Source organism: Burkholderia sp. MSMB1459WGS, from assembly GCF_001534535.1.
Taxonomy (GTDB): Bacteria; Pseudomonadota; Gammaproteobacteria; order Burkholderiales; family Burkholderiaceae; genus Burkholderia.
Genome location: NZ_LPMU01000005.1, coordinates 56,097 through 111,192, shown reverse-complemented (window position 1 = coordinate 111,192; position 55,096 = coordinate 56,097). Strand labels below are relative to the sequence as shown.

At 68.4% G+C, this 55,096-nt stretch carries 56 protein-coding genes and 1 pseudogene (2 of these 57 only partly in view); 22 read left to right on the top strand and 35 right to left on the bottom strand.

What is annotated here, in order from left to right; genetic code table 11:
* Nucleotides 1–325 carry the 3' end of an AraC family transcriptional regulator gene (locus tag WT97_RS02175; protein WP_034208785.1) on the top strand. Its footprint begins 620 nt before the window's first position, so the window shows 325 of its 945 coding nt (coding positions 621–945); its start codon lies beyond the left edge, outside the window; its stop codon occupies nt 323–325.
* A 23-nt stretch (nt 326–348) separates the two neighbouring features.
* Here WT97_RS02175 and WT97_RS02170 read toward each other — a convergent pair whose 3' ends face one another.
* The 7 genes from WT97_RS02170 to argB form a co-directional block, all read right to left on the bottom strand.
* Nucleotides 349–1,392 (bottom strand): M48 family metallopeptidase, encoded by a 1,044-nt coding sequence (locus tag WT97_RS02170; RefSeq protein WP_059791074.1) that lies wholly within the window; start codon nt 1,390–1,392, stop codon nt 349–351.
* Complete coding sequence (locus WT97_RS02165; protein ID WP_059501409.1) at nt 1,382–2,803, bottom strand: AmpG family muropeptide MFS transporter; 1,422 nt, start codon at nt 2,801–2,803, stop codon at nt 1,382–1,384. The genes WT97_RS02170 and WT97_RS02165 overlap by 11 nt, the downstream gene beginning before the upstream one ends.
* 116 nt (nt 2,804–2,919) lie before the next feature.
* Nucleotides 2,920–3,528, bottom strand: a complete 609-nt coding sequence (gene metW, locus WT97_RS02160; protein WP_034208677.1) for a methionine biosynthesis protein MetW — start codon at nt 3,526–3,528, stop codon at nt 2,920–2,922.
* On the bottom strand, nt 3,525–4,670 hold the full coding sequence (locus WT97_RS02155) for a homoserine O-acetyltransferase (RefSeq protein ID WP_059501407.1): 1,146 nt from the start codon (nt 4,668–4,670) through the stop codon (nt 3,525–3,527). The genes metW and WT97_RS02155 overlap by 4 nt, the downstream gene beginning before the upstream one ends.
* Before the next feature lie 272 nt (nt 4,671–4,942).
* Nucleotides 4,943–5,608 carry a nucleoid occlusion factor SlmA gene (gene slmA / locus WT97_RS02150; RefSeq protein ID WP_059791071.1) on the bottom strand — a complete coding sequence of 222 codons (666 nt, stop codon included), beginning with the start codon at nt 5,606–5,608 and terminating at the stop codon, nt 4,943–4,945.
* Nucleotides 5,575–6,366, bottom strand: coding sequence for a pyrimidine 5'-nucleotidase (locus WT97_RS02145; RefSeq protein WP_059791069.1), 792 nt, complete (start codon nt 6,364–6,366; stop codon nt 5,575–5,577). Before WT97_RS02145 ends, slmA begins: the two co-directional genes overlap by 34 nt.
* Nucleotides 6,363–7,262: an acetylglutamate kinase gene (gene argB / locus WT97_RS02140; RefSeq protein ID WP_027785735.1), complete on the bottom strand. Its 900-nt coding sequence runs from the start codon at nt 7,260–7,262 to the stop codon at nt 6,363–6,365. Before argB ends, WT97_RS02145 begins: the two co-directional genes overlap by 4 nt.
* A 294-nt stretch (nt 7,263–7,556) precedes the next feature.
* On the opposite strand from argB, the gene WT97_RS02135 reads away from it, so the two are divergent.
* The 3 genes from WT97_RS02135 (at nt 7,557) to WT97_RS02125 (ending at nt 9,846) form a co-directional block, all read left to right on the top strand.
* Nucleotides 7,557–7,781, top strand: coding sequence for a cysteine-rich CWC family protein (locus WT97_RS02135; protein ID WP_059791067.1), 225 nt, complete (start codon nt 7,557–7,559; stop codon nt 7,779–7,781).
* A gap of 90 nt (nt 7,782–7,871) precedes the next feature.
* Nucleotides 7,872–9,290, top strand: a complete 1,419-nt coding sequence (locus tag WT97_RS02130) for an ATP-binding protein (RefSeq protein WP_059791065.1) — start codon at nt 7,872–7,874, stop codon at nt 9,288–9,290.
* Nucleotides 9,291–9,303: 13 nt separating this feature from the next.
* The gene (locus WT97_RS02125; protein WP_021156278.1) at nt 9,304–9,846 is read left to right on the top strand and encodes a response regulator transcription factor; all 543 of its coding nucleotides are present in this window, start codon (nt 9,304–9,306) and stop codon (nt 9,844–9,846) included.
* A 145-nt stretch (nt 9,847–9,991) separates the two neighbouring features.
* Here the strand turns inward: WT97_RS02125 and hslU are convergent, their stop codons facing one another.
* The 8 genes from hslU to dapF form a co-directional block, all read right to left on the bottom strand.
* Nucleotides 9,992–11,335: an ATP-dependent protease ATPase subunit HslU gene (gene hslU / locus WT97_RS02120; RefSeq protein WP_059500585.1), complete on the bottom strand. Its 1,344-nt coding sequence runs from the start codon at nt 11,333–11,335 to the stop codon at nt 9,992–9,994.
* A 10-nt stretch (nt 11,336–11,345) separates the two neighbouring features.
* A complete protein-coding gene (gene hslV / locus WT97_RS02115) occupies nt 11,346–11,882 on the bottom strand; it encodes an ATP-dependent protease subunit HslV (RefSeq protein ID WP_059791064.1) in 537 nt (178 codons plus the stop codon).
* 237 nt (nt 11,883–12,119) lie between these two features.
* The gene (dksA, locus tag WT97_RS02110) at nt 12,120–12,536 is read right to left on the bottom strand and encodes an RNA polymerase-binding protein DksA (RefSeq protein ID WP_006477498.1); all 417 of its coding nucleotides are present in this window, start codon (nt 12,534–12,536) and stop codon (nt 12,120–12,122) included.
* Between the two features lie 494 nt (nt 12,537–13,030).
* Nucleotides 13,031–14,122 (bottom strand): GTP-binding protein, encoded by a 1,092-nt coding sequence (locus tag WT97_RS02105; RefSeq protein WP_059791062.1) that lies wholly within the window; start codon nt 14,120–14,122, stop codon nt 13,031–13,033.
* Nucleotides 14,123–14,313: 191 nt separating this feature from the next.
* On the bottom strand, nt 14,314–15,528 hold the full coding sequence (locus WT97_RS02100; RefSeq protein ID WP_059500587.1) for a class I SAM-dependent rRNA methyltransferase: 1,215 nt from the start codon (nt 15,526–15,528) through the stop codon (nt 14,314–14,316).
* 76 nt (nt 15,529–15,604) lie between these two features.
* On the bottom strand, nt 15,605–16,525 hold the full coding sequence (gene xerC / locus WT97_RS02095) for a tyrosine recombinase XerC (protein ID WP_059500588.1): 921 nt from the start codon (nt 16,523–16,525) through the stop codon (nt 15,605–15,607).
* Nucleotides 16,526–16,538: 13 nt separating this feature from the next.
* Nucleotides 16,539–17,264, bottom strand: coding sequence for a DUF484 family protein (locus tag WT97_RS02090; RefSeq protein WP_059500589.1), 726 nt, complete (start codon nt 17,262–17,264; stop codon nt 16,539–16,541).
* A 37-nt stretch (nt 17,265–17,301) separates the two neighbouring features.
* Complete coding sequence (dapF, locus tag WT97_RS02085) at nt 17,302–18,171, bottom strand: diaminopimelate epimerase (protein ID WP_060032314.1); 870 nt, start codon at nt 18,169–18,171, stop codon at nt 17,302–17,304.
* A 391-nt stretch (nt 18,172–18,562) separates the two neighbouring features.
* On the opposite strand from dapF, the pseudogene WT97_RS32000 reads away from it, so the two are divergent.
* Together WT97_RS32000 and WT97_RS02080 are read left to right on the top strand one after the other, a co-directional pair.
* Nucleotides 18,563–18,838, top strand: a pseudogene (locus WT97_RS32000) (type II toxin-antitoxin system RelE/ParE family toxin); the annotation flags it as partial.
* Nucleotides 18,839–18,854: 16 nt separating this feature from the next.
* Entirely contained in the window at nt 18,855–19,157 is a 303-nt protein-coding gene (locus tag WT97_RS02080; RefSeq protein ID WP_059791058.1) for a HigA family addiction module antitoxin, read from the top strand.
* Nucleotides 19,158–19,182: 25 nt separating this feature from the next.
* On the opposite strand, the gene lpxL is transcribed toward WT97_RS02080, so the two are convergent.
* Nucleotides 19,183–20,067, bottom strand: a complete 885-nt coding sequence (lpxL, locus tag WT97_RS02075; protein WP_059791056.1) for a lauroyl acyltransferase LpxL — start codon at nt 20,065–20,067, stop codon at nt 19,183–19,185.
* Nucleotides 20,068–20,332: 265 nt separating this feature from the next.
* On the opposite strand from lpxL, the gene metK reads away from it, so the two are divergent.
* On the top strand, nt 20,333–21,520 hold the full coding sequence (gene metK / locus WT97_RS02070; RefSeq protein ID WP_006482984.1) for a methionine adenosyltransferase: 1,188 nt from the start codon (nt 20,333–20,335) through the stop codon (nt 21,518–21,520).
* A 111-nt stretch (nt 21,521–21,631) separates the two neighbouring features.
* Here metK and WT97_RS02065 read toward each other — a convergent pair whose 3' ends face one another.
* Nucleotides 21,632–21,973, bottom strand: coding sequence for a hypothetical protein (locus WT97_RS02065; RefSeq protein ID WP_034208660.1), 342 nt, complete (start codon nt 21,971–21,973; stop codon nt 21,632–21,634).
* A gap of 352 nt (nt 21,974–22,325) precedes the next feature.
* Here WT97_RS02065 and WT97_RS02060 point away from each other — a divergent pair, with 352 nt between their 5' ends.
* Nucleotides 22,326–23,099 (top strand): phytanoyl-CoA dioxygenase family protein, encoded by a 774-nt coding sequence (locus WT97_RS02060; RefSeq protein WP_060352723.1) that lies wholly within the window; start codon nt 22,326–22,328, stop codon nt 23,097–23,099.
* Between the two features lie 150 nt (nt 23,100–23,249).
* On the opposite strand, the gene WT97_RS02055 is transcribed toward WT97_RS02060, so the two are convergent.
* A complete protein-coding gene (locus tag WT97_RS02055) occupies nt 23,250–23,456 on the bottom strand; it encodes a DUF3185 family protein (protein ID WP_034208658.1) in 207 nt (68 codons plus the stop codon).
* A 193-nt stretch (nt 23,457–23,649) separates the two neighbouring features.
* Between WT97_RS02055 and mgrA the strand changes: the two genes are divergently transcribed.
* Nucleotides 23,650–24,693 carry an L-glyceraldehyde 3-phosphate reductase gene (gene mgrA, locus WT97_RS02050; RefSeq protein WP_060352722.1) on the top strand — a complete coding sequence of 348 codons (1,044 nt, stop codon included), beginning with the start codon at nt 23,650–23,652 and terminating at the stop codon, nt 24,691–24,693.
* A 107-nt stretch (nt 24,694–24,800) separates the two neighbouring features.
* Here the strand turns inward: mgrA and WT97_RS02045 are convergent, their stop codons facing one another.
* Nucleotides 24,801–24,986 carry a hypothetical protein gene (locus tag WT97_RS02045; RefSeq protein WP_006482800.1) on the bottom strand — a complete coding sequence of 62 codons (186 nt, stop codon included), beginning with the start codon at nt 24,984–24,986 and terminating at the stop codon, nt 24,801–24,803.
* Between the two features lie 352 nt (nt 24,987–25,338).
* The gene (locus WT97_RS02040; protein WP_060352747.1) at nt 25,339–26,235 is read right to left on the bottom strand and encodes a DMT family transporter; all 897 of its coding nucleotides are present in this window, start codon (nt 26,233–26,235) and stop codon (nt 25,339–25,341) included.
* 821 nt (nt 26,236–27,056) lie between these two features.
* Here WT97_RS02040 and WT97_RS02035 point away from each other — a divergent pair.
* Together WT97_RS02035 and WT97_RS02030 are read left to right on the top strand one after the other, a co-directional pair.
* Entirely contained in the window at nt 27,057–27,269 is a 213-nt protein-coding gene (locus tag WT97_RS02035) for a hypothetical protein (protein ID WP_006477514.1), read from the top strand.
* Between the two features lie 273 nt (nt 27,270–27,542).
* Complete coding sequence (locus tag WT97_RS02030; protein ID WP_082751305.1) at nt 27,543–28,565, top strand: serine/threonine protein kinase; 1,023 nt, start codon at nt 27,543–27,545, stop codon at nt 28,563–28,565.
* Nucleotides 28,566–28,644: 79 nt separating this feature from the next.
* Here WT97_RS02030 and WT97_RS02025 read toward each other — a convergent pair whose 3' ends face one another.
* The gene (locus WT97_RS02025) at nt 28,645–30,087 is read right to left on the bottom strand and encodes a coniferyl aldehyde dehydrogenase (RefSeq protein ID WP_060352720.1); all 1,443 of its coding nucleotides are present in this window, start codon (nt 30,085–30,087) and stop codon (nt 28,645–28,647) included.
* A 725-nt stretch (nt 30,088–30,812) separates the two neighbouring features.
* Here WT97_RS02025 and WT97_RS02015 point away from each other — a divergent pair.
* Nucleotides 30,813–32,453: a GMC family oxidoreductase gene (locus WT97_RS02015; RefSeq protein ID WP_059500598.1), complete on the top strand. Its 1,641-nt coding sequence runs from the start codon at nt 30,813–30,815 to the stop codon at nt 32,451–32,453.
* Between the two features lie 27 nt (nt 32,454–32,480).
* Here the strand turns inward: WT97_RS02015 and WT97_RS02010 are convergent, their stop codons facing one another.
* Genes WT97_RS02010 through fliF form a run of 6 tightly spaced genes read right to left on the bottom strand, consistent with a single transcriptional unit; the run spans nt 32,481 to nt 39,294 of the window.
* Nucleotides 32,481–33,842: a flagellar hook-length control protein FliK gene (locus tag WT97_RS02010; protein ID WP_060352718.1), complete on the bottom strand. Its 1,362-nt coding sequence runs from the start codon at nt 33,840–33,842 to the stop codon at nt 32,481–32,483.
* Nucleotides 33,843–33,873: 31 nt separating this feature from the next.
* Complete coding sequence (gene fliJ, locus WT97_RS02005; protein WP_059500600.1) at nt 33,874–34,332, bottom strand: flagellar export protein FliJ; 459 nt, start codon at nt 34,330–34,332, stop codon at nt 33,874–33,876.
* 5 nt (nt 34,333–34,337) lie between these two features.
* A complete protein-coding gene (gene fliI, locus WT97_RS02000; protein WP_373557118.1) occupies nt 34,338–35,837 on the bottom strand; it encodes a flagellar protein export ATPase FliI in 1,500 nt (499 codons plus the stop codon).
* 32 nt (nt 35,838–35,869) lie between these two features.
* A complete protein-coding gene (gene fliH, locus WT97_RS01995; RefSeq protein ID WP_059500602.1) occupies nt 35,870–36,553 on the bottom strand; it encodes a flagellar assembly protein FliH in 684 nt (227 codons plus the stop codon).
* A complete protein-coding gene (gene fliG / locus WT97_RS01990; RefSeq protein WP_034208648.1) occupies nt 36,546–37,541 on the bottom strand; it encodes a flagellar motor switch protein FliG in 996 nt (331 codons plus the stop codon). The genes fliH and fliG overlap by 8 nt, the downstream gene beginning before the upstream one ends.
* Nucleotides 37,531–39,294 carry a flagellar basal-body MS-ring/collar protein FliF gene (fliF, locus tag WT97_RS01985; protein ID WP_060352717.1) on the bottom strand — a complete coding sequence of 588 codons (1,764 nt, stop codon included), beginning with the start codon at nt 39,292–39,294 and terminating at the stop codon, nt 37,531–37,533. Before fliF ends, fliG begins: the two co-directional genes overlap by 11 nt.
* A 248-nt stretch (nt 39,295–39,542) precedes the next feature.
* On the opposite strand from fliF, the gene fliE reads away from it, so the two are divergent.
* The 6 genes from fliE to WT97_RS01955 all read left to right on the top strand — a co-directional run bounded on the left by fliE (nt 39,543) and on the right by WT97_RS01955 (nt 43,677).
* Nucleotides 39,543–39,887, top strand: a complete 345-nt coding sequence (gene fliE, locus WT97_RS01980; protein WP_060352716.1) for a flagellar hook-basal body complex protein FliE — start codon at nt 39,543–39,545, stop codon at nt 39,885–39,887.
* Between the two features lie 215 nt (nt 39,888–40,102).
* Nucleotides 40,103–40,537 carry a flagellar export chaperone FliS gene (gene fliS, locus WT97_RS01975; RefSeq protein ID WP_059500604.1) on the top strand — a complete coding sequence of 145 codons (435 nt, stop codon included), beginning with the start codon at nt 40,103–40,105 and terminating at the stop codon, nt 40,535–40,537.
* Nucleotides 40,534–40,866: a flagellar protein FliT gene (locus WT97_RS01970; protein WP_059791037.1), complete on the top strand. Its 333-nt coding sequence runs from the start codon at nt 40,534–40,536 to the stop codon at nt 40,864–40,866. Before fliS ends, WT97_RS01970 begins: the two co-directional genes overlap by 4 nt.
* 153 nt (nt 40,867–41,019) lie before the next feature.
* Complete coding sequence (locus tag WT97_RS01965) at nt 41,020–42,360, top strand: flagellar hook-length control protein FliK (RefSeq protein WP_060352715.1); 1,341 nt, start codon at nt 41,020–41,022, stop codon at nt 42,358–42,360.
* Nucleotides 42,357–42,674 carry an EscU/YscU/HrcU family type III secretion system export apparatus switch protein gene (locus WT97_RS01960; RefSeq protein WP_060352714.1) on the top strand — a complete coding sequence of 106 codons (318 nt, stop codon included), beginning with the start codon at nt 42,357–42,359 and terminating at the stop codon, nt 42,672–42,674. The genes WT97_RS01965 and WT97_RS01960 overlap by 4 nt, the downstream gene beginning before the upstream one ends.
* Nucleotides 42,675–42,942: 268 nt before the next feature.
* Nucleotides 42,943–43,677, top strand: coding sequence for a PepSY-associated TM helix domain-containing protein (locus tag WT97_RS01955; RefSeq protein ID WP_059500608.1), 735 nt, complete (start codon nt 42,943–42,945; stop codon nt 43,675–43,677).
* A 61-nt stretch (nt 43,678–43,738) separates the two neighbouring features.
* Here the strand turns inward: WT97_RS01955 and WT97_RS01950 are convergent, their stop codons facing one another.
* From WT97_RS01950 to WT97_RS01915, 8 genes are all read right to left on the bottom strand, one after another.
* Entirely contained in the window at nt 43,739–44,764 is a 1,026-nt protein-coding gene (locus WT97_RS01950) for an XdhC family protein (RefSeq protein WP_034208640.1), read from the bottom strand.
* Nucleotides 44,765–45,021: 257 nt separating this feature from the next.
* Nucleotides 45,022–46,428 (bottom strand): amino acid permease, encoded by a 1,407-nt coding sequence (locus WT97_RS01945; RefSeq protein WP_059500609.1) that lies wholly within the window; start codon nt 46,426–46,428, stop codon nt 45,022–45,024.
* Nucleotides 46,429–46,646: 218 nt separating this feature from the next.
* The gene (gene rqpR, locus WT97_RS01940) at nt 46,647–47,303 is read right to left on the bottom strand and encodes a response regulator transcription factor RqpR (RefSeq protein ID WP_059500610.1); all 657 of its coding nucleotides are present in this window, start codon (nt 47,301–47,303) and stop codon (nt 46,647–46,649) included.
* A gap of 7 nt (nt 47,304–47,310) precedes the next feature.
* On the bottom strand, nt 47,311–48,126 hold the full coding sequence (rqpS, locus tag WT97_RS01935; RefSeq protein WP_060352713.1) for a quorum system sensor histidine kinase RqpS: 816 nt from the start codon (nt 48,124–48,126) through the stop codon (nt 47,311–47,313).
* A gap of 415 nt (nt 48,127–48,541) precedes the next feature.
* Nucleotides 48,542–49,312, bottom strand: coding sequence for a ferredoxin--NADP reductase (locus WT97_RS01930; protein WP_059500612.1), 771 nt, complete (start codon nt 49,310–49,312; stop codon nt 48,542–48,544).
* Nucleotides 49,313–49,619: 307 nt separating this feature from the next.
* Complete coding sequence (locus WT97_RS01925; RefSeq protein ID WP_034208635.1) at nt 49,620–50,435, bottom strand: endonuclease/exonuclease/phosphatase family protein; 816 nt, start codon at nt 50,433–50,435, stop codon at nt 49,620–49,622.
* 5 nt (nt 50,436–50,440) lie between these two features.
* A complete protein-coding gene (locus WT97_RS01920; protein WP_060352712.1) occupies nt 50,441–50,926 on the bottom strand; it encodes a hypothetical protein in 486 nt (161 codons plus the stop codon).
* A 146-nt stretch (nt 50,927–51,072) separates the two neighbouring features.
* Complete coding sequence (locus tag WT97_RS01915) at nt 51,073–51,792, bottom strand: nitroreductase (RefSeq protein WP_059500614.1); 720 nt, start codon at nt 51,790–51,792, stop codon at nt 51,073–51,075.
* Between the two features lie 249 nt (nt 51,793–52,041).
* On the opposite strand from WT97_RS01915, the gene WT97_RS01910 reads away from it, so the two are divergent.
* The 4 genes from WT97_RS01910 to WT97_RS01895 form a co-directional block, all read left to right on the top strand.
* Entirely contained in the window at nt 52,042–53,022 is a 981-nt protein-coding gene (locus WT97_RS01910; protein WP_034208632.1) for an AAA family ATPase, read from the top strand.
* Nucleotides 53,023–53,178: 156 nt separating this feature from the next.
* Nucleotides 53,179–54,288: an NAD(P)/FAD-dependent oxidoreductase gene (locus WT97_RS01905; RefSeq protein ID WP_060352711.1), complete on the top strand. Its 1,110-nt coding sequence runs from the start codon at nt 53,179–53,181 to the stop codon at nt 54,286–54,288.
* Nucleotides 54,289–54,444: 156 nt separating this feature from the next.
* Nucleotides 54,445–54,756 carry a high-potential iron-sulfur protein gene (locus tag WT97_RS01900; protein WP_059500616.1) on the top strand — a complete coding sequence of 104 codons (312 nt, stop codon included), beginning with the start codon at nt 54,445–54,447 and terminating at the stop codon, nt 54,754–54,756.
* A 190-nt stretch (nt 54,757–54,946) separates the two neighbouring features.
* On the top strand, nt 54,947–55,096 hold the 5' end (the start) of the coding sequence (locus WT97_RS01895; RefSeq protein ID WP_034208629.1) for an MFS transporter. 1,158 nt of this gene lie beyond the right edge of the window; only the first 150 of its 1,308 coding nucleotides appear in the window; its start codon is at nt 54,947–54,949; its stop codon lies off the right edge, out of view.

Here is a 55,096-nt window from a genome sequence, read left to right as displayed (position 1 = left end):
CCATGCGGACCTGAAGGCCGATCTCGATGTCGAGACGCTCGCGCGCGAAGCCGGGATGAGCGTCGCGGTGTTTCACGCGCAGTTCAAGCACGTGACGGCGACGTCGCCGATGCAGTACGTGAAGGCCGCGCGGCTGCACCAGGCGCGGCTGATGATGGTGCAGGACGGTGTCGGTGCGGGCGCGGCCGCCGCGCGGGTCGGCTATGCGAGCGCGTCACAGTTCAGCCGCGAGTTCAAGCGGCTGTTCGGCCGCAGCCCCGGCGACGAAGTGCGCTGGATGCGCGACAGCGGGGTGCGCCCGGCGATGGCCGACGTGGACGCGTAGCGTCCGCCGTTTCGCTCGGCGGCTCAGCGCCGCACGATCTTGCGCCGCTGTGCGCTGATGCCCGCGTAGTCGGGCAGCGATTCGACGCGTTTGCCGGTCGCTTTCGCGTACAGCGGCATCAGGTCCGGCAGCCGGTTCAGCAGATCCTGGCGGCGCGCGCTGCTGTACGGGTGCGTGTAGATGAAGCCCGACGCCTTGTTCGCGCGCGTCGCGACCGCGAGCTTGTCCCACAGCGTGATCGCCGCGCGCGGATCGAAGCCAGCGCGTGCGGCGATGTCGCCGCCGATCACGTCGGCCTCGGTCTCGTCGGTCGGATCGTAGTGGAGCGACTGCAGGCGCTCGCCGAAGTTCAGCGCCTGCGGCAGCGGATCGCCGACGCCGAACAGCGGCGGCAGCGCGGCCGCGCGCAGCGACGTCTGCGAGGTCATGCTGAAATTGCTGCGCGCGTGTTCGCGCAGCGCATGCGCGATGCCGTGCGCGAGCAGCACGCCGAGCTCGTCGTCGTTCAGGCGCACGCGCTCGAGCATGCCGCCGTACACGAGCACCTTGCCGCCCGGCAGGCAGGTCAGGCGGATGTCGCGCGAGCGGATCGCGTTGACGTCCCACGCCCAGCTTTTCACGCGGTCGTTCCACTTCACCGAATACGGCGCGAGCTTCGCGACGATCGCGCGCAGCCGCTTCACGCGCGGCTGGTTCGCGGGCAGCAGGCGATTGCTGTCGGCGGCCGTCTGCACGATCTGCGCGTATTCGTTCGCGGTGAGCTGCTCGAGCAGCGGCGACGGGATCAGCGTGCGGAACGCGATCGCGTTGCCGTAGCGGACCTGCTGCGGCGTCGGCGTATAGGCCTTCGCCGGCGCCGTGGCGCCAGTCGGCTGCGCGCCTTCCGCGGCGGACGGCGGGACGGGCGCGGCGGACGTGGCAGGGCCGGGAGGCGCCGCCTGCGCCGCGGCCGGTGCGGAGCCCGCTGCCGTCGCGCCGGTGTCGGTCGCGTGCGCGGCGAGTGCCGCGGCGCCGACGCTCAGCGAAGCCGCCACGTGGGCGAGACGATGCAGGCGGTTACCGCGCACGGCTGGCCTCGCCGTTGCGTGCGGTACCGTTCCACGGCGCGATCCTGAACAGCAGCAACATGCCGGGAATCGCAAGCGCGGTACACACGATGAAGTAGTCGTACCAGCCGATCTTCGCGACGACGAAGCCGCTCGCGGCCGACGCGAGCGTGCGCGGCACCGACGCGAGGCTGGTGAACAGCGCGAACTGCGTGGCCGTATAGCGCGGGTCGGTCGTGCTCGCGATGTACGCGACGAACGCGGCCATCGTCAGGCCGGTCGTGAAGGTTTCGAAGCCGTAGACGAGCGCGAGCGCGACCGTCATCGGGCTGAATTGCGGCGCGACGGCGATGCCGAACACCGACAGCGCGGCCGCGATCGCATGGCTCGTCGATACGGTGAAGTCGTACAGCACCGCGAGCACCGGCGAGCCGGGGCCCAACTGCGCGAGCCACGCGAAGCCGAGTGTCGACACCATCTGCAGTGCGCCGAAGATCCACAGCCCGCGGCCGATGCCGATCTTCACGAGCCAGATGCCGCCGATGATGCCGCCGGCGACGCTCGCGACCAGCGCGGTGGTTTTCGCGACGATGCCGATCTCGGTGCGCGTGAAGCCGATGTCGAGGAAGAACGACGTCGACAGCGTGGTGGCCATCGTGTCGCCGATCTTGAACAGGAAGATGAACGCGATGACGAGCAGCGCGCCGGCCCAGCCGTCGCGCTGGATGAATTCGCGGAACGGCAGCACGATCGCGTCGCGCAGGTTGCGCGGCGGGGCGCCGGCCACTTCCGGCTCGCGCACGACGAGCGTCATCAGGATGCCCGGCAGCATGAACGCGCCGGTGATCGCGAAGACGGCGTCCCACGGCAGGTGGTCCGACAGGATCAGCGCCAGCGAGCCGGGGATCAGCGCGGCGAGCTTGTACGCGTTCACGTGCACCGCGTTGCCGAGCCCCTGCTCGGTGTCGCGCAGCAGCTCGCGGCGATACGCGTCGATCACGATGTCGGCACTCGCGCCGAAGAACGCGACGAGCGTCGTGAGCGCGGCGACCGTCCAGATCGAGTCGCGCGGCGACACGAAGCCGAGCGCGGCGATCGCGCCCGCGACCAGCAGCTGCGTGAGCAGCAGCCAGCCGCGCCGGCGGCCCGGCCGCCAGCCCGGCAGGTGCGGGACGTAGCGGTCCATCAGCGGCGCCCACAGGAACTTCCACGTATACGGGAACTGGATCAGCGCGAACAGGCCGATTTCCTTCAGGTTCACGCCCTCGGAGCGCAGCCATGCCTGCACGAGGTAGACGAGCGTGAAAAGGGGCAGCCCCGACGTGAAGCCCAGGAACACGCAGATCAGCATGTGCGTGTTCAGATAGGCGCGCCAGCCGGGGTGATCCTCGTGAGCGGTGAGTGCGGGCGCCTCGTGTGGCGTTTTCGACATGGAATGGAACTGGGTAGCGTTGACTGATGGCGGCGGCAGCGCAGGCGGCGCGGACGGCACAGGAGGGGCGGCCGCGCACGCGGGCCGGCCGGATCTTCCGTCAACGGCTCCTCGGCTCAGCTGCGCTTGACGCGATAGACAGCAAGACTACCACGCCAGTTCGCTCCCCATCGAATCGGCTGGCCTTCGTGCAGCACGACGCGGTCGAGGATCGTGACGCCGACCTCGGGCGCGAGCGCCTCGAAATCCTTGATCGTCAGCACGCGCACGTTCGGCGTGTTGTGCCACTGGTACGGCAGCGATTTCGACACCGGCATGCGGCCCTGCAGCACCGACAGCCGGTGCGACCAGTAGCCGAAGTTCGGGAACGACACGATGCACTCGCGGCCGACGCGCGCCGTTTCGCGCAGGATCGCGGCCGTCTGGTGGATCGTCTGCAGCGTCTGCGACAGGATCGCGATGTCGAAGCTGTGATCCTCGAACAGGCGCAGGCCGTCCTCGAGGTTCTGCTGGATCACGTTGATGCCGTTCTTCGCGCTCGCGAGCACGCCCGCGTCGTTCAGCTCGATCCCGTAGCCGGTGACGTCCAGCTCTTCCATCAGCAACGCGAGCAGCGAGCCGTCGCCGCAGCCGAGGTCGAGCACGGTCGAGCGCGGCTCGACCCAGCGGGCGATCGTGCGGAAGTCCGCGCGCGCGGACAGGGAATTCAGCGCTTGCTGGTTCATGCTCCCACCTCGATGGCGATTCGTTCGTAATACGCACGGATCAGGTTGTGATAGCGCGCGTCGTCGAGCAGGAACGCGTCGTGGCCGTGCGGCGCGTCGATTTCCGCATAGCTGACCGTGCGCTTGTTGTCGAGCAGCGCCTTCACGATCTCGCGCGAGCGCGCCGGCGCGAAGCGCCAGTCGGTCGAGAAGCTCGCGATCAGGTATTTCGCCTGCGTGTGCGCGAGCGCGGCCGTCAGGTTGCCGTCGAACGCCTTCGCCGGGTCGAAGTAATCGAGCGCGCGCGTGATCAGCAGATAGGTGTTCGCGTCGAAGTAGTCGGCGAACTTGTCGCCCTGGTAGCGCAGGTACGACTCGACCTCGAATTCGACGTCGAAGCTGAAGTTGTACGCGTCGAGCGCGCCGTCCGCACGGCGCAGCGCGCGGCCGAATTTCTCGGCCATGTCGTCGTCCGACAGGTAGGTGATGTGACCGATCATCCGCGCGACGCGCAGGCCGCGCTTCGGCTTCACGTCGTGCGCGTAGTAGTCGCCGCCGTGGAAATCGGGATCGGACAGGATCGCCGAGCGCGCGACTTCGTTGAACGCGATGTTCTGCGCGGACAGCTTCGGCGTCGACGCGATGTCGATGCAGTGCGCGACGCGCTCCGGATACATCAGGCTCCATGCGAGCGCCTGCATCCCGCCGAGGCTGCCGCCCATCACCGCGGCGAAGCGCTCGATGCCGAACGCATCGGCGACACGCGCCTGCGCGTGCACCCAGTCCTCGACGGTGACGACCGGGAAGCGCGCGCCGTACGGCTTGCCGGTCGACGGATCGATGCTCATCGGGCCGGTCGAGCCAAAGCACGAGCCGAGGTTGTTCACGCCGATCACGAAGAAGCGGTTGGTGTCGAGCGGTTTGCCGGGGCCGACCATGTTGTCCCACCAGCCGGTGCTGCGCGGATCGTCCGCGTAGACGCCGGCGACGTGATGCGACGCGTTCAGCGCGTGACAGACGAGCACCGCGTTCGAGCGCGCGGCGTTGAGCTCGCCGTACGTTTCGACGACGAGTTGATAGTTGCCGAGCGCGCTGCCGCTTTGCAAGCGCAGCGGTTCGGCGAAATGCATGGTCTGTGGAGCGACGATGCCGATCGATTCCATTCGTTCCGCCTTATGACTGGGCGGCTAAACGGTGTCGGCGAGGCGCGGAGTCGGAGATGCGCGGCTGACGACCTCTTTAGCCGCATTTGTAGTGAACCGCCGGGGAACGACGCACGACGCATCAAGGCCCCGGCCGGTTCGCGCGCCCGCAATCGAGTCAGCAAATCGGCGCGCTTCCGACCTGCCGCCACGGGGCGGCAAGTCGGCAAAGTATAGCGGAAATTGTGAAGCGCGGATTTTGGCGCGTGGCAGAGCGCGCCGTCATGCGCCGCTCATTGCAGGATCAGCCGGAGATGCGCATCGGCCTGTTCGCTCGGCGGTTTCTGGAATCCGCCCTTCGCGAAACGGTGCCACCGGCCGATCACGTAACTGACGAGCAGATTCGCGCGGGCAGCGGGATCGTAGTCGGCCGGCAGCACGAACGGTGTCGCGCCGTCCTGCGGTGCATTCGCTTCCGTGCGTGCGACCCGCAGGCATTGCTTGACGGTCGCCTCGATGCGGTCGAGCAACTGGTTCACGCGTTCGGTCAGGCGCTCGTCCTCGCCGATCAGCGCCTCGCCGGTCAGCACGCGCGTCATCCCGGGGTTCTTTGTGGCGAAATTGAGCATCGTCAGCGCGATCGTGCGCGCCTGCAACACGCCGTTCGGCTCCTTCGCGACGATCTGGTTGACGAGCCCGAACAGTGCCTGCTCGATGAACTCGATCAGCCCTTCGTACATCTTCGCCTTGCTCGCGAAATGCCGGTACAGCGCGGCTTCCGACACGTCGAGCCGGGCCGCGAGCGCGGCCGTGGTGATTTTCTCGGGTTTCGGGGCCTCGAGCATGGTCGCGAGCGTCTGCAGGATCATGACGCGGCGCTCGCCCGGCTTCGGGCGCGGGCGGGACGGTGTGGCGTGGCTTTCCGTTACGGCTTGGTCCTGCGGGTAAGTCGGCTGCATTTTTGTCGCCCCGATCGTGTGCCCAGTCGCAGCGATTTTAACGAACGAATGCGCTGGTCGACATAATGAGGGCGTCCGGTTGCCGGCAGATGGCCGGGCAGGTGCCCCGTGATCCATACCGTGCCGATGCCGAGACGCTTGTAGTGCTTCAGATGGCTGCGGGTATCTTCGACCAGGATCGCGTCGGCCGCGCGCGCATGCGCGGCGCGCAGTATCCGGCGCAGCATCGCATGGTCGGGTTTCGCGCGCCACGCACGTCGGTCGCGCATGTGCTCGATCGCGATCACGCGCTCGAACAGCCGCTCGATGCGCAGCTCGCGCAGCACCGCGCGCGCGTAGTTCTCCGGCGCGTTGGTTAGCACCAGCTTACGACCCGGCAGCGCGGCGACGATGCGCGCGAGGCCGCGCTCGGCGCGCACCATCGCGGGCAGGTCGGAAAACGTGTGGACCACGCGCAGGAAGTCGTGTGGGTCGATCGGGTGATGGCGGGTCAGGCCGAGCAGCGCGGCGCCGTAGCGCTCGGTGTAGCCGTTGCGCAGGCGGTCGGCTTCAGCGCGCCCGACCTGCAGCGCGTCGACGATGTATTGCGTCATCGCACGGTTGATCTCGGGAAAGATCGCGTGCGACGCATGGTGCAGCGTGTTGTCGAGATCGAACAGCCAGACGGGTGCGCCGGCGCGCGGCCGGCTGCGAGAGATGCGCCGGCGCCGCAGCGGGGCCGGCAGAGCGGGGCCGGCAGGCGGGCGGCGCGCGCTCAATGCGAGCGGATCATCGTGCCGAACGGCTGCTCGGTCAGGATCTCCAGCAGCACCGAATGCTCGATCCGGCCGTCGACGATGTGCACCGACTTCACGCCGCTCTTCGCGGCGTCGAGCGCCGACGAGATCTTCGGCAGCATGCCGCCCGAAATCGTGCCGTCCTCGAACAGGGCGTCGATCTCGCGTGCGGACAGATCGGTCAGCAGGTTGCCGTCCTTGTCCATCACGCCCGGGATGTTGGTCATCATCAGCAGCTTCTCGGCGTTCAGCACGGTCGCGAGCTTGCCGGCGACGAGGTCTGCGTTGATGTTGTACGAGAGGCCGTCCTGACCGAGGCCGATCGGCGAGATCACCGGGATGAACGCATCGTCCTGCAGCGCCTTCACGACGGCCGGGTTGATCGCCTCGACTTCGCCGACCTGGCCGATGTCGATGTACTGGCCCGGGTTGTCGCGGTCCGGCATCAGCAGCTTGCGCGCGTGGATCAGGCCGCCGTCCTTGCCCGTCAGCCCCACCGCGTGGCCGCCGAAGTGGTTGATCAGCATCACGATGTCCTGCTGCACTTCGCCGCCGAGCACCCATTCGACGACTTCCATCGTCTCTTCGTCGGTCACGCGCATGCCCTGGATGAAGGTGCCGGCCTTGCCGATCTTCTTCAGCGCGTGATCGATCTGCGGACCGCCGCCGTGGACGATCACCGGGTTGATGCCGACCAGCTTCAGCAGGATCACGTCGCGCGCGAAGCCCTGCTTGAGCCGCTCTTCCGTCATCGCGTTGCCGCCGTATTTGATGACCACGGTCTTGCCGTGGTAGCGACGGATGTACGGCAGCGCCTCCGCGAGGATTTCTGCTTTCAGCGTGGGGGCGATCTGCGAGAGGTCGATGGGCTCGGACATGGCGGCGGCTCTGGCTGGGAACGGTTGAAACAGGGCGAATTGTACAGGAGTGGCGCAGCGCAGCATCGGGTTTTTGGGCCGGCCGGAACGCCGGCGGCGCGGCGCGGCATCGCACGCGGCGGCCCGCCGGCTATGGCGCGGCACGATTCGGGGCGCCGTCGCGCGGGTGGCGCCGGCGGGCGGGCGCGCGTGCGTTGGCGGCCGACCGCGGCCGGGCGGCCGGCGTGCAAAATTCAGCCGCCGCGCTATGCTTGTCGCGTGGGGCGATGTCCCGCCCGCTTTCGCGATTGCGCCATGACCGATTCCGCCGCCGACGCCCGTTCCGTCCCGCGCCGTGCGCGCTGCCCGCACTGCGGGCGCGGCTTCGACTGCGGCGCGCACACGCAGCCGTTCGACTGCTGGTGCGCGTCGATGCCGCTGCTGCCCGACGGCACGCCGCCCGCGGCCGGTGCGCGGTGCCGATGCCCCGAGTGCCTGGCCGACGAAATCGCGCAGCGCATGGCCGGCGCGGCCGGTTGACGCGGCTCGCGGCGCACTCGCCTCGCCCGTTCGCACGCGCGGATCCGGCCCCGCTGGAGGCGCCGGGCGCTAAACGGGTAAACTGCCCGGATGCAACGAATCACCACCACCGGGCGCGTCAACCTCAGTCACCTGTTCTGGCTGCGCAATCTCGCGATCATCGGCCAGCTCGTGACGATCGGCGTCGTGCAGACCTATTTCGGCGTGCATTTGCCGTTGCCGGCGATGCTGATGGTCATCGCGCTCGAAATCGTTTTCAACGCGCTGACCTGGGTGCGCGTGCTGCGCGCGCGGCCCGAGACCAATTTCGAGCTGCTCGGCCAGCTGTGGGTCGACCTCGGCGCGCTGTCCGCGCTGCTGTTCCTGTCGGGCGGCACGACCAACCCGTTCGTGTCGCTGTACCTGCCGTCGCTCGCGATCGCGGCAGCCGTGCTGCCGTGGCACCTGATGATCTGGCTCGCGGCGTTCGCGGTCGCGTGCTACGCGGCGCTCGGCTTCGATTCGGTGCCGCTCAACATGGACAACCCGGCGAACCTGTTCGATTACTACCGGACCGGCATGTGGGCGAACTTCATGGTCAGCGTCGGGCTGATCGCGTGGTTCGTCGCGCGCATGTCGAATGCGCTGCGCCAGCGCGACGCGGCGCTCGGCGAGGCGCAGCAGCACCTGCTGCGCGACGAGCGGGCCGTCGCGCTCGGCGTGCAGGCCGCCACCGTCGCGCACGAAATGGGCACGCCGCTGTCGACGATCGCGATGCTCGCCGAGGAGTTGCGCGACGCGGCGCGCGCCGATCCGGGGCTGGCGCGCTACGAGGCCGACCTGAAGGTGCTCGAGGAACAGATGACGCTCTGCACGTCGGCGCTCGCGCGCCTGCGCAGCCGCGCGAGCGCGCCGGCGAGCCGCCAACCGGTGGACGACTGGCTCGACACGTTCGTCGAGCACTGGCGCCTGCGGCATCCGCACGTGCAGTTCGAGCTGCTCGGCGCGCGCCCGTCGGGCGTCGCGCTCGACGATACGGTCGCGGCTGGCCAGATCCTGACGATCCTGCTCGACAACGCCGCGCGCGCGAGCCCACAGCGCGTGACGCTCGCCGCAAAGGTCGCGCACGACCGTGCGACCGACGAAATCGAATTCGAGGTATGCGACGACGGGCCCGGCATTCCGGCCGCGCTGCGCGAATCGCTCGGCGCGATGCCGGTCGACAGCACGCAGGGCGGGCACGGCGTCGGCCTGTATCTCGCGTTCAGTGCGGCCGCGCGGTTGGGCGGCGAGATCGAACTGTCCGATGTCGCGCCGCGTGCGACCGGCGGCAACGGGCGGGCCGCAGGTGCGGCGAACGGCCACGCGGCGGCCGCATCGGGACAACGCACGGGTGCCCGTGCGGCCGAACGGCCAGCCGGCACGCCGGACGGCCGACCGGCCGGCGCCGCGGCCGGGCGCGGCACGCGGGCCGTGCTGCGCCTGCCGGTCGCGCGTGTCGCGATGCCGGCTGCCTCAACCAACACGTAGACGGAGAAACCCCATGAGCGAGAACAATTTCCTGGTGATCGACGACAACGAGGTGTTCGCGGGCACGCTCGCGCGCGGCCTCGAGCGCCGCGGTTACGCGGTCCAGCAGGCGCACGACAAGGAGGCGGCGCTTCGGCTCGCCGCGGGCGGCAAGTTCCAGTTCATCACCGTCGACCTGCATCTCGGCGAGGATTCGGGGCTGAGCCTGATCGCGCCGTTGTGCGACCTGCAGCCCGATGCGCGGATCCTGGTGCTGACCGGCTACGCGAGCATCGCGACCGCCGTGCAGGCCGTGAAGGAGGGTGCCGACAACTACCTCGCGAAGCCGGCGAACGTCGAGTCGATCCTGGCCGCGCTGCAGACCAACGCGACCGAAGTGCAGGCCGACGAGGCGCTCGAGAATCCGGTCGTGCTGTCGGTCGACCGGCTCGAATGGGAGCACATCCAGCGCGTGCTGGCCGAGAACAACAACAACATTTCGGCGACCGCGCGGGCGCTGAACATGCACCGCCGCACGCTGCAGCGCAAGCTCGCGAAGAAGCCGGTTCGGCAGTAAGCGGCGCGGCGGGCGCGCTGCCGGAGGCGGGCAGGCCGTGCGCGGCTGCCGCCGCACGGTTGCCCGTCGCCCCCAAATCGAACCGGCGCGCCAACGAAAACGGGCGGCCCGCGGGCCGCCCGTTTCGCTTTCACCGCCGCGCGCGTTACAGCACGTAGCGCGACAGGTCTTCGTCCTGCGACACTTCGCCGAGCGCGCGGTCGACATACTGCGCGTCGATCGTCACGCGCTCGCCGGCGTGGTTGCCGGCCGAGAACGACACTTCCTCGAGCAGCTTCTCGATCACCGTGTACAGCCGGCGCGCGCCGATGTTCTCGGTTTTCTCGTTGACCGCGAACGCGATCTCGGCGAGGCGCCGGATACCGTCGTCGGCGAATTCGAGCTGCACGTCCTCGGTGGCGAGCAGCGCCTGGTACTGCTTGACGAGGCTCGCGTCGGTCGCATCGAGGATCGCCTCGAAGTCTTCGACCGACAGCGAATCGAGCTCGACGCGGATCGGGAAGCGCCCCTGCAGTTCGGGAATCAGGTCGCTCGGCTTCGCGAGGTGGAAGGCGCCGCTCGCGATGAACAGGATGTGATCGGTCTTCACCATCCCGTACTTCGTGTTGACCGTCGTGCCCTCGACGAGCGGCAGCAGGTCGCGCTGCACGCCCTGGCGCGACACTTCGCCGCCGCTGCCTTCGTTGTTGCGCGACGTGATCTTGTCGATCTCGTCGAGGAACACGATGCCGTTCTGCTCGACGTTCTGCACGGCCTTCGTCTTCACTTCCTCTTCGTTCAGCATCTTCGCCGCTTCCTCGTCGGTCAGCAGCTTCAGCGCTTCCTTGATCTTCACCTTGCGGCGCTGCTTCTTGCCGCTGCCGAGGTTCGAGAACATCGAGCGGATCTGCTCGGTCATCTCTTCCATCCCCGGCGGCGCCATGATGTCCATGCCGACGGTCGGCTGCTCGAGGTCGAGCTCGACTTCCTTGTCGTCGAGCTGGCCTTCGCGCAGGCGCTTGCGGAAGGTCTGGCGCGTCGCGTTGTTGTCGTCGTTCGCGTGCTCGGCATTGCCGCCGAAGCCCACCGCGCGCGGTTGCGGCAGCAGGATGTCGAGGATGCGGTCTTCGGCCTGGTCGGTCGCCTTGCTGCGCACCTTGCGCATTTCGGATTCGCGCGTCTGCTTGACCGAGATCTCGATCAGGTCGCGCACGATGCTGTCGACGTCGCGGCCGACGTAGCCGACTTCGGTGAACTTGGTCGCTTCGATCTTGATGAACGGCGCATCGGCGAGCTTTGCGAGGCGGCGCGCGATTTCGGTCTTGCCGACGCCCGTCGGCCCGATCATCAGGATGTTCTTCGGGGTGATTTCCTGGCGCAGCGGGTCGGCGACCTGCTGGCGGCGCCAGCGGTTGCGCAGCGCGACGGCGACGGCCTTCTTCGCCTTCGCCTGGCCGATGATGTGCTTGTCGAGTTCCGAGACGATCTCGGCAGGGGTCATGGTGCTCATGGTGCGGTCCTTACTCGATCGTTTCGATGATGCGGTTGTGGTTCGTGTAGATGCACATGTCGCCGGCGATCTCGAGCGATTTCTCGACGATCTCGCGCGGCGACAGCTGGGTGTTCTCGGCGAGCGCGCGGGCCGCCGCCTGCGCGTACGCGCCGCCCGAGCCGATCGCGCAAATCCCGCCTTCCGGGTCGAGCACGTCGCCGTTGCCGGTGATCACGAGCGTGGTGGTCGCATCGGCCGTGATCAGCATCGCCTCGAGGCGGCGCAGCATCCGGTCGGTGCGCCAGTCCTTCGCGAGCTCGACGGCCGCGCGGGTGAGATTGCCCTGGTGCTTCTCGAGCTTCGCCTCGAAGCGGTCGAGCAGCGAGAACGCATCGGCGGTGCCGCCCGCGAATCCGACCAGAACCTGGTTGTTGTAGATCCGCCGCACTTTCCGCGCGCCACCCTTCATGACGATGTTGCCGAGGGTTACCTGGCCGTCGCCGCCGAGCGCGACCTTGTCGCCGCGCCGGACCGAAACGATGGTCGTGCCGTGAAATTGCTCCATCTGCGTTCCTTGAGAAAAACGGGGAAGAGTCGGGCGGCGCGAGGGGCCGCCGCGTGAATCCGCGGTGCGCCGGGAAGCGGCCCGGCGCACATTCGTTTCATTTTAGGGCGGGCGCCGGGATATCAAGAGGGGGAGGCAAATCGGCCGGCGGCCGGGAGCCGGCACCGGAAAAACAAAAAGCGCGCGGCAGGCCGCGCGCTTCCGGGAAGCAGCGTGTCTGAGCGGAATGCCGCTCGATCAGTCGCCGAACAGCTTCTGGCGCAACTCGCGGCGCTCCTGCGCCTCGAGCGACAGCGTGGCGGTCGGACGCGCGAGCAGGCGCGGAATGCCGATCGGCTCGCCGGTTTCCTCACACCAGCCGTAATCGCCGGAATCGATGCGGGCGAGCGACTGCTGAACCTTCTTGAGGAGCTTGCGTTCGCGATCGCGCGTACGCAGCTCGAGCGCGTGCTCCTCCTCGATCGTCGCGCGGTCGGCGGGATCGGGGACGATCACCGTCTCGCGCAGGTTTTCGGTCGTCTGGCCTGCATTCTTGAGGATGTCCGCCTGCAACTGTTCGAGCCGATTTTTGAAGAAGGCGAGCTGATCCTCATTCATGTAATCCTTGTCGCTCATCTTCAGGATTTCGGCTTCGGTCAAGAGTTTCTTCGTCATCTGCTTGCTTCTTCAATGTGCGGCAAATCAAGAGATAGTGCCTGCACTTTGGGATTACCCGCAACCGCGCTTGCAATCATTTGCGATTTGCCGCCGCGGGGCCGAAAGCCTCTGGAAACCGGTTCTCAAATACCCAGGATAGGCCTGGCGCTGATTTGCGCGCGCTGCGAACCGGTGTGCTGCGCGGCAGATCGCATCGGCCGCGGCCGGGAGGCGGATGGGCGATCCGGCGCGGTTGCGATGCCCGGATAACTGGTTCAGCAAGAACCGGGCCTGTTTGTTGCCGTACTCCAGCGGGCACGTATTGTAACTGAATCGCAAGCGGGCGCCGTATCGGGTCGATCCCCGTCGGCCACGCCAATATCTAGAAAATATAACGCGCAAATCGCGAAAAAGCGATGACGACGAAACCCTGCCCGGAAAAGGCGCCGCGCGACTGCCGCGGCCGCCTGCGAAGGCGGCCGGGCAGCGGGGGCGGCAGGCGCCCACGCGGGTCAGGCGAGGCAGGCGTCGAGGCCGTCGGTGATCAGGTCCTGCGGCAGGTCGACGCCGATGAACACCATCTTGTTGGTCTTCTTCTCGGCCGGCAGCCACTTGGCCGCGAGATCGCTGCCCATCATCTGGTGCACGCCCTGGAACACGACCTTGCGGTCGACGCCCTTCATGTACAGCACGCCCTTGTAGCGCAGCATCCGCTCGCCGTAGATCTGCAGGATGCCGCCGAGGAAGTCTTCCAGCTTGTTCGGGTCGAACGGGCGGTCGTTGCGGTACACGAACGACTTGATCTTGTCGTCATGGTGCGCGTGGTGGTGATCGTGGTGGCCATGGCCATGGCCGTGGCCGTGATCGTGCGCGCATTGGCCGTGATCGTGGTCGCAACCGGCGTGATCGTGATCATGGTCGTGATCGTGGTGGGCGTGCGCGTGATCGTCCTCGGCGAGGAAATCGGGATCGATCTCGAGCTTCGCGTTCAGGTTGAAGCCGCGCAGGTCGAAGATTTCCTTGATGTCCGCTTCGCCGAAATTGACGATCTTGATCGCGGCCTTCGGGTTCATGTGCATCAGGCGGTGCTTGAGGCCGGCGACGGTCTGGTCGTCGACCAGGTCCGACTTCGTGATGAACAGGCGGTCGGCGAAACCGACCTGGCGCTGCACCACTTCGTGTTCGTCGAGCTGCGCGTTCGCGTGTTTCGCGTCGACCAGCGTGATGACGGCATCGAGCAGGAAATCGTCGGCGATTTCGCTGTCGATGAAGAACGTCTGCGCGACGGGGCCCGGGTTCGCGAGGCCGGTCGTCTCGATCACGATGCGGTCGAAGTCGAGCTTGCCTTCGCGCTTTTTCGCGGCCAGATCGCCGAGCGCGCGGGCAAGGTCGCCGCGGATCGTGCAGCAGATGCAGCCGTTGCTCATCTGGATGATCTGCTCGTTCGAATCCTGCACGAGGATTTCGTTGTCGATGTTCTCTTCGCCGAACTCGTTCTCGATCACGGCGATCTTCATGCCGTGCTGTTCGTTCAGGATGCGCTTGAGCAGCGTCGTCTTGCCGCTGCCGAGGAAGCCGGTAAGGATGGTGACGGGAGTGGCCATGTCGGTCGCCTGTGGTTCGTGAATCGGGGTCAAAACCAGGATGTGCGTCGCGCCCTCGCGCTGCGAGCCGGGGCGCACAACCATCCATTGAAACATACCTGTCAAGCCCCCCCCCGTCGTCCGGACGACAGGCGAAAGCACTGTGCCGCCAACGGCGGGTGGGCGCGGTTGTCCGCGCTAGATCGGGGCGATCAGACGATTTGCAACAGCAGGCCCTTCAGATATTCGCCCTCTGGGAACGCGGCGAGCAACGGATGGTCGACGCCCGCGCCGAGCCGCTTCAGGATGCGCGCGTCGACCTTCGCGTCGGCGGCCGCGCCCGCGACGATCTTCTGGAACAGGTCCATGTCGATCGCGCCCGAGCACGAGTACGTGAACAGCAGGCCGCCCGGGCGCAGCAGCCTGAAGCCGCTCAGGTTGATGTCCTTGTACGCGCGCGCCGCGCGATCGACGCTGTCGCGGGTCGGCGCGAACTTCGGCGGATCGAGCACGATCAGGTCGAAACGCTCGCCTTCGTCGACGAGGCGGCGCAGCGTCTTGAACGCATCGGCGTCGAGCCAGGTCGCGCGTTCGGCGTCGAAGCCGTTGGCCACGACGTTCTGCTGCGCGAGCGCGAGCGCGTCGCCCGACGAGTCGATCGACACGACGCGTTTCGCGCCGCCCTTGAGCGCCGCGAGCGAGAAGCCGCCGGTGTAGCAGAAGCAGTTCAGCACGTCGCGGCCGGCCGCGTACTGCGCGACGAGCGCGCGGTTGTCGCGCTGGTCGACGTAGAAGCCCGTCTTGTGGCCGTTCGGCACGTCGACGTGATAGCGCACGCCGTTTTCGTTCGCGATCAGCGTCGCGGGCGGCGCGTCGCCGGCCAGCACGCCGGTCGTCTGCTCGAGCCCTTCCTTGTCGCGGATCGACACGTCCGAGCGCTCGTACACGTTCGGGCAGCCGGTCGCGCCGACGAGCGCCGCGACGATCGCGTCCTTCCACGCTTCGACGCCGGCCGCCATGAACTGACACACGAGCTGGCCGCGCGGCGCGGCGCCCGGCTCGGCCGTGTCCGCGATGTAGTAGTCGACGATCAGCCCCGGCAGCCCGTCGGCCTCGCCGAACACGAGCCGTACCGCGCCCGTGCCCGACACCATCGTCGTGCGGTGCGCAACCGCGCGCTGCACGCGGCGCTTGAAGAACGCGTGATCGATCGGCTCGCTCTCGTCGAAGCTCCACACCCGCACGCGGATCTGCGACTGCGGGCTGTACGCACCGCGCGCGAGAAAGCGGCCGTCGTGCGCGCGCACGAGCACGGTCGCGCCGGGCGCGGGCTTGCCGTCGACGCGGTCGATCGCATTGGCGTAGATCCACGGATGGCGGCGCAGCAGCGATTTTTCCTTGGACGGCTTGAGGGTGACGGTTTGCATGATGAGATCGAAATGGGCCGGGCGCGACGCCGGCCGATGCCGGCCGCCGCGCGCGGCGGGTAACACGGGGCGCGCGTCAGTCGCGCTTCTTCGCGCGCGGATGCGCGCTGTCGTAAATCTTCGCGAGATGCTGGAAGTCGAGCGACGTATAGACCTGCGTCGCGGCGACGCTCGCGTGGCCCAGCAGTTCCTGCACCGCGCGCAGGTCGCCGCTCGACTGCAGCACGTGCGTCGCGAACGAGTGGCGCAGCACGTGCGGGTGGACGTTGGCGGGGATGCCGGCGGCGAGCGCCGCGCGCTTCACACGTTCGCGCACGACGCCCGGCGACATCCGGTTGCCGCGCACCGACAGGAACAGCGGATGCGGATCGTGCTTCACGAATTCGCCGCGCACCGCGAGCCACGCGTTCAGCGCGTCGATCGCCTTGCGGCCGACCGGCACCTTGCGCTCCTTGTTGCCCTTGCCGCGCACGGTGACTTCGGCTTCGGCGAGATCGAGCCAGCCGGCCGAGCGGTAGCCGTCGGCCTGCGCGTACCCGACGTCGAGCCCGACCAGTTCGGCGAGGCGCAGCCCCGACGAATAGAACAGCTCGAGGATCGCGTGGTCGCGGATGCCTTCGGTCGTTTCGGGCAGCGGCGTATCCATGAGTGCGACCGCATCGTCGACCGACAGCGCTTTGGGCAGCGATTTCTCGCGTTTGGGCGCGCGTACCCCGGCCACGGGATTCGCGGGCATCTCGATGCGCTGCGCGAACCAGCGATAGAACGCACGCCATGCGGAAAGCCGGTGCGAGATCGAGCGCGCGGACAGCCCGGCCGCGTGCGCGCGCACGACCGCGCCGCGCATGTCGGCGGCTGTCAATGCTTCGAGCGGCCGGCCGGCCGCGAGCTTCTTCAGTTCGTCGAGTTCGTGCGCGTACCCGCGCAGCGTGTGTTCCGACAGCTGCCTGACGTGCTGCAGGTTCGACAGGTAGGCGGCGATCGGATCGTCGGTCATCGCGTGCGGCGAATCAGTGCGGCAGCAGGCGCGTGAGCGCGGCGCTCGCGAGCGTCGCGATCTGCGCGAGGAAGTCGGTGGCCATCCCGTCGTGGAAGCGGCGCGGATCGGGCGAACCGAGCACCAGCAGGCCGAACGCGGGCGCGTCGTTGCCGGCGAGCGGCGCACGCAGCGCGAGCAGCGCGACCGACGCGGCCGAGCCGTCGCCGGCCGGCGCGGCCTCGGCGCCTTCCGCCGCGCTCGCGGCCGGGGCGGCGAGCGCGGGCGCGAGCCACTGGGCGGCCTCGAAGCCCGTGTTCGCGCCGCAGTACGGCGTCGACAGGCCGTTCGTGAACAGGCGCACTTCCTCGCCGACCTGGCGTGCGAAGTCGGCTTGCGCGTAGGTGTCGGCCACATCCCACACGCGCAGCGCCGTTTGCGGCACGTCGAACACGTCGGCGATGCCGTCGGCGATCGTGCGCGGCAGCGCGTACGGATCGCGCTCCGCGATCACGCGCGCGGTCCAGCGGCTGAACTTCGCGGACAGGCTGTCGTTCTCGTGCCCGTAGCGCACGAGCTCGGCGAGCCGGCGTTCGAGGTGCTTGTTCTTGTCGCGCAGCATCTCCATCTGCCGCTCCTGCAGCGAGATCGCGGCCTTGCCGTGCGGGTTCGCGAGACGGATCGTCGCGAGCAGCTCGGCGTGCTGCGCGAAGAATTCGGGATTGGCGAGCAGGTAGTCGGCGACTTCGCGATCGTTCATGTGGCTGGAGCGTTCAGTTATCAAGGACGTTGCAGGGTCAGGCGATCAGGTCGATCTCGCCTTCGAACACGGTCGCGGCGGGGCCGGCCATCGTCAGCGCGGCGGCTTCGTCGCGCGCGCCGTCCCAGCCGATCGTGAGCGTGCCGCCGTGCGTGTGCACGGTCACGGGCGAATCGAGCAGGCCGCGCCGGATGCCGGCCGCGACCGCCGCGCACGCGCCGGTGCCGCACGCGAGCGTCTCGCCCGCGCCGCGTTCGTACACGCGCAGCTTCACTTCGCGGCGCGACACGATCTGCATGAAACCGGCGTTCACGCGCTGCGGGAAGCGCGCATGGCGCTCGATCAGCGGGCCTTCTTCCAGCACGGGATACGCTTCGGCGTCGTCGACGACCTGCACCGCGTGCGGGTTGCCCATCGACACCGTCGAGATCCAGCGCGTCGCGCCGCCGACGTCGAGCGGCCACAGCGTGTCGTTGCCGTCGGTCCGGCCGTCGAGGCCCGATGCATCGAACGGCACCTGCGCCGGCGCGAACACGGGCGCACCCATGTCGACGACGACTTCGCCGTTGTCCTGCATCGTCAGCGTGATCAGGCCCTTCATGACCTGCACGCGCACGCTGCGCTTGTCGGTCAGGCCGCGGTCGCTGACGAACTTCACGAAACAGCGCGCGCCGTTGCCGCAGTGCTCGACCTCGCCGCCGTCGCAATTGAAGATCCGGTACTTGAAATCCGCGCCGTCGACGGTCGGTTTCTCGACCAGCAGCAACTGATCGGCGCCGATGCCGAAGTGGCGGTTGGCGAGCGCGCGCACCTGCGCATCGGTGAGCGGCGGCAGCGCGCGCGAATAGCCGTCGAGCACGACGAAGTCGTTGCCCGCGCCGTGCATCTTGGTGAACGAGAGTTTCACTGGGTCCGGAATTCCATGGCGAACAAGGCGGTCGGCACGGCCGGCCGGTGGCCGCGCCGGGGCGGCCTCGTTCGTCGTGCTGATCTCAACCGCAAATGATACATGCAGCCGACAGGGGCGTCCTGCGTGGGCGACCGGTTTGTACCGCGGGCGAAGGCGGGCAGGGAGCGGTATCTGCCGATCGGTCGACTGGTCGCATGTGAGGCGGGTGAGCAAATTGATGCGGTGTGGCGAACCTGTCGCGGCGGGCGCAAGGCTCGGCGAAAACAGCGGACGGGCGGGACGCGCACTTTCGTACAGGTCAAATTGAGAGCGCAATCGAGCGATTCGTATAGTGTGGCTATACGCATGGGCCATGCTGTCGGCATCGCGACTCGAATGTGGGAGATCCATGATCAAGTCGTGGCAGCACAAGGGGCTGGAAGTGTTTTTCACGAGCGGGAACAAGGCGGGCATCCGGCCCGGCCATGCCCCGAGGTTACGGCGCCAGCTCGCACGTCTCGACGCTGCGAGCCGGCCGCTCGACATGAACGTGCCGGGCTGGCGCTTTCACGGCCTGGCCCGAGGGCTGGACGGCCATTACGCGGCGAGCGTGAGCAGCAACTGGCGTTTGACGTTCAGCTTCGACGGAGCCGATGCCGTCCTGGTCGATTACCAGCACTACCATCGAGGTGATTCAAGCCATGACTCGCATCTTCAATCCACCGCATCCGGGCGAAGCGCTGCGCGAGGACGTGCTACCGGCGCTGGGCCTGACTGTCACCGAGGCTGCCGCGCAACTTGGCGTCACGCGCGCGGCGCTGTCGCGCATCCTGCACGGCCATGCAGGAATCTCGCCGGAAATGGCGCTGCGCCTCGAGGCATGGCTCGGCGAGGAGAATGGCGGCCGTGCGGATCTGTGGCTCGCGCAGCAATCCGCCTACAATCTGTGGCAGGCACGCGCGAAAGGCGTGCCGAAGGTAACCAGAGTGCGGACGCGCGCGTGACCGTGCGCCCGCAGGCCGATGCTGCTCAGTAGAGGCTCGGCTCGCCGGGCGGGCGCGTCTTGAAGCGCTTGTGCACCCAGTAATACTGCTCGGGCATCAGCGGAATCTGTTCCTCGAGGAATTCGTTCATCCGCCGCGCGTCGAGATCGTCGTCGCCGGTCGGGTAGTGATCCCACGGCTTGAATACCTTCAGACGATAGCCCTTGTAGTTCGGCAGCACCTCGCCGATGAACGGCACGACTTGCGCGCGGCCCGTCTTCGCGAGCCGGCCGACGGCCGTCAGCGTGCACGCCGGCACGCCGAAGAACGGCACGAACGTCGAATTGCGCAGCCCGTAGTCCATGTCGGCGCCGAGCATCACCGGCTTGCGGTCGCGCAGCCAGCGCAGCACGACGCGCGCGCTGTCCGCGCGGCCGACCATCTCGGCGTCGAAGCGCCCGCGCGCCTTCTTCGCCTCTTCCTCGAGCACCGCGTTCGAGAACGGCTGGTACAGCGATCCGCAGCGGCGCTGCAGCGACCGGTTGAGCCAGATCGAACCGGCTTCGATGCCGACGAAGTGCAGGCCGAGGAACAGCGTCGGCGGCAGGTCGGGATCGGTGAGATCGACCGCGCTGTCGACCTGGATCAGTTTCGCGAGCTTTTTCTCCGAGCCGAACCACTGCACGCTGCGCTCGACGTAGCTGCGGATCGCATGGCGGAAATGCCGGCCCGCCACGTCCTCGCGCCGCTCGTCGCTCCAGTCGGGGAAGCAGAGTTTCAGATTCGTATGTACGATGCGCTTTCGCCGGCTGGGGATCTGATACAGCAGCCAGCCGAGGCCGTCGCCGAACCGTGCGGTCAGGCCGTACGGCAGCAGGGCGAGCAGCTTCAGCAAGCCGATGGCGAGGTGCGTGCCGAGGCGGCCTAGCATGCGGAAGCTCCGTAGGGCCGGCTGGCCGGCACGTTGCGAACAGGGTGGTAAGACAGCGGAAGATGCAGCACGGGCGGCGCTCTGTGACAATTCAGGAAAGCCGCTATAATACGGGCTTCGCCGAGTTAACTGACAACTTGCGGGGCGAAGCCGGCTGGCGCGACACGCGCTGCCCGGTCCTGGTAATCCGCTAAAGCGTCGCCGCTTCAGGCCCAACGAAGCTGGCTACGTGAAACCAACCGTAACCACACAGGAGCCTGAAAAAGTGGCAAACGATTATCTCTTCACGTCCGAATCCGTCTCCGAAGGCCATCCGGACAAGGTCGCGGACCAAATCTCGGACGCGATTCTCGACGCCATCCTCGAGCAGGACAAATACTCCCGCGTTGCGGCCGAAACGCTGTGCAACACGGGTCTCGTCGTGCTGGCCGGTGAAATCACCACGACGGCCAACATCGATTACATCCAGATCGCGCGCGACACGATCAAGCGCATCGGCTACGACAACACCGACTACGGCATCGACTACAAGGGTTGCGCGGTGCTCGTCGCGTACGACAAGCAGTCGCCGGACATCGCGCAGGGCGTCGATCGCGCACACGACGACAACCTCGATCAAGGCGCGGGCGACCAGGGCCTGATGTTCGGCTATGCGTGCGACGAAACGCCGGAACTGATGCCGCTGCCGATCTACCTGTCGCACCGCCTCGTCGAGCGCCAGGCCAGCCTGCGCCGCGACGGTCGCCTGCAATGGCTGCGTCCGGACGCGAAGTCGCAGGTGACGGTCCGCTATGTCGACGGCAAGCCCGATTCGATCGACACCGTCGTGCTGTCGACGCAGCACGCGCCGGACATCGAACTGCCCGCGCTGCGCGAAGCCGTGATCGAGGAAATCATCAAGCCGACGCTGCCGGCCGACCTGATCAAGGGCGACATCAAGTTCCTCGTGAACCCGACCGGCCGGTTCGTGATCGGCGGCCCGCAGGGCGATTGCGGCCTGACCGGCCGCAAGATCATCGTCGACACGTACGGCGGTGCCGCACCGCACGGCGGCGGCGCGTTCTCGGGCAAGGATCCGTCGAAGGTCGACCGCTCGGCTGCCTATGCCGGCCGCTACGTCGCGAAGAACATCGTTGCCGCCGGCCTCGCGTCGCGCGCGCTGATCCAGGTGTCGTACGCGATCGGCGTGGCCGAGCCGACCTCGGTGATGGTCAACACGTTCGGCACGGGCCGCGTGTCGGATGCGGTGATCACGAAGCTCGTGCGCGAGCATTTCGACCTGCGTCCGAAGGGCATCATCAAGATGCTCGACCTGCTGCGCCCGATCTATGAGAAGACCGCGGCTTACGGCCACTTCGGCCGCGAAGAGCCGGAATTCTCGTGGGAAGCGACCGACAAGGCGCTCGCGCTGGCCGAAGCAGCCGGTGTGGAGCCGACGGCACGCGTCGCGTAAGCGTCGTTCGCCTGAAATGAAAAACCCCGGCCTGGCCGGGGTTTTTTTATGGATTTCGGTCGCCGATGCAATGGCGGCGATCGGTGCGGGCCATGCCCGCCAGGCATTCGCTCAGCGTGCGCCGAACCCGAACCAGCCGTTGCTCGCCGCGAGACGGCGCGGGCGGTTGACGCGGCGCTGCGGGCCGAGCGTGCGGCGCAGCGCGAGCGCGCGCAGCGACGACGGCTTCTGCAGCAGCGAGCGCAGGCCGGCGCGGCGCGCGAACGTCTGCGCGCTCATCATCGAGAAAAACGCGTGGAACCACGCACGGATGCCGTCCAGCCGGCTGTGCGTGTGCGTACGCTCGGCCAGCGCCTGCGTGCGTGCGCGGTGATGGCGCAGCGAGCGGGCAGGAGCGGACGGCACGACGCGCTTCGCAGCGCGGTTGAAACGGGAAGTCAGACGGAATGGCATGTGAACGATGCTTCGCTTGTATGGGTGGCGCCCTGAAGAGCGCACTGGTATGAACGGCCTCGGATGGCACAACGGATCTTATCGGATCCCGCTGCGCGCCGCCCCCGCCAGAATTGACAGGCCGCGTCAGGCTACAGGGGTTTCGTGACGGGCAAAAGTCGCGATAAACCCTTGTGCTGCAACGCGTGTGCCGCATACCGCCTGTCGCTGAGGCAGGTGCCGCGTCGCACAGTTCCCTTGACCCGGATCAAAGCCGTGATTGGCATGCCCCTGCGCACGACAATGGTGCTGTTCGCGGTATCCGGCGCCGATTTACAATCGTCACATTCACACAATAAACGTCTGGCATCCCATGTCGTCTCCATTGCAGTCGGAATCGATCCGCGCGCAGGTCGCGGAATTGCGCGAGCGCGGCTTCGTCGTCGCGCGCGGCCTCGTCGGCGAGGAGCAGTGCGCGGCGCTCAGGCAGATCGCGGAGCGTCAGTTGCGGGAGGCCGCCGAGCCGATCGAGTTCGAGGCCGACCTGCGCTACCCGGGCGCGCCCGAATCGAAGCATGCGCCGGGCGGGCATACGGTGCGGCGGCTGCTCGATGCGTATTCGCGCGATCCGGCGTTTGCCGAGCGCGCGGTGGCCCCTGAAATCGGCGCGTGGATGCGCGAGTATTTCGGTGAAGAGCCCGTGTTGTCGCGCGCGCATCACAACTGCATGATGACGAAGCACCCGGCGTACGGCAGCCTGACCGGCTGGCATCGCGATTTCCGCTACTGGGCGTTCGAGCGCGCGGACATGGTGTCGGTGTGGCTCGCCCTTGGGCCTGAAACCAACGAGAACGGCGCGTTGTGGCTCGTGCCGGGTTCGCATACGGCCGAATTCGGGCCGGAAGCGTTCGACGACGCGAAGTTCTTCCGCGGCGATCTGCCGGAAAACCGCAGGATGATCGACGCGGCCACGTGTCCGTCGCTGGAGACGGGCGATGTCGTGTTCTTTCACTGCAACACGCTGCATTCGGCCGGGCAGAACCGTTCCGACCAGGTGAAGTTCTCGCTCGTGTACACGTATCACGGCGCAAGCAACCGGCCGGTGCCCGGCACACGCTCGGCGTCGAAGCCGGAAGTGCAGTTCTAGGTCAGGATCGGGGCAGCAGGGTGTTGCCGCTCCGATCACGCGATGCGGCGCATCGCGCGCGAATGAAGCAACGGGCGGCGTGGCCGCCCGTTTCGCTTGGTGCGGCCCGCGCGCGTGAGGCAGACGGGCGGGCGTCGCGATGCGCAGCGATCAGCGCTTGCTGCCCGGCATCGCGAGGCCGATCAGGCCGGCGAACGACGCGACGGCGCCGCCGACGATCAGCAGGATCGTCTTCGTCGCGGGCGAGCCGGTGAAGAAGCGCGACACGTTGTCGTTGATCGAATGGAACGACTGGCCGCCGAAATACAGCAGCACGATGCCGCCGACGAGCAGTGCAACCGAGATGACCCGGGACATACCAACCTCGCTGAAACGGTGATTCGAGACGCCGCAGTGTAGGCGACGGCCGCGGTCGCGTCCATCGCCGTGCCGCCGTGCGCGATCCGGCCGCTTTCGCTACCATAGTCGTCGTATGACTCCTTCGCCGCCGTCACGCCATGTGCGCGGCCGGCGCGCGTCCCTTCCCCCGATGTCCTGACGGAACAGACTCATGGCCTACGAAGCAGCTTCCGAACGTTATGCCGGCATGCAATACCGCACCTGCGGCAAATCCGGGCTCAAACTGCCCGCCCTGTCGCTGGGTCTGTGGCACAACTTCGGCGACTCGACGCCGATCTCGACGCAGCGCGAGATTCTGCGCACCGCGTTCGACCTCGGCATCAACCACTTCGACCTCGCGAACAACTACGGGCCGCCGTACGGCAGCGCCGAAATCAATTTCGGCCGGCTGCTGAAGGAGGATTTCCGGCCGTATCGCGACGAGCTGCTGATCTCGACGAAGGCCGGCTGGGACATGTGGCCGGGGCCGTACGGCAGCGGCGGCGGATCGCGCAAGTACGTGCTCGCGAGTCTCGACCAGAGCCTGCAGCGAATGGGGCTCGACTACGTCGACATCTTCTATTCGCACCGTTTCGACGCGCACACGCCGCTCGAGGAAACGGCGGGCGCACTGGCGTCGGCCGTGCAGCAGGGCAAGGCGCTCTACATCGGCATCTCGTCGTATTCGGCCGCGAAGACGCGCGAGATGGCCGCGCTGCTCGCGCAATACAAGGTGCCGCTGCTGATTCACCAGCCTTCGTACAACATGCTGAACCGCTGGATCGAGCGCGAGCTGCTCGGCACGCTCGACGAAGTCGGCGCGGGCAGCATCGCGTTCACGCCGCTCGCGCAGGGCTTGCTGACGTCGAAGTATCTGAATGGCGTGCCGGCCGACGCACGCGTGAACAAGCCGGGCGGCGGCTCGCTGAAGCAGGAACACCTGAGCGCGGACAACCTCGAGCATGTGCGCAAGCTCAACACGATCGCCGAACGGCGCGGGCAGAGCCTTGCGCAGATGGCCTTGGCGTGGGTGTTGCGTAACGGCCGCGTGACGTCCGCGCTGATTGGCGCGAGCCGCGCGGAGCAGGTGCGCGAGAACGTCGGCGCGTTGAAGAACCTCGAATTCTCGGCGGAGGAGCTCGCCGAGATCGATCGTTACGCGACGGAAGGCGGCATCAATCTGTGGGAAAAGCCGTCCACCGATCAGGCGATCTGATCGGGAGTCGATACGGCATGCGAAACGTCGCGTGCCGTGTCGCCGACCCGCGGACCGTACGTCGCGTCGCTGCGATGCAGCGACGCACGTCGCGCGCTGGCGGCGCGCTAGATCAGCGCAGGCAGGCCTTCAACGAGCAGCACCGCGACGCCGACGCCGAGAATGACGCCGAGTACGCGCAGCAGGTTGTGACGGAATTGGGTCGCGCACGGCACCGCGCCGAGAAATAGCGCTCCGGCCAGCGCCATCGGAATCAACAGGATGAAGTCGCCGATCGTGAAATAGGTCGTCATGCGTGTCTCCAGTGTCGACCGAAGTGGGCGCTTCAGTGTTGCCTTGGCGGCTCCATCCCTGCGGGATATCGACCCGAAACGGCACGCGTGCGCTCACCCCGGCCCCATGCCGGGTGTTTCTAGTTGGTCCGGCCCGTTGCGTGCGGGCCGTCCATTCGAGTATAGGCAACCGGCGGCGCTTTTCGCTATCCGAACCATTAAAAATCAGCGGAAAGCCGCGGGAAGCACGCGTTTTTCGTGCAAGCAAGACGAACGCCTTGCACGTATCTTTCCCGTTCCTTTCGATTCTCGCGGAATCGTCGTACGTGTCCGATGCGGGCCGCCGCACCCGCAGGCGCGGCGGCCCGCCCGCTCAGGCGCGCTCGGGTTGCGATCGTGCGGCCGGCGCGCGGAACACGAGCGCGAGCCCGGCGACGATCGCGCTCATGCCGGCGAGCGCGAGCGGCTCGGGCCGATTGCCGAGCCATACGGCATCCATCAGCGTGGTGACGACGGGCACGAGATAGAACAGGCTCGTCACGTTCACGAGATCGCCGCGCTGCATCAATCGGTAGAACAGCAGTTGCGCGATCACCGAAATCACGATGCCGAGCCACAGTAGCGGCACGACGAACGCCCAGCTCGTGTCGAACGACACCGGCCGGAACGGCGCGATCGCGACGCACAGCGCGAGGCCGATCGCATTCTGCAGCGGCAGCACGTCGGCGGGTGCCGCGCGTGCGCGTTTTTGCAGCAGCGAGCCGACGGTCAGCGCGACGAGTGCCGTGAGTGCGCACGCGATGCCGGCAGCCGACAGGCCGCCCTTCCCGCCGTTCATGCCGCTCACGCCACGGCCGACGACGAGCGCGAGGCCGGCGAGCGACAGCGCGAGCCCCGCGATGCGCACCGGCTGCCAGCGACGCTCGACGATCGCGAGCGTGAGGATCGGCTGCACGCCGAGGATCGTCGCGAGCACGCCGGGCGCGATGCCGCGCTCGAGCGCGAGCAGGTAGAAGATCGAATAGCCGCCCATCATCAGCAAGCCGGTCAGCGCGGCCATGCGCCGCTCGCCGTGCGGCGGCAGCCAGCGCTTGCGCACGAAGGCCAGCGCGAGCAGCACGAGCGATGCGAGCGCGAAACGGGCAGTGAGAAAGGCGAACGCGGATGCGTGACGCAGACCGAGTTCAGCGAAGATCGCCCCGCTGCTCCACAGCAGCACGAAGAGCGACGTCGCGCCATGCGCGGCAAGCGCGCGTTTGAACGAAACCATGTGAATCCACCTGTCGAACGGATCGAAACGTTCCATCCGCGCGCGAGGCAACATGCCGTGCGTCACGACGCACGCACCTGCAGCCAACGAGGCGAATGGAAGATGAAAACGGAAGCCGGCCGGTCAGCCGGCGCGTGCCGCCGGCGGGGGCGGCGCAGCGCTGACGAGCGGCGGTGCGACAGGAGGGGGAAGGACCGACGGATGCGCGCACGCCTGCGGCCGCGAGTCGAACTGCGGCCGGGATTTGGCAAGGGCGGACGTGAGCGGATGCATCGTGTCGGAATGCGAGTGAACGCGAACGAAAGCCTAAGGTACCGCAAGGCAAGCGCCGAACGCAACTCCTGTCGGCGGCTGCATGTTGCCGGCGATATGTTGCGCCGATGCAGGCCGGCGCCGGTGCGCCGGCCGCTGCGCACGCAAGCATTCGACAAACGGTGAAAGGCGATCGACATGCGACGCGCGCGAGGCGATGTCGGCGCCGATCGCAGGGTGTGTGCCGATGGTCCTGCACGGAAGAAGCGAAGCGGTATGCGAGTTGCGTCAATTCCGTGCGCGCGGCGCCGCCGGGCGGTTTCGGTGGGCGGTCACATTCGACAGGGTATGATGGGGGTAACCGGGCAGGCAAGTACGAGCCCGGCGCAGTGGTTGATTGGAGACATTCGACGAATTCGCGGCATTTCGCCTGCTTCTTCTTCTTTTCGCGCTTCGATAAACCGTGAACAATGGGATCACGCGCAACGCTCCGTCGAGAGCGGCGCGGATCGTGCATTTGCCGGCTCGCCAGCGGGCCGGGTTTCAAGATTCAAGAGTGGGGAACCATCATGCATATCGGGTCGATCGTCTGCACTACCCATATCGCGGTGCCGAAAGGCGCGCGCGGCATCGTCCAGCGCATCCTGGGCGACATGGCCATGGTGACCTGGTACGCGGGCGTGCCGGGTGAGTCGAAAGAACTCAACACCGAGCCGTTCTTTCTCGAGGATCTGATCGACACAGGCGAATCCGTCCTGCCGGCCGGCGCGGCGCTTCACTAGGGCCTGTTCGCGCTAGCAACGGGCTCGCGAACGCACCTTTCAGCCCGTCCCCCAAGGGGACTTCCTTCGGGCGCGTGCAAGAAGAGAGGAGGTGCAATAGCCGTAGCTATTGCAACGACGAACGACGCCGCCCTGCGGGCGGAAAGGCGCGTTCCCCCGTTTGGAGAAATTCATCCATGGGGGCCAGCGCAAGTCCGTTGTTAGCGTGAACAGGCCCTGGCGCATCGCACCGAACGCTCGTCTTTCGGCCCGGGTGGCGGCACAATGCGGGGCATGACAGACGCCACTTCCGCTCCCGCTTCTCCCGCCAGCCCGCCGTTCGCCGGTCTCACGCCCGAATGCGTGCTCGACGCGCTCGACAGCGTGCTGATGCCGGCCGGCCTGCGCACCGACGGGCGTCTGCTCGCCCTCAACAGCTACGAAAACCGCGTCTACCAGGTCGGTATCGAAGACGGCCCGCCGGTCGTCGCGAAGTTCTATCGCCCGGCGCGCTGGTCGGACGACGCGATTCTCGAAGAACATGCGTTCGTCGCCGAACTCGCCGCGCGCGAGATTCCGGCGGTGCCCGCGCGATCGTTCGACGGCCATACGCTGCACGCGTTCGACGGTTTCCGCTTCTCGATCTTCGAGCGGCGCGGCGGCCGCGCACCCGATCTCGACCGCAGCGACACGCTCGAATGGCTCGGCCGCTTCATCGGCCGCATTCATGCGGTCGGCGCGACGCAGCCGTATGTCGCGCGTCCCGTGCTGGACATCGATACGTTCGGCTACGAGCCGCGCGACTATCTGCTCGCGCACGATTTCATTCCGGATGACGTAAGACCGGCGTACGCGAGCGCGGTCGCGCTCGCGCTCGAAGGCGTCGAGGCCGCGTTCGAGCGCGCCGGAGAGATCCGCCTGCTGCGCACGCACGGCGACTGTCATCCGAGCAACGTGCTGTGGACCGATGCCGGCCCGCATTTCGTCGACTTCGACGACAGCCGGATGGCGCCGGCCGTGCAGGATCTGTGGCTGCTGCTGCCGGGCGATCGCGAAGGCGCGTCGCGCGCGCTGGCGGACCTGCTCGCCGGCTACGAGGATTTCTGCGAATTCGAGCCGCGCGAGCTGCATCTGGTCGAAGCGCTGCGCACGCTGCGGCTGATCCACTATGCGGCGTGGCTCGCGCGGCGCTGGGACGACCCCGCGTTTCCGGCTGCCTTCCCGTGGTTCAACACGCATCGTTACTGGGAAGCACGCGTGCTCGAATTGCGCGAGCAAATCGGCGCGATGCAGGAGGGGCCGCTCTGGCCGGTGTGACGGCTGCGTGCGCGGCATGGATGCCGCGCGTCGGGCCCGCAACGGCCGCGACGCGATGCGTGCGTGCGGCCCGGCCGGCTCAGAATTTCAGCATCAGCTTGATCAGTGCGGCGAAGCGTTTGCCGTACGGCGGCGCGAGCAGGTTGCGTGCGTTCAGCCGCGCCTGCGTGAGCACCGGCTTCATCTTCGAGAACGTCACGAAGCCGTCGTAGCCGTGATACGCGCCCATGCCGCTCGCACCGACGCCGCCGAACGGCAGGCTGCCGCACGCGATGTGCATCAGCGTTTCGTTGATCGATACGCCGCCCGAGACCGTTTCGCGCATCACGCGGTCGATCGTGCCGCGATCCTCGTCGAACAGGTACAGCGCGAGCGGACGAGGGCGCGCATTGACGTACGCGATCGCCTCGTCGAGCCGCTCGTACGGCACGAGCGGCAGCAGCGGCCCGAAGATCTCTTCCTGCATCAGCGACGACGCGGCCGGCACCTGCGTGACCGCGCACGGTACGAAGCGGCGCGACGCGGGATCGGACTGCGCGTCGGACAGCGGATGCAATTGCGCGCCGGCTGCCTGCGCGTCGCTCGCGAGTTGCTGCAGGCGTGCGTAGTGACGCGGCGACACGATCGTCGTGTAGTCGCCGTTGGCCGCCAGGTCCGGATACAGCTTCGCGAAGCGGGTCCGCGCGCGTTCGATGAACGCGCCTTCCATCCCGCGCGGCAGCAGCACGTAGTCGGGCGCGATGCAGGTCTGGCCGGCGTTCAGCGTCTTGCCGGCGACGATCGCGTCGACGGCCGCGTCGAAGCGCGCATTCGGGCCGACGATCGCCGGCGACTTGCCGCCGAGCTCGAGCGTGACGGGCGTCAGGTTGTCGGCGGCCGCGCGCATCACGTGGCGGCCGACGTGCGTCGAGCCGGTGAACAGCAGATGGTCGAACGGCAGCGCGCTGAATGCGGCGCCGACCTCCGCGTCGCCGTTCACGACCGCGACGTGGTCGCGCGCGAAGGTCTTGCCGATGAGCTGCTCGAACAGCGCCGACGTGCGCGGCGTCAGTTCGGACATCTTGACGATCGCGCGGTTGCCGGCGGCGAGCGCGCAGATCAGCGGGCCCGCCGCGAGCAGCACCGGGTAGTTCCACGGCACGACGATGCCGACCACGCCGAGCGGTTGCGGTATCACCTTCGCGCCCGCCGGGCGCAGCCACTTGTTCATCGGCTTGCGGATCGGCTTCATCCAGCGCTTGCCGTGCTTCAACGCGTCGTCGATCTCTTCCTTCGCCATCCAGATTTCCGACAGCAGCACTTCCTGTTTCGCGCGATGGCCGAAATCGGCGCTGATCGCGTCGGCGAGCGCATCCGCGTGGTCGATCAGCATCGTGCGCAGCGCGCGCAGGTGCTGCGCACGCGTGTCCCATGCCGGGTACGGTGCGCGCAGGTACGCCGCGCGCTGGTCGTGCAGCAGCGACGTCAGCGCATCGACCGACGGCAGTGCTTGCGGGGCCAGTTCGGGCAGGTCGTTCTTCATGTCGTCTCCTCCAGTTGGGCCTGGCCGATCGGCCGGCCGTCACGCCGCACGCGCACGCTCGGCGAGCGCGGCGACGCGGATCGGGTGATGCGTATCGCGCGGCACGGGGCCGGATGCGACGGGTGCTCGAAAACCGGTTGCGGTACGCGGCGGGCGTCGTATCCGCGCGACGGTGCGCGCGCCCGAAAATCGTGCCGCACGGCCCGCGCGCGCGACCCGATACGGTGACGAGCGGGCACGCGATGCCGTCTTGCGATCGTCTGCCGGTGCACCGCAGCAGGGCAATGCGACGCGTATGCGATTGCGGGCCGCCGTGCATCGTGCGGCGGCGCCGACACACCGTCCAAACGGTCGACGACGACACGCGCCGTTCGATTTCGACCGACCGCACGCATGACGCCGTGCATCGTCGCGCGGGCCGTCGTTTGAAATGAAATGCGGGCCGCGCGCGCGACCTCGGGATCACCCGGTCGACACGCGGCCTGCAGAATCGGGCGCTGCATCGTCGTTCCTCCCGTTTCGCGACGAATCGGCTTCTCGTGGCCGGTGCATCGCGCGAAGCGTATCGGTACATCTTAAATTTAGTTCACGCGGGCGTTTAGAGGAATCGCTCTTGAATCCGCGCGCCGCGCACGCGACGGCCATTCCTACAATGCCCGAACACAAGAGGAGACGCGGTCGCGCGGCGGTGCCGGGCGCCTTCCATGACACGACGGAGACGTGACATGCAATACGACTACATCATCGTCGGCGGCGGTTCGGGCGGCTCGAGCCTCGCCGGCCGTCTCGCCGATGCCTGCCCCGATGCGACGATCGCGCTGATCGAGGCCGGCTCGCATACGGAGCGCAACCTGCTCGTCAACATGCCGGTCGGCATCGCGGCGCTGGTGCCGTTCAAGCTGGGCACCAACTACGGCTACGAGACGGTGCCGCAGCCGGGCCTCGGCGGGCGGCGCGGCTATCAGCCGCGCGGGCGCGGGATGGGCGGCTCAAGCGCGATCAACGCGATGATCTACACGCGCGGCCACCCGGGCGACTACGACGAGTGGGCGCAGCTCGGCGCGACGGGCTGGGGCTGGCAGGACGTGCTGCCGTATTTCCGCCGCGCGGAAGGCAACGAGCGCGGCGCCGACGCGTGGCACGGCGCGGACGGCCCGCTGTCGGTGTCGGATCTGCGCTTTCGCAATCCGTTCTCCGAACGATTCATCCAGGCCGCGCACGCAGCCGGCTATCCGCTGAACGACGACTTCAACGGCGCGAAGCAGGAAGGCGTCGGCTTCTATCAGGTCACGCATCGCGACGGCTCGCGCTGCAGCGTGGCGCGCGCGTACATCTACGGCCGCAACCGGCCGAACCTGCACGTGATCACCGATGCGACGGCGCTGCGCGTCGGGTTCGACGGCAAGCGCGCGGTCGGCGTCGTCGTGTCGCGCAACGGGCGGATCGAGACGCTCGGCGCGCGCGCGGAAGTGATCCTGTCGGCCGGTGCGTTCAATTCGCCGCAACTGCTGATGTGTTCGGGGATCGGCCCGGCGGAGCAATTGCGCCGGCACGGGATCGCGGTCGTGCAGGATGCGCCGGACGTCGGCACGAACCTGATCGATCACATCGACTTCATCATCAACACGCGCGTGAATTCGTCGGAGCTGGTCGGCGTGTGCCTGCGCGGCATCGCGAAGATGACGCCGGCGCTCGCTCGCTATTTCTCGAGCCGCACGGGGATGATGACGAGCAACGTCGCGGAGGCCGGCGGCTTCATCAAGAGCGATCCGTCGCTCGAGCGTCCCGACCTGCAACTGCATTTCTGCACGGCGCTCGTCGACGATCACAACCGCAAGATGCACTGGGGTTTCGGCTATTCGCTGCACGTGTGCGCATTGCGGCCGTTCAGCCGCGGCACGGTCGCGCTCGCGAGCGGCGACGCGCGCGACGCGCCGCTGATCGATCCGCGCTTCTTCAGCGATTCGCGCGATCTCGACCTGCTGGTGCGCGGCGCGCAGGCGATGCGGCGCATCCTGTCGCAGGCGCCGCTCGCGTCGCAGGGCGGGCGCGAGTTGTACACGCGGCCGGACCAGAGCGAAGCGGAGCTGCGCGCGACGATCGTCGCGCATGCGGACACGATCTATCACCCGGTCGGCACCTGCCGGATGGGCGCCGATGCGCGCGCGGTCGTCGATCCGCAACTGCGCGTGCGCGGCGTCGACGCGCTGCGCGTGGTGGATGCGTCGGTGATGCCGACGCTGATCGGCGGGAACACGAATGCGCCGTCGGTGATGATCGGCGAGCGCGCGGCCGACTTCATCGTCGCGGCGCGTCGGGGCGGCGTGCCGCGCGGCGAGGCGGCGGCCGCGGTGCACGGCCGCTAGATGCGGCGCGCACGGCGGCGGTCATGCTCAGGCAAACGTATCCACGAGGCCGGCGCGGCTCGCGCGTGCGGCGACCGGTGCGGATGGCGCGGCGTCGGCGGGTGCATCGACGGCTGACGGTCCGCCGTTCCCGCGTCGCGACGACTGGCCGCCGGCGAAGGCCTGCTGCGGGTTGGGCTGCTGTTGCGAGGCGAGGCCGCCGTCGCTGACGGTCGCGCTGCCGAGCCCGAGCCCGCCCGCTTCCATCGCCTCGCGCAGCTTCGGCAGCGCGGCTTCGACCGCATCGCGCACCTGGGCGTGCTGCGACACGAACAGCGCGTGCGCGTGATTGTCCGCGACGCGCAGCACGACCTGCAGCGGCCCGAGATCGGGCGGGTTGAGCGTCAGCTCGGCGCTCTGCTGGTGCGCATTCGACAGGAACACCACTTTCTGGCTCAGCGCATCCGTCCAGTCGGCCGTGCCGACGTGCGGTGCGAGCACGTGCGCGTTGGCGGCGGCGATCGCGCCGGCGGCCGGCGACAGTTGCAGGTTCGCCTGCGCGGCGGCGGCGGCCGTTGCGCCGGCCGCGAGCGTCGCGCTGGCGGCCGGGTCCGTCGCGTTGCCGGCCGCCGCGAGCGCGTGCTGGGTGCCGGATTGCGCATTCGCGTCGGCCTGCAGCGTTTGCGGCGTGACCTGAGCCGGCGTCGGCTGGGAGGCGAGCGCGCCTTTCGCGTCGGCGAGCGTGCGGTCGAAGGTCGGCACTTTCGGCGTCAGCGGCGCGGCTGCGTTCGACGCGGTCGCTGCCGGCGCCGTCGGCGCGGTGGAGGCGGCCGAGCCGGTCGCCGGCATCGCGATCGCGCCCGCGCCACCCGTCAGCCTGGCGAGCGTCGCTTGCAGCGCGTCGCGGCTCGATGCCGGGTCGCTCGGCTCGGTGGCCGCGTCCTGGGTTGCGTGGCTGGCGAGCATCGCCGTGGCGTCCGGCTGGCCGGACATGGCCGTCTTTTGCGTCGTGGCAGCGGCGGCAGCGGCGCTCGCCGCGTCGGCCGGCGTCGCAGGGTCCGGGCGTGCCTGCAGTTGCGCCTGTACGGCGGCGGCGGCCGCGAGTGCTGCGGCATCGGGGTTGGCGGCGGCGTTCGCGGTCGTATCGTCGGTCGCGTCGTCGTCGTTCGTGCCGGACGGCTTCGCGCCGGCGGCCGGCTTAGACGAAACCTGTTGGGTCGACACGTCCGGTGTACCGGCGTTGGCCGTATCGCCGCGCGTGGCGACGCTTTGCTTCAGCGTCTGCGCGAACGGCACGGCGCTCGCGGTGGCCGACGCATCGCTGGCGGCGGATGCACCCGAGCCGCGGGCGGCCTTGAGTGCGGCGCCGGCTGTGTCGAGCAGCGCACCGAGCAGGGGCAGGGGAGGCATGGCGGTTCTCTCGTTCGAATGCGGTGGTCGGTTACGACGAACGGGCCGCGTCGGCCCGCATGCGCAGGATCTTCGCGGCGTGTTCGTCGGCGTCGCGCTGTTCGCGCCGGGCGTCGCGCTGCGCTGCCTGCGCGATGCCGCGCGCCTGCAGGATTTCATACGAGCCGACGGTACGTTTCTTCTGCTGCCAGTTCGGGCGCGCCTCGTCGATGCGGACTTCGGCCGCGGCGAGCACGGTGCGTTGCTGCGCGATCGCAGCATCGAGCGTGTCGATGAACGCCTGGAAATTGCGCCAGTTGCCGGCCGGCATCCCGCTCTGCGCCGATTGCGCGAAGCGCGCGTGATATTCGTCGCGATAGCGCAGCAGCGCGTCGAGCTGTTCGGCCGCTGCGGTGCGATCGCGCTGCGCGGTGCCGAGCTGCTTCGCGGCCGAATCGAGGTCTTCCTGCGCGCGCTCGAGCAGCAACTGAAGGGGAAAGCCGTGGGCCATCGGGATCAGCCTCCGTAAGCGTCGAACAGCGCATCGAGCGCGCTGAGGCTCGATGCGAACGGCGCACATTCGCGAAAGCCCTGCTGCAGGAATGCCTCGATGCGCGGGTAGAGCGCGATCGCGCGGTCTAGTTGCGCGTCGCGGCCGGGTGCGTAGGCGCCGACGGCGATCAGGTCGCGATTGCGCTGGTAGCGCGACAGCATCTGCTTGAACTGCCGCACGTGGTCGAGATGCGTTTCGTCGATCAGTGCGGTCATCGCGCGGCTGATCGATGCCTCGATATCGATCGCGGGATAGTGGCCGGCCTCGGCGAGCGCACGCGACAGCACGATGTGGCCGTCGAGGATCGCGCGCGCCGAATCCGCGATCGGGTCCTGCTGGTCGTCGCCTTCGGTCAGCACCGTGTAGAACGCGGTGATCGAGCCGCCGCCTTCGGGCCCGTTGCCGGTGCGCTCGACGAGCGCGGGCAGCTTCGCGAACACCGACGGCGGATAGCCTTTCGTCGCGGGCGGCTCGCCGATCGCCAGCGCGATCTCGCGCTGCGCCATCGCGTAGCGCGTGAGCGAATCCATCAGCAGCAGCACGTGCTTGCCCTGATCGCGGAAATACTCGGCGAGCGACGTCGCGTACGCGGCGCCCTGCATTCGCAGAAGCGGCGACACGTCGGCCGGGGCCGCGACGACGACCGAGCGCGCGAGCCCGTCCTCGCCGAGGATCTGTTCGATGAATTCCTTTACTTCGCGGCCGCGTTCGCCGATCAGGCCGATCACGATCACTTCCGCGCTCGTGTAGCGCGCCATCGTGCCGAGCAGCACCGACTTGCCGACGCCGGAGCCCGCGAACAGACCCATCCGCTGGCCGCGGCCGACGGTGAGCAGCGCGTTGATCGCGCGCACGCCGACGTCGAGCACGTGATGGATCGGCTCGCGATCGAGCGGGTTGATCGACGGCGCCGACAGCGGCGCGTCGACCTTCGACGCGAGCGGGCCGAGGCCGTCGAGCGGGCGGCCCGACGCGTCGACGACGCGCCCGAGCATCTCCCAGCCGACCGGCAGCCGCTTCGCACCCGCGAGGGGATCGGTGACGGGCGCGCTTTCGCGCGGCCACACGCGTGCGCCGGGCAGGACGCCGGCGACGTCGGTGGTCGGCATCAGGAACAGGCGGTCGCCGGCGAAACCGACGACTTCGGCTTCCGCGTGCGACAGCGTGCTGCCGGGCGGCAGTTCGATCGTGCATTCGGCGCCGACCGACAGGCGCAGCCCGATCGCCTCGAGCACGAGGCCGGCCGCGCGCGTGAGGCGTCCGCATGGCCGCAGCGGCAACGCGTGGTGGCTGCGCGCGGCGAGCCCGTTCAGGTGCGTGCGCCAGTGTGCGAGATGCGGATTGTGCGGCGCGCGCGGGGCGGCGGCCGAGGCCGCTGGATGCGGCGCGGTGTCGTGGGCGGGATCGTGCGCGGCCGCCGGCCCGAACGACGCGAGCGCGAGCTCGCGTTCGAGCGGCGTCATGCCGTCGTGCGCGAGCGCGTCGGGCAAGCGCGTCACCACGTGCTCACCTTGCCGATCGCGGCGGCGACGCGCTGCCAGCGGGTGGGCAGCGTTGCGTCGACCTCGCCGGTCGCGGCGTGCGCGCGGCAGCCGCCGCGCTCGATCGACGCGTCGGTGCGCACGTTCCAGCCGAGCGTGTCGAGCTCGTCCTGCAGATACGCTTCGACGACGGGCAGGTCGGCCGGATTCACCGCGAGATGTGGCGCGCCGGACAGCGCGGGCTCGGCCGCGAGCACGTCGCGCACGGCGGCGACCAGCGCGGCCGGGTCGTGCTTCACGTGCTGGCGCACGACCTGCTGCGCGATGTCGAGCGCGAGTTGCGCGAGCTCGGACGCGAGATCGTGTTCGACCGCCGATACGGCTTCGCGGAACGACGCGGCGAGCGCCGCGAGCTGCGCGGCCTGTTCGCGGGCATCGGCCTGGCCGGCCTCGAAGCCCTGTTCGCGGCCCTGCTCGAAACCGGCCTGGTAGCCGAGCGCCTGGCCTTCGACGTGGCCGGCCGCATGGCCTTCGGCGTGCGCGGCGTCGCGCACGCGCTGCAGTTCCTCGGCGAGCGCGGCGGCGGCCGCCGCCGCATCGTCGGGCGGCGGCGGGGGCGGCGGCGGGTCGAACGACGCCATCTCCCACCGCTGGTACGCGGTGAGGGTGCCCACGCGATCGCTCGCCGAATCAGACATACGCGTCTTCCGCCTTGCCGCCGATCGCGATCTGGCCGCTCTCGGCGAGGTTGCGCACGATCTGCAGGATGCGGCGCTGCTGCGTCTCGACTTCGGACACGCGCACCGGGCCGCGCGCGTCGAGATCCTCGGCGAGCAATTCGGCCGCGCGCTGCGACATGTTCGCCAGGAACTTCTGGCGCAGCGCCGGCGGCGCACCCTTGAGCGCGACGATCAGCGTTTCCGACTCGACTTCCTTCAGCACCATCTGGATCGCGCGGTCCTCGAGGTCGAGCAGGTTCTCGAACACGAACATCTGGTCGATGATCTTCTGCGCGAGATCGGCGTCGTACTGGCGCACGCTTTCGAGCACGCCTTCCTCGTGCACGCTCGTCATGAAGTTCAGGATCTCGGCCGCCGTGCGGATGCCGCCCATCGGGCTGCGCTTCAGGTTGTCGCTGCCGGACAGCAGGCCCGTGAGCACGTCGTCGAGCTCGCGCAGCGCGGCCGGCTGGATGCCGTCGAGCGTCGCGATCCGCAGCAGCACGTCGTTACGCAGCCGTTCGGTGAAGCACGACGCGATTTCCGAGGCCTGGTCGCGGTCGAGGTGCACGAGGATCGTCGCGATGATCTGCGGGTGCTCGTTCTTGATCAGTTCGGCCACCGCGCCCGAATCCATCCATTTGAGGCCTTCGATGCCGCTCGTGTCGCTGCCCTGCAGGATGCGGTCGATCAGCACGCCGGCCTTGTCCTCGCCGAGCGCCTTCGTCAGCACCGAGCGGATGTACTCGCTCGAATCGAGCGACAGCGCGGTGTGCTGCTCGGCTTCCTTCACGAACTCCTGCAGCACGTCCTCGACCTGCTCGCGCGTGACGTTCTTCAGCGCGGCCATCGCGGCGCCGATCTTCTGGACCTCGCGCGGCGCGAGGAACTTGAATACCTGCGCGGCCTCTTCCTCGCCGATCGACATCAGCAGCAGCGCGCTCTTGGTCAAGCCTTCAGCGTTCATCGGACACCCAGTTCTTCACGACGGTGGCGACGATCTTCGGATCCTGGCGGGCGATCGTGCGCGCGTAGTCGAGGTTGCGTTCGTAGCGGTTCTTCTCGTTTTCGAAACCGAGCAGCAGCGGATCGGCTTCCTCCGCCGCCTTTTCCGGCGCGGGCAGGCCGTCGAGCGCGACCGCTTCGTCCGGCGCCGCGAGCACCGGCGCGGGCGGCTCGGGCGGCGGGAACGCGCGGCGCATCGCCGGGCGCACGAACATGAAGTAGAGCGCCGCCGCGGCCGCCGCGATGCCGAGCCACTTCGCGGCTTCCTTCGCCATCGCGATCATGTCGGGCTGGCGCCACCACGGCAGGTCGGCGTACGGGTCGCTCGCGGTCGAGAACGCGCTGTTCACGACGTTTACCGAGTCGCCGCGCTTCGCGTCGTAGCCCATCGCGTCCTTCACGAGCTGTTCGACCTGCGCGAGCTTCGCGGGCGGCAGCGGCTGCATCGTCACGTGGCCCTTCGCGTCGGCGACCGGCTGGTAGTTGACGACGACCGCGACCGACAGCCGCTTCACGCTGCCCATCGGCTGTTCGGTATGGCGGATCGTCTTGTCGAGCTCGTAGTTGGTCGTCTGGTCCTTGCGGTCGCTGACGGGCGTCGTCTGCGGCGCGTTCTGGCCGTTGCCGGCGACGATCGGCGCGGAAGCCGGCTGCGGCGGCGTGTTCGACAGCGCGCCCGGTACGCCCGACGCGCCGCCTTGCGCGAGTTCGGTCGCGCTGCTGGTCTGCTGGCTGCGGATCGCGGCCTGCTGCGGCGTGCCGTTCGGGCCGTAGCTTTCCGACGTCTGCTCGATCTTCGAGAAATCGAGATCCGCGCTGACCTGCGAGCGCGCGTTGCCGGCGCCGAAGATCGGCGCGAGGATCGCGTCGATGCGCTTCTGCGTGTTGTGTTCGACCTGCTGCACGTACTTGAGCTGGCTCGCGTCGAGGCCGGAAGCGGACGCGGTCTGGGTCAGCAGGTTGCCGTCCTGATCGACGATCGTCACGTTCTTCGCCGGCATGTCGGGCACGCCGGACGACACCATCCGCGTGATCGCCTGCACCTGGCCCTCGTCGAGCACGCGGCCCGGGTAGAGGTCGACGAACACCGACGCGCTCGGCGCTTCCTTGTCGCGCACGAACACCGACGGCTTCGGGATCGCGAGATGCACGCGGGCGCCGCGCACGGCGTTGATCGATTCGATGGTGCGCTGCAGCTCGCCTTCGAGCGCGCGCTGGTAGTTGATCTGCTCGGCGAACTGGCTGATGCCGAATTTCTGGTTGTCCATCAGCTCGAAGCCGACCGAGCCGCCCTTCGGCAGCCCCATCGCGGCGAGCTTCAGCCGCGTTTCGTGCACCTGGTTCGACGGCACGAGGATCGCGCCGCCGGCATCGGCGAACTTGTACGGAACGTTTGCCTGCTGGAGCGCGGCAATGATCGCGCCGCCGTCGCGGTCGGACAGGTTGCTGTACAGCACGCGGTAGTCGGGCGCCCGGCTCCACAGCACGAGCGCGGTGATCGCGGCGATCGCGAACGCGACGGCGATCACGAACGGCAGCTTCGGGTTGCCCTTCATTCGCGAGATGCCGGGAATGCGTTCGGCGAAGCCGCCCAGCCCGAAGTCCGCGCCTGCGCCGCCCGCGCCCGGCAACGCGGCGGCCGCGGCGGCGCCGGGCGCCGGGCTGAGGCCCGCGCGGGCGTCTGGGTTGATCAGCGAGTTGGCCTGCGAATCCATGCGTCGAGTTTCTCCGGAGCGGGGCGACTGAGCTCGCTCGGGCGAGCGGGCGGACAATGACACGATGCGATTATCGTGACCCGAGGCGTACTCCGATCGACCGAAAAGAGCGGGGTTTCCCCCGTACTTTCTCGGCTTTGACGCGTGCCGCGCTGCTATCCTTTTTCGCGATCCGGCATGGTGCGCGTGGTGCGGCGCCGGCGGATCGCCCGGTGCGTCCGGGTCTCTTCTCTATGTCTGGGGACAGCATGACTGCGAACATCAGCGGAATCGGTTCGGTGTTGCAACAGATGCAGTCGATGGCCGCGCAGGCGTCCGGCGGCGTCGCGAGCCCGACGGCGGCGCTGGCCGGCTCGGGCGCGGCGACGGCCGGCACGTTCGCGAGCGCGATGAAGGCGTCGCTCGACAAGATCAGCGGCGACCAGCAGCGCGCGCTCGGCGAGGCGAAGGCGTTCGAGGTCGGCGCGCCGAACATCTCGCTGAACGACGTGATGGTCGACATGCAGAAGGCCAATATCGGCTTCCAGTTCGGGCTCCAGGTCCGCAACAAGCTAGTGAGCGCTTACAACGACATCATGCAGATGTCGGTGTGAGGCGACGGGCATCCGGGGGCGGCTATCCGACGACGAGCATCCCGGGACGGTTCTGTGCTTGCTGAATGGGGCCGGCGGGCCGGCATCGCTTGCCCGGCGGCAGCTCCAGCGCACCTAAAGCTTTTCAAATCCCTTCCGATAACTCCGGTGAAGGCCGCGCCGTGCGACGCACGGCGGCGGCTCCCGCATAGCCAAGGCAAATAAAGGAGAAGCGCATGTTTTCCCCAGGACACGCTGGAGCCAGTGCGTACGCGCGTGTCGGCGTCGAGACCGGGGTGATGGGCGCCTCCCCGCATCGACTGATCGCGATGCTGTACCAGGGGGCGCGGCAGGCAATCGCGCTGGCGCGCATGCATTTGCAGCAGGACAACGTAGCCGGGCGCGGCGAAGCGATCGGCAAGGCGATCCGGATCGTCGAGAGCGGCCTGCAGGCGTCGCTGAACCGCGACGCGGGCGGCGAGATCGCCGACCGGCTCGATGCGCTGTATGCGTATATCGGCCGGCGCTTGCTGGAAGCGAACGCGCAGGCGAGCGACGCGATGCTGGTCGAGGTCGACGGCTTGCTCGCGACGCTCGAGGAAGCGTGGACGGGCATCGCCCCGGAAGTCGCGCGGATGGCCGCGCAACAGGTAGCGGAAGCATCACGATGAATCACAAGGCCGAATACTTCGCGCGTTACGAGGCGCTTGCCGCCGTGTCGAGCCGGATGCTGTGCGCCGCGCGCGGCGCCGACTGGAACGCGTTGCCGGGGTTGCAGGCCGAATTCATGCAACTCGTGGACGGATTGAAAGAGGCCGATCCGGGCGTCGCGCTCGACGAATCGGATCTCGGCCGCAAGCTCGACCTGATCCGCCGCATCCTGGCCGACGACGCCGCGATCCGCGATCTCGCGAGCCCGGACGTCGCGCGGCTGTCCGCGCTGTTCGAGGCGCGGCGCTCGACCCAGGTATTGACCGATCTCTATCGCGCGCGCGGGTAGGGCCGTGTTCCGGGAGGCGGGCGCCCCGGCCCGGTTGCCGCACGTGGCGCGCGCCGTTCCTGCGGGCGGCGCCGGCGTGCCGCGCCGGATTCGCAACGATGTGTAGCGTCCGTTTGCATATGCAAACGGACCCAAGGTGAGCAGGTTCCGATCATGACCGGTATCGACTCCGTTGCGGCCGCGCTGCTGGCGAGCCGCCTCGACAGCTTGCTGACCGGCACCGTATCGGCGCCCGCCGGCGGCGGCGCGACCTCGCAGGTCGGCACGCCGGGGGCCGGCGCGTCGTCCTCGCCGCCGGCCGGCAGCCCGCCCGCCGCGCCGCCGGCTTCCACGCAGACCGCGCTGTCCGAGGTCGGGCGCACGCTCGACGCGATTTCGCGCTCGGGCGGCGATGCGACGCCGGCGATCGTCGGTCGGCTGCCGCTGCTGGCCGATCCTGCGGTGCTGCTCACCGATACGCCCATGCCGGCGCGCGTGTCGGCTGCGTCCGGTCCTGCGGCGTCCTCCACGCCGGCTTCGGCTGAAGCGTCGTCCGCTGCGGCGGCGCGCGAAACCGCCGTGCCGCCGCCGGTCGCGGCGTTGCGCGCGGCGCTCGCGCAGGCCGTGAGCGAAAGCGGCCTCTTCTACGAATCCCATCTCGCGCAGTGGCTGGCCGGCCAGCGTCCGCTCGCGGCGCTGCTGCGCGAACCGCAGGCGCGCCTCGCGACCGCGCTCGCGCCGGCCGACCCGGAAGCCGTTCCGCACGAGTCGACCGACGTGCTCGACGAGCTGCTCGCGCAGCGCCCGTCGCTGCCGGCCGCCGCGCGGGCGAGCGCGCCCCCGCCGGCCCAGGGCGGCGCGCCTGCGCGCGATCCCGCGCCGGCGGCCGCCCGGCAGAGCGCATCGTTGCCGCTCGACCCCGCCGATCCGCTGGCTGCACCCACCGATACGCGCTGGACGCCCGCGCGGGCCGAGCTGGCCGCCGCATCGTCCGAGCCGCAGGCGCAGCCGCTCGCGACCGTGCATCCGGCCGCCGTGCCGCTCGTTCGGCAGCAGCTCGACGCACTCGCGACCGATCAGTTTCGCTGGACCGGCGAGGCATGGCCGGGCGCGCGGCTCGACTGGACGATCGAACCCGACGAGCCGGGCCATCGCGCCCCGCGCGGCGACGACGACCCGGGCGACGGCATCGCGTGGCGCACGCGCCTGACGCTGACGCTGCCGTCGCTCGGCACGGTCGATGCCGAACTGGTGCTGAACGGCGCGCAGCTCGTCGCGCGGCTGCGCGCGAACCAGACGGGTGCGGACCGTCTCACGCGCCACGAAGCCGCGCTGCGGCAGCGGCTCGAAGGATCGGGGCTCAGGGTGGGCGGGCTGTCGATCCGCGCGGTCGACGACGGGCCGGACGGCTTCGACCTGTTCGCCGCGCAGGCCGCCGCCGCTGCATACGCGCGCGGCGCGGCCGGCGGCCCCGACGCGCGGGTGCCGGGCGACGATGACGAGGCGCTGCCATGAGCATGACGTCCCGCAAGCGCGCGGCCGCGCTCGTCTACGATCCGAAAGGCGGCGATGCTGCGCCGCGCGTGGTGGCGAAGGGCTACGGCGTGCTCGCCGAGATGATCGTCGCGCGCGCGCACGAGGCGGGGCTGTACGTGCATACGGCGCCGGAGATGGTGTCGCTGCTGATGCAGGTCGATCTCGACGACCGGATTCCGCCGCAGCTTTACCAGGCGGTCGCGGACCTGCTCGCGTGGCTGTACGCGCTCGATCGCGCCGACCCCGCGCCGGACGACACCGCGCCGCGTTTTCCGCTGCCGCCGTTGCGCTGAACGATCAGCCGACGGGCGGGTTCTTACGAACGGCTGTCCGTGGCTTGCGGGATCGTTCTGCCGGTATTTTCCGTCTATCGTTCGTCATCGGATTGCAACGCATGCCTTCTTCCGCATTTGCGCGTACACCGGACCTCCCGCTCCGTGCGCGTACGGATTGAGCCGGCTTGCGATTTATGTAATGATATCCATTCTCATTTTCATGCTGCCCGGGCGGCGCGCACATCTTGCGCGCCGCCCGTCGTTTTGAACGAATGGATACTTTCGCGTGAACGCGCCCGAAACGATCGACCCGCCCAAGACGGGCATGCCGCGCGCCGGCGTCACCGTGCTGCACCCGGCGGGCCGCCCGCTGACCGACGACGAACTGGCCGCGCGCCGCCAGCGCTCGCGCCGCGCGACCTTCATCAAGTGGCTGCGCAAGGTGCACGGCTGGGTCGGGCTGTGGGGCGCGGTGCTCGGGCTGCTGTTCGGCGTGACGGGCGTGCTGCTGAATCACCGCGCGCCGCCGCTGAAGATTTCGACCGGCGAGCCGCAGGTCGAGGAAATGCAGATCGCGCTGCCGGATCCGGTGCCGAAGACGCCCGCCGCGATGACGAAATGGCTGCAGCAGGAGCTGCATTTCGACGGCAAACCGGGCCGCATGCGCAAGGAGCCTGCGCAGGCCGTCGCGTGGGGCGACAAGCGCGTGATGCAGCCCGAGCACTGGCAATTCGGCGTGTTCGGGCCGCACCAGAACCTGCAGGGCGAGTACTGGGTCGGCAACGGCTACGTGTCCGTGAAACGTACGGGCAACACGTTCCTGACGACGCTGAACAACCTGCATCGCGGCGTCGGGATGAATCTCGGCTGGGTGCTGCTGATGGACACGATCGCAGGCTCGCTGATCCTGCTGTCGCTGACGGGCGTGCTGCTGTGGACCGAGCTGAACAAGCGCCGTACGGTCGGCGTCGTGCTGGTGGTCGGTTCGGTTGCCGCCGCGCTGGCGGCCGGCCTGAGCTGATCGACGTTCGCGCCGGCCGGCGCCGGCGCCCGGCGGGAGCGTTACCGCCCGCCGCCGCCGGTCAGAGGCCGCAGGCCGCGCCGCCGTTCGCCGCGATTTCGCGTGCGGCCTTCGCGCCTTCGACCTGCAGGATCGTCGGCAGCGACACGTTGTTCTTCGCGGCGGTGATCTCCGCAAGGATCGAGATCGCGATTTCCGGCGGCGTCCGGCTGCCGATGTAGATGCCGGCCGGCCCGTGCAGCCGGGCCAGCTCCGCTTCGCTCAGATCGAATTCGCGCAGCCGCTCGCGCCGCGCCGCGTTGTTGCGTCGCGAGCCGAGCGCGCCCACGTAGAACGCGGGTGTCTTCAGCGCTTCCATCAGCGCGAGATCGTCGAGCTTCGGGTCGTGCGTGAGCGCGATCACGGCCGAACGCGCATCGAGCTTCATGTCGAGCACCGTATCGTCGGGCATCGTGCGGACGACGCGCGTGCCCGGCACGTCCCACGCGTCCGTGTATTCCTCGCGCGGATCGCAGACCGTCACCTGGTAGTCGAGCCCGACCGCGATCTGGCACAGGTAGCGCGACAACTGTCCGGCGCCGATCACGAGCATCCGGTAGCGCGGCCCGTGGATCGTCACGAGCCGTTCGCCGTCGAAGGCGAGCCCGTCGGTCGCCTGCGCGGGCGACAGCGACGCGCGGCCGGTCGCGAGCGTCATCGTGCGCGTGACGAGGCGGCCGGCCTCGACTTCCGCGCACAGCGCGGCGATCCCGCTGTCGCGCGTGAGCGGTTCGAGCACGAGCTGGATCGTGCCGCCGCAAGGCAGGCCGAAGCGGTGCGCTTCCTCGGCCGTCACGCCGTACTTGAGCGCTTCCGGGCGCGCATCGGCCGCGATGCCGCTCGCATGCACGCGGGCGATCAGGTCGTCCTCGATGCACCCGCCGGACACGGAGCCGACCACCAGGCCGTCCTCGCGCACCGCGAGCATCGCGCCTTCGGGGCGCGGCGACGAGCCCCATGTCTTCACGACCGTCACAAGCAGCACGCGACGCCCTTCTTCGAGCCAGCGCGCGCTGGATTTCAGTACATCGAGATCGACGCTTTCCATCGTTTTTTCCTGTTGCCGGACGGCCCGTCGGGCGGCGCCGTCGTTCGATGGCGGGATTATGAACCGCCCGGCGCGCGCGTGCAGGCGGCGCGCCGGCCGGGCAGGCAAATCCGGAGAATCGGGCAAGAGATTGCGACGATCGGACAGCGATCGCGCGGTGGCCGAAGGTTCGGGAGAGACGGACGTGCGGAGCCGGTGCCGGCTCCGCGTGGGGTTCTCGTGATGGCGCACCGCAGAAGGCGCGCCATTACGGATGCTCAGTGCGCGTCGGGGTGGCCGTGCGCGAGCTTCGAATGGTGCCGCGAGTACAGCGCGTAGATCGCGAGGCCGATCACGAGCCAGATGCCGAACGCGGCCCACGTGACGGGCTGCAGGTTCAGCATCAGGAACAGGCACGACGCGACCGCGAGGATCGGCACCACGGGCACGCCCGGGCAGCGGAACGCGCGCGGCAGTTCGGGGTGCGTACGGCGCAGCACGAGCACGGCGATCGACACCATCGAGAACGCCGCGAGCGTGCCGATGTTGATCAGCTCGGCGAGCACGTTGAGCGGCACCAGCGCGGCGATCAGCCCGAAGAACAGGCCGACCAGCCAGGTCGTCAGGAACGGCGTCGCGAAGCGCGGATGCACACGCGACAGCGCCGCCGGCAGCAGGCCGTCGCGCGACATCGCGAAGATGATGCGGGTCTGGCCGTAGCTCATCACGAGGATCACGGTCAGCATGCCGAGCACGGCGCCGAGGTCGATGAAGCCTGCGACCCATTTCTCGCCGGCGATCTGCAGCGCGTACGAGATCGGGTGCGAGATGCTCGCGTACTGCGCGGACGGCACGATGCCGGTCGCGACCGCGGCGACCGTCACGTACAGCACCGCGCACACCGCGAGCGACGCGATGATGCCGATCGGCAGGTCGCGCTTCGGGTTCTTCACTTCCTCGGCCGCCGACGACACCGCGTCGAAGCCGATGAACGCGAAGAACATCACGGCGGCCGCGCCGAACACGCCGTTCCAGCCGTGCGGCATGAACGGTTTCCAGTTCGCGGGCGTCACGTGGAACAGGCCGACCGCGATCACGAGCAGCACGACCGAGACCTTGATGAACACCATGATGTTGTTGATGCGGGTCGATTCGCGGATGCCGATCGACAGCAGCGTCGTGATCACGATCATCACGAGGAACGCGGGCAGGTTGAACCACGTGACGACCCCCGGCACCGCGCCGGGCGCGGCGGTGAGCACGGTCGGCAGCGTGAGCCCGAAGCCTTGCAGCAGCGACTGCAGGTAGCCCGACCAGCCGACCGACACGGCCGACGACGCGAGGCCGTACTCGAGCATCAGGTCCCAGCCGATGATCCACGCGACGAGCTCGCCGAGCGTCGCGTACGAATACGTGTAGATCGAGCCGGCGACGGGGATCGTCGACGCGAACTCCGCGTACGACAGCGCGGCGAGGCCGCACGCGATCGCGGCGATCACGAACGACAGCATCAGCGCCGGCCCGGCCTGGACGGCGCCGGTGCCGGTCAGCACGAAGATGCCGGTGCCGATGATCGCGCCGATGCCGAGGAAGGTGAGGTCGATCGCGCCGAGCGCTTTCTTGAGCCCGGCGGCTTGCGCGCCGGCGATCATGCGATCGACGTTTTTCTTGCGGAAGAGAGACATTGCGGATGAATCGCCGGCACGCGCAGGCACGGCGCGCCAACTAAGTGAAAACCCATAATTTTAGCCGATTTGGCGTACAAGCCCCGCTGCGGCGCAGCGGGGCGCCGCGAAATCGTCCGATAAAACAAGCGTTTGTGCGCGAAACGGGTGCGGTCGAGCGCGGCGCGGCCTGCGCCGCGTCGCCGGATCGGACGAATTCGAGTGGGCCGGGGATCGGATCAGGCGCCGGCCGCGGGCGCCATGTCGACGAGCCGGTTGCTCATCACGTAGAACGTGAGTTCCGCGTTGTTCGACAGCCGCATCTTCTCGAGCAGCCGCGACCGGTACACGCTCACCGTTTTCACCGACAGCGACAGCGTGTTCGCGATATCGGTGAGCCGCTTGCCCGACGCGAGCATGCAGAGCGTCTGGTATTCGCGATCGGACAGCTTCTCGTGCGGCAGCGGCTCGTTCTCGAACGACACGTACTCGGCGAGCGCCTCGGCCATCGCGGGGCTCACGTACTTGCGGCCGGCCGCGACCTGCTGGATCGCGCCGATCATCTGCGCGGCGTTGACCGTCTTCGACAGGTAGCCGGCTGCGCCGGCCTTCAGCGCGCGCACCGCGTACTGGTCCTCGCGGTACATCGAGAACATCAGCACCGGCGTGCGCGTCAGCTTGCGCTTGAGGCGCTTGAGCACCTCGATGCCGTTCGTGTCGGGCAGCGAGATGTCGAGCAGGATCACGTCGAATTCCTGTTTGTCGACGGCGGCCATCGCGTCGCCGCCGCTCTCGGCCTCGGTCACGTCGCGCGCGACGCCGCGATCGATCAGCAACTGGCGGATCCCTTGCCGGACGATCGCGTGATCGTCCACGAGCAGGATGTTCAGGCTCATCGCGACCTCACGAAAGCGACGTGCGACGTGCTGCGCCGGACACCGCGAGCAGCGAAGCCCACGCGAAGCGCGCGGTGACGCGCGTGCCGCGCCCGGTTGCCGGCGTGGCCGTCTCGAAGCTACCGCCGAACGCCTCGCAGCGGGCGCGCATGCCGGCCAGGCCGTAGCCGTTGCGGCGGCACCGGGCGAAACCGGTCCCATCGTCGGCGACACTCAGCGACAGATGCGTGCCGTCGGTGACGATCCGGACGTCGACCGCCGTCGCGCGCGCGTGTTTCGCGACGTTCGACAGCGCCTCCTGCGCGACGCGGAACACCGCGAGCGCGCCTGCGCCGGCGAGCTGCGTCAGGCGTGCATCGGCCGCACACACGAAGCTCGTGCGCAGGCCGGTGCGCGCCGCATGCGTGTCGATCCACGACGCCAGCGCGCCGACCATGCCGGCGTCGAGCGCCGGCGCGGCGCGTTCGTCGATGAGCCGGCGATTCGCGTCGGTCGCGGCGTCGAGCGCCTGCTGCGCCAGCGTCAGTGCGCGCAGGCAGGCTTCCGGCGCATCGGCCGGCAGCCATGTTTGAACGTTTGCCAGCGCGAAGCGGGCGGCGGTCAATTCGGCGCCGAGCCCGTCGTGCAGCTCGCCGGCCAAATGGCGGCGGGCCGCTTCGTCGGCGGCGAGAAGCTGGGCGGAAAGTGCCGCGATCCGTGCGTCGGACGCGTCGCGTCCCGACGCTTCGTCGGCCATGGGCGGCGTAGCAGCGCAGCCGGGCATGCGCTGCCGCGACGGGAACGGGGCGTGGGCGCCCAAGGGCGCGTTAAGCGACGTATCCATGACTCTCCCTGCTGTCAGAAAGCGGTTCAGACACCGGCTGGCTGCGTGGGCTGGCTGCCGTTTCGACGACGGTCGCCGCCACGGAGTCGCTCCATGCCGAGGTAACAAAAGTTACATCTTGTAACACTTGCATCCGACCCTTCCACGCTCATCCGAACGGCAACCACGCGCGCCGAATAATATCTCAAAATTTCCGAAAAGGTCATGTCAGGCGGTCATTTAAGGGTAAATGTGAATAATCGGAATGAAGGTGTTGTAGGAAAAACACTGACACCCGACCACCCCACGATGACGTATCAAAATGTAACTATTTGAGATGGAATGGTCCCAGTTTGTTACGAATTCGCCAAGTAGGGACGAAAAAAAACCGGAGCTTTCGCTCCGGTTCTTGATGACGCGCAAATTGGGGGATCGATCAGTCCACGAACGCGCGCTCGATCACGTAGTGGCCCGGCGCGCTGTTCTTGCCTTCGACGAGGCCGGCCTGCTTCAGCAGGTCGGTCGTGTCCTTCAGCATCGCGGTGCTGCCGCACAGCATCACGCGGTCGTTTTCCGGCGAGAACGCCGGCACGCCGAGATCCGTGAACAGCTTGCCCGTTGCGATCAGGTCGGTGATCCGGCCTTCGTTGTCGAACGCTTCGCGCGTGACCGTCGGATAGTAGACGAGCTTTTCCTTGATGATGTCGCCCAGGTACTCATGGCCGGGCAGATCGTGCTTGATGTAGTCCATGTACGCGAGCTCGCCCTTCAGGCGGCACGTGTGGGTCAGGATCACCTTATCGAAGCGGTCGTAGATGTCCGGATCGCGGATGATCGACATGAACGGCGCGAGGCCCGTGCCCGTCGACAGCATCCACAGCGTCTTGCCCGGCAGCAGGTTGTCGGCCACCAGCGTGCCCGTCGGCTTCTTGCCGATCAGCACCTTGTCGCCCACCTTCAGGTGTTGCAGGCGCGACGTCAGCGGGCCGTTCTGCACCTTGATGCTGAAGAATTCGAGATGCTCTTCGTAGTTCGGGCTGACGATCGAGTAGGCGCGCGCGAGCGGCTTGCCGTCGACTTCGAGGCCGACCATCGTGAATTCGCCGTTGTTGAAGCGCAGGCTCGCCTCACGGGTGCAGGTGAAGCTGAAAAGCGTGTCGGTCCAGTGATGGACGGATTGGACGGTGGCGGTGTCGTATTTGCTCATGGCTTTGAAAACGGACGCGCGTGGCGAACGCGTGTAACGGGCCCAAAAACGGGCAAAAAACCGAGTGCGACGGCCCGATCGCGGATCGGCCGGCCGGCGCGTCGGACACGCGCCTTCTCGATGACAGACGTTTGAGGAACTCGTTATTTTACCCTGTTGACGCGGATCGCGGGCTTGACCCCCGCGGCCGCGCGGATTTGGCGCAACATATCCTTTCAACGAACTTTCATCGATCGGCCGCCCGTTTCGCGCCGAGGCCGGCGCATTCCGGCGGCGCCGTGACCGGCGGCGCGCCCGACCGGGCAACTTACTGCGGATCGAGGCGCAGGCGCGCGATGTACGGCAGGTGGTCCGACAGCCATGCGGCCTCGCCGGACGGCGCGCGCCATTCGAGCGGCGTCAGGCCGCGCACGAACATCTTGTCGAGCGCGAGCGCCGGCGAGAACGCCGGAAACGTGCGGCCCGATTCGCCGAGCAGCGTCGCGACCTCGGACAGCCCGATCTCGCCGAACAGCGCGACCGAATCGTTGCGCCAGTCGTTGAAGTCGCCGGCGAGCATCAGCGGGCCGTCGCCCGCGTTGCGCACGATCCAGTGCGCGATCCAGTGCATCTGGCGCAGCCGCGCGGCGCGCGTGAGCGCGAGATGCGCGCACAGCAGCGTGACCGGGCGTGCGCCCGCGAGCGTCGCGCGCGCGACCAGCAGCCCGCGCCGCTCGAAGCGGTGCGCGGAGATGTCCCAGCGGCCGCCGAGGTCGAGCGGATGCGGCGACAGGATCGCATTGCCGTGCCGCCACGACGGCTTGAACACGTTGGGCCCGAGCGCGATCTGCCAGTCGAGCGCCTGCGCGATCTCGGTGGCCTGGCAATGCCACACGTCGTCGACCGCGTCGTCCATCGGCGCGCCGAAGCCCGGGGCGAGCATCGGGCGCGGCATGCGGCGCGCCATCGCTTCCTGCAGGAAATACACGTCGGCGTGCGTCGACTGCATCCAGTCGCGCATCGCGTTCCACGCGGTGAAGCCGAGCGGCGAGCGGCCCTTGTGCAGATTCCAGCTGACGGCGGTGATTTCGTCGGGCGCGGCGTGCGGTTCGGCGAACGGCAGCGAGAGGGCGTCGGCGGACATGACGCTCAATCCTTCGCGACGTGCGCGCGCACGCGGTAGACGAGATGCGGATGCTGCTCGACGAGCGTCCAGTCGGTCCAGGCGTCGCCGCCGACCGACAGGCCGGGGTGGCTCGCGACGATTTGCCGCGGCGACGCGGGCAAGCACGGATCGCCGCGCGCGTTTTCGTCGTCGAGCGTTTCCTGCACGTCGAGCCCGAGCGACACCGTGTTCGCGCTGGCATCGACGGCGAGCGGGGCGACCGACACCGAGCGCGCGCGCTCGGTCGGCACGACGCGCGCGGCATTGCCGCAGCCCACCGGCACGGCGGCCGGATAGCGATGGGTATCGGTGCGGGACTGGCCCACGGTGGTGTTTTGCTGGAACGTGTCGATCGTCTGACCGTCGCGCACCACCTGGATTTCCCATGCGACGACGGCGGGCGCGGGGCTCTGCGCATGGGCGGCGAGCACGACGCTCGCAAGCAGGACGGCCAGGCCGTGTTTCAGCATGAAACGTCTCCGGAAACGCGGGATAGCGGGGAACGGACGCACATCTTACGCCCGATCGATTTCGGTCGCGATGTGACGGGAGGTGCCGCGGCAGGTTCGCAGCACGATGCGGTCCTGCTCGACAGGTAAGGCCGCGTCATGCGTTTTCAAGCGAAAAAGCGCGTGAATTCGGCGACGCTCGCGCGCTCGGTGACGAGACGGTTCTCGATCGCGTCGGGGTCCGCATGGCCGAGCGCCATCCCGCAGACGAACTGTTCGTTCGGCGGAATGCCGAGGTGGTCGGCGACGATCCGGTGAAACGGCACGAACGCGGCCTGCGGGCAGGTATCGAGGCCGCGGGCGCGCGCGGCCGTCATCACGCCTTGCAGGAACATCCCGCAATCGAGCCACGCGCCGCGTGTCATGACCCGGTCCAGCGTGAAGAACAGCGCGACCGGCGCATCGAAGAAACGGAAATTGCGTGCGTGCTGCGCGTGCATGCGCGCCTTCTCGTCGCGGCGAATGTTCAACAGGCCGTACAGATCCCAGCCGACCTTGCGGCGCCGGTCGATATACGGCGACACCCATTCGCGCGGGTAGTAGTCGTATTCGGCAACGTATTTCTCGTCGCGCGCCGGATCGTCGTAGGCCGCGGTGAGCGCGGCGGCGAGCGCGTCGCGCGTGGCGCCCGTCGCGACGTACACGCGCCATGGCTGGATGTTGGTGCCCGACGGCGCGCGGCTCGCGGCTTCGAGGATCGCCTCGATCGTTTCGCGCGGCACGGGCGTCGGCAGGAACGCACGGACCGAACGACGCGACTTGAGCGCGGCGTCGACGGAACGGATCGCGTCGGCGTCGACGCGCGGAGAAGCAGCGGGGATGGACATCGGCAACCCTTCGGGCGAGGCGTCGGGCGAGGTGCGCAGCAGCGTGTGCGCGGCGCGCGGACGCCGTCGGCGAGCCCGGCGCGAGCCTCGTGAACTTTCGATCATACGCCGCGGCGCGCGGCCCTGCAGCGTGCGCGCGCTGTTAGCAGCAGACGCACCCGGCTGCTTGCTTGCATGGCGATGCGGGATCGCTACACTGAAATCGTAAGGGTCTGATGAGTATGTGACGGCAAGTGCAGCGAGGTAGGTATGACGACGGCGATGGTGAAACAGGAACTGGCGGTGGCGTCCTTCAGCACGGTGTACGACCTCGAGCAGGTCGAGACGGCGCTGGGCGACCTGAACGAGAGCGCAAGCGACGCACTGCGCTCGACCTACGAGAAGATGCTCAAGACGGGGAATCTGCGTTTCTGCGTGAAGCCGAACCGGATGCCGTCGTTCGACGCGCTCGGCGAAGCGTTGCCGAATTTCGGCGAGCCGCTCGATGACGTACGCAAGCAGATCGCGCTGTGTCTCGAAACGGACGACCGGCTCGAACTGATGCCGATCCTGCTGCTCGGGCCGCCCGGGATCGGCAAGACGCATTTCGCGAAGGCGCTCGCGCAGCTGCTCGGCACCGCGTACCACTACGTGCCGATGAGTTCACTGACGGCGGGCTGGATCCTGTCGGGTGCATCGTCGCAATGGAAGAACGCGAAGCCCGGCAAGGTGTTCGACGCGCTCGTGAACGGCAGCTACGCGAACCCGGTGATCGCGGTCGACGAAATCGACAAGGCCGGCAGCGATGCGCAATACGATCCGCTCGGCGCGCTGTATGCGTTGCTCGAGCACGACACCGCGCGCGCGTTCGTCGACGAATTCGCGGAAGTGCCGATCAACGCGGGCAACGTGATCTGGATCGCGACCGCGAACGACGCGCACGCGATTCCCGAGCCGCTGCTCAACCGGATGAACGTGTACGAGATCGCGCCGCCCGATGCGGCCGGCGCGCGCCGGATCGCGCAGACGATCTACGACGAGATCCGCACGTCGCATGCGTGGGGGCGGCGCTTTCCCGATACGCTCGGCGACGACGCGCTCGACGTGCTGGCCGCGACACCGCCGCGCACGATGCGCCGCGCGCTGCTGCACGCGTTCGGCGCCGCGCGGCTCGACGGCCGCGACGCGATCGCGCCGGCCGACATCCGCGCCGACGAAGGCGCGGCGAAGCGCCGGCCGATCGGCTTCTGACGCGGCCACGCGCGCACGGCTGCGGCGTGCGCGCGTGGCATTCGTTGCGCGGTCGGCCGCATCGTCGCGCCACGATGCGCGCGCGTTCGGCAAGCGGGCGAACCGGGACGTACAATTCCCCTCTCTCCCTTCGACGCGCGAGCAGCGCGAAAAGCCATGGAGCAGACGGATTGTGTCGTGATCGGCGCGGGTGTCGTCGGTCTGGCGATCGCGCGCGAACTCGCCGCGCGCGGGCGTGAAACGATCGTGCTCGAGGCGGCCGACGCGATCGGCACGAGCACGAGTTCGCGCAACAGCGAGGTGATTCACGCGGGGCTCTACTATCCGCGCGGGTCGCTGAAGGCGGTGACGTGCGTGCACGGGCGCGACCTGCTGTACGAATTCTGCGACACCCATCACGTGCCGCACCGGCGCACGGGCAAGTTGCTCGTCGCGACGAGTGCCGCGCAGGTGAAGCAGTTGAAGGCGATCGCCGCGCGCGCGGCCGAAAACGGCGTACTCGACCTGCTGCCGCTCACGCGCGCCGAGGCGCAGACGCTCGAGCCCGCGCTCGAATGCGTGGAGGCACTGTTCTCGCCGTCGACGGGCATCGTCGACAGCCACCAGCTGATGCTCGCGCTGCTCGGCGATGCGGAGCGCGACGGCGCCGTGTGCGCGCTGCAATCGCCGGTCGAAGCGATCGACGTGCTGCGCGGCGGGCGCTTCATCGTGCGCACCGGCGGCGCCGCGCCGGCCGAGATCGACGCCACCTGCGTGATCAACAGCGCGGGCCTCGGCGCGCAGGCGCTCGCGCGCCGCACGCGCGGCCTCGATCCGCGCTGGGTGCCGCCGCTCTACCTCGCGCGCGGAAATTATTTCAGCCTGTCGCGCCGTGCGCCGTTCTCGCACCTGATCTATCCGATGCCCGATCGCGCGGGGCTCGGCGTGCACCTGACGCTCGATCTCGGCGGGCAGGCGCGCTTCGGCCCGGACGTCGAGTGGTGCGATTCGTTGCGCTACGAAGTCGATCCGGCGCGCGCGGGCGCGTTCTACGCGTCGATTCGCGCATTCTGGCCAGGCCTGCCCGACGATGCGCTGCAGCCGGCGTACGCGGGCATCCGGCCGAAGGTCGCGGGGCCCGGCGAGCCGCCGGCCGACTTCATCGTGCAGGGCGCCGCGCAGCACGGCGTGCGCGGGCTCGTAAACCTGTTCGGCATCGAGTCGCCGGGGCTCACCGCCGCGCTCGCGCTCGCGCAGCGCGTCGGCGACATGGTGTCGCGCACGTGACGCACGGCCCGCCGCCGCGCGGGCCGGCCGGATGAGCCCGTGTGAAATCCCTTATCTCCGGCATTTCGGCGCGCACATTTATCCGCTTGGGCGTTATTCTGTCGTACGCCGTCGCCAGAACGGCTTTCAAACCGATAACGTTGGAGCGAGTCCCCCATGAAAACATCCCGTCGGAGTTTCCTGATTACGAGCATTGGCGCCGTGTCCGCGCTGGCGCTGTCGCGCGAAGCGCTGGCCGATGCGCCGATGCTGTCGGAAACCGATCCGACCGCGACGGCGCTCGGCTACAAGGCCGATGCCACGAAGGTCGACAAGACGAAGTACCCGAAATACGCAGCGGGCCAGGATTGCGCGGCCTGCATGCTGTACCAGGGCAAGAAGGGCTCGGCTGCGGGCCCGTGCGGCGCGTTCCCCGGCAAGCAGGTGTCGGCGAAGGGCTGGTGCAGCGCTTTCTCGAAGATGGGTTGAGGCCCGTGCGGCGTCGTGCGATGCCGCATTGTGGCGAAAACCGCAACACGCTCGCTGTCGTTCGATGGCGGGCGTTTTTTATTGCTTGAAAACGGTTCCGCCGCTTTCTACACTCGCTGCACACCAGCGCGCCGCGGCACCGCGCGCGCCGAACCGCCCGACACGGCGTATCCACGAGGACGAGGCACGCATGGCGACGATTGCGAATTCAACGAAAGCGACCCGGCCCGAGCGTGCGCTGAACCGGCGCGCGGTGGTGGCCGCCGTGATCGGCAATGCGCTCGAGTGGTACGACTTCACGGTGTTCGGCTTCATGACGGTCGTGATCGCCGAGCTGTTC

What these genes read in the sequence shown, in the direction of transcription:
- fliI (WP_373557118.1), bottom strand. Translation starts at nt 35,837, where the DNA reads ATGACGCCGCTCGAACGCGAGCTCGCGCTCGCGTCGTTCGGGCCGGCG.
- fliS (WP_059500604.1), top strand. Translation starts at nt 40,103, where the DNA reads ATGTTTTCCCCAGGACACGCTGGAGCCAGTGCGTACGCGCGTGTCGGC.
- WT97_RS01970 (WP_059791037.1), top strand. Translation starts at nt 40,534, where the DNA reads ATGAATCACAAGGCCGAATACTTCGCGCGTTACGAGGCGCTTGCCGCC.
- slmA (WP_059791071.1), bottom strand. Translation starts at nt 5,608, where the DNA reads ATGCAGCCGACTTACCCGCAGGACCAAGCCGTAACGGAAAGCCACGCC.
- WT97_RS02125 (WP_021156278.1), top strand. Translation starts at nt 9,304, where the DNA reads ATGAGCGAGAACAATTTCCTGGTGATCGACGACAACGAGGTGTTCGCG.
- WT97_RS01950 (WP_034208640.1), bottom strand. Translation starts at nt 44,764, where the DNA reads ATGGAAAGCGTCGATCTCGATGTACTGAAATCCAGCGCGCGCTGGCTC.
- WT97_RS02100 (WP_059500587.1), bottom strand. Translation starts at nt 15,528, where the DNA reads ATGCAAACCGTCACCCTCAAGCCGTCCAAGGAAAAATCGCTGCTGCGC.
- rqpS (WP_060352713.1), bottom strand. Translation starts at nt 48,126, where the DNA reads ATGGATACGTCGCTTAACGCGCCCTTGGGCGCCCACGCCCCGTTCCCG.
- WT97_RS02015 (WP_059500598.1), top strand. Translation starts at nt 30,813, where the DNA reads ATGCAATACGACTACATCATCGTCGGCGGCGGTTCGGGCGGCTCGAGC.
- WT97_RS02065 (WP_034208660.1), bottom strand. Translation starts at nt 21,973, where the DNA reads ATGCCATTCCGTCTGACTTCCCGTTTCAACCGCGCTGCGAAGCGCGTC.
- WT97_RS02025 (WP_060352720.1), bottom strand. Translation starts at nt 30,087, where the DNA reads ATGAAGAACGACCTGCCCGAACTGGCCCCGCAAGCACTGCCGTCGGTC.
- fliH (WP_059500602.1), bottom strand. Translation starts at nt 36,553, where the DNA reads ATGTCTGATTCGGCGAGCGATCGCGTGGGCACCCTCACCGCGTACCAG.
- metW (WP_034208677.1), bottom strand. Translation starts at nt 3,528, where the DNA reads ATGAACCAGCAAGCGCTGAATTCCCTGTCCGCGCGCGCGGACTTCCGC.
- WT97_RS02135 (WP_059791067.1), top strand. Translation starts at nt 7,557, where the DNA reads ATGACCGATTCCGCCGCCGACGCCCGTTCCGTCCCGCGCCGTGCGCGC.
- hslU (WP_059500585.1), bottom strand. Translation starts at nt 11,335, where the DNA reads ATGAGCACCATGACCCCTGCCGAGATCGTCTCGGAACTCGACAAGCAC.
- WT97_RS02155 (WP_059501407.1), bottom strand. Translation starts at nt 4,670, where the DNA reads ATGGAATCGATCGGCATCGTCGCTCCACAGACCATGCATTTCGCCGAA.
- xerC (WP_059500588.1), bottom strand. Translation starts at nt 16,525, where the DNA reads ATGACCGACGATCCGATCGCCGCCTACCTGTCGAACCTGCAGCACGTC.
- fliE (WP_060352716.1), top strand. Translation starts at nt 39,543, where the DNA reads ATGACTGCGAACATCAGCGGAATCGGTTCGGTGTTGCAACAGATGCAG.
- fliG (WP_034208648.1), bottom strand. Translation starts at nt 37,541, where the DNA reads ATGAACGCTGAAGGCTTGACCAAGAGCGCGCTGCTGCTGATGTCGATC.
- rqpR (WP_059500610.1), bottom strand. Translation starts at nt 47,303, where the DNA reads ATGAGCCTGAACATCCTGCTCGTGGACGATCACGCGATCGTCCGGCAA.
- mgrA (WP_060352722.1), top strand. Translation starts at nt 23,650, where the DNA reads ATGGCCTACGAAGCAGCTTCCGAACGTTATGCCGGCATGCAATACCGC.
- WT97_RS02030 (WP_082751305.1), top strand. Translation starts at nt 27,543, where the DNA reads ATGACAGACGCCACTTCCGCTCCCGCTTCTCCCGCCAGCCCGCCGTTC.
- WT97_RS02080 (WP_059791058.1), top strand. Translation starts at nt 18,855, where the DNA reads ATGACTCGCATCTTCAATCCACCGCATCCGGGCGAAGCGCTGCGCGAG.
- fliF (WP_060352717.1), bottom strand. Translation starts at nt 39,294, where the DNA reads ATGGATTCGCAGGCCAACTCGCTGATCAACCCAGACGCCCGCGCGGGC.
- WT97_RS02055 (WP_034208658.1), bottom strand. Translation starts at nt 23,456, where the DNA reads ATGTCCCGGGTCATCTCGGTTGCACTGCTCGTCGGCGGCATCGTGCTG.
- WT97_RS02010 (WP_060352718.1), bottom strand. Translation starts at nt 33,842, where the DNA reads ATGCCTCCCCTGCCCCTGCTCGGTGCGCTGCTCGACACAGCCGGCGCC.
- WT97_RS01900 (WP_059500616.1), top strand. Translation starts at nt 54,445, where the DNA reads ATGAAAACATCCCGTCGGAGTTTCCTGATTACGAGCATTGGCGCCGTG.
- WT97_RS01915 (WP_059500614.1), bottom strand. Translation starts at nt 51,792, where the DNA reads ATGTCCATCCCCGCTGCTTCTCCGCGCGTCGACGCCGACGCGATCCGT.
- WT97_RS02090 (WP_059500589.1), bottom strand. Translation starts at nt 17,264, where the DNA reads ATGAACGATCGCGAAGTCGCCGACTACCTGCTCGCCAATCCCGAATTC.
- WT97_RS01925 (WP_034208635.1), bottom strand. Translation starts at nt 50,435, where the DNA reads ATGTCCGCCGACGCCCTCTCGCTGCCGTTCGCCGAACCGCACGCCGCG.
- WT97_RS01960 (WP_060352714.1), top strand. Translation starts at nt 42,357, where the DNA reads ATGAGCATGACGTCCCGCAAGCGCGCGGCCGCGCTCGTCTACGATCCG.
- WT97_RS01930 (WP_059500612.1), bottom strand. Translation starts at nt 49,312, where the DNA reads ATGAGCAAATACGACACCGCCACCGTCCAATCCGTCCATCACTGGACC.
- WT97_RS02165 (WP_059501409.1), bottom strand. Translation starts at nt 2,803, where the DNA reads ATGTCGAAAACGCCACACGAGGCGCCCGCACTCACCGCTCACGAGGAT.
- WT97_RS01920 (WP_060352712.1), bottom strand. Translation starts at nt 50,926, where the DNA reads ATGCTGAAACACGGCCTGGCCGTCCTGCTTGCGAGCGTCGTGCTCGCC.
- WT97_RS02060 (WP_060352723.1), top strand. Translation starts at nt 22,326, where the DNA reads ATGTCGTCTCCATTGCAGTCGGAATCGATCCGCGCGCAGGTCGCGGAA.
- WT97_RS01945 (WP_059500609.1), bottom strand. Translation starts at nt 46,428, where the DNA reads ATGTCTCTCTTCCGCAAGAAAAACGTCGATCGCATGATCGCCGGCGCG.
- WT97_RS01905 (WP_060352711.1), top strand. Translation starts at nt 53,179, where the DNA reads ATGGAGCAGACGGATTGTGTCGTGATCGGCGCGGGTGTCGTCGGTCTG.
- dksA (WP_006477498.1), bottom strand. Translation starts at nt 12,536, where the DNA reads ATGACGAAGAAACTCTTGACCGAAGCCGAAATCCTGAAGATGAGCGAC.
- WT97_RS02035 (WP_006477514.1), top strand. Translation starts at nt 27,057, where the DNA reads ATGCATATCGGGTCGATCGTCTGCACTACCCATATCGCGGTGCCGAAA.
- WT97_RS02130 (WP_059791065.1), top strand. Translation starts at nt 7,872, where the DNA reads ATGCAACGAATCACCACCACCGGGCGCGTCAACCTCAGTCACCTGTTC.
- WT97_RS01965 (WP_060352715.1), top strand. Translation starts at nt 41,020, where the DNA reads ATGACCGGTATCGACTCCGTTGCGGCCGCGCTGCTGGCGAGCCGCCTC.
- WT97_RS02040 (WP_060352747.1), bottom strand. Translation starts at nt 26,235, where the DNA reads ATGGTTTCGTTCAAACGCGCGCTTGCCGCGCATGGCGCGACGTCGCTC.
- argB (WP_027785735.1), bottom strand. Translation starts at nt 7,262, where the DNA reads ATGTCCGAGCCCATCGACCTCTCGCAGATCGCCCCCACGCTGAAAGCA.
- WT97_RS02045 (WP_006482800.1), bottom strand. Translation starts at nt 24,986, where the DNA reads ATGACGACCTATTTCACGATCGGCGACTTCATCCTGTTGATTCCGATG.
- WT97_RS01910 (WP_034208632.1), top strand. Translation starts at nt 52,042, where the DNA reads ATGACGACGGCGATGGTGAAACAGGAACTGGCGGTGGCGTCCTTCAGC.
- WT97_RS02105 (WP_059791062.1), bottom strand. Translation starts at nt 14,122, where the DNA reads ATGGCCACTCCCGTCACCATCCTTACCGGCTTCCTCGGCAGCGGCAAG.
- lpxL (WP_059791056.1), bottom strand. Translation starts at nt 20,067, where the DNA reads ATGCTAGGCCGCCTCGGCACGCACCTCGCCATCGGCTTGCTGAAGCTG.
- hslV (WP_059791064.1), bottom strand. Translation starts at nt 11,882, where the DNA reads ATGGAGCAATTTCACGGCACGACCATCGTTTCGGTCCGGCGCGGCGAC.
- fliJ (WP_059500600.1), bottom strand. Translation starts at nt 34,332, where the DNA reads ATGGCCCACGGCTTTCCCCTTCAGTTGCTGCTCGAGCGCGCGCAGGAA.